The sequence below is a fragment of the Marinobacterium sp. xm-g-48 genome, assembly GCF_013282925.1.
Taxonomy (GTDB): domain Bacteria; phylum Pseudomonadota; class Gammaproteobacteria; order Pseudomonadales; family Balneatricaceae; genus Marinobacterium_E.
The window spans coordinates 1-56,284 of sequence record NZ_WBYQ01000006.1; the positions used below are offsets into that span (position 1 = coordinate 1).

The window sequence follows — 56,284 nt, forward strand, 5'->3', positions numbered from 1 at the left end:
TGTAGACACTAAAAGTCCTTTGCGGACGAACGAGAGGTGTGTAAGTATCTGTATTTATTAGTGACAGTGAAGTAAATGAGTCCTGAGGCAGGCACTGAGTCAGCCTCGAGGCACCATTCTTTAAGGCCTAGTCACACGACTGGGCTTTTTTGTATGTGTCTCTAGGCCATATCTCACGGGGTATTCTGAGGCCTGCATCATTACTTCACTGTGTTTTCCCTAGTGAGCACATTAATCTTCTACTGAAATTGCTTGAGCAGTACAGGTTATGCTTTCCCAACAATTGTATGTAGTAGTCGTGCCTCGTGGTTGGTCACACTGAATACCCATTAGAGCATCAGCACCCATTTCGTATGCCCAGTACTTAGCTTGATTCACTGCATCTGTTTTAGTCGCAGCGGGGTCCCAAGTCTTATTTTTACAAGAAATGCCCTCTACAATATTCAGAATTGAATACGTCTTCCCATTAAGTTGACTCTCGTTATAAATGGGCATGGATAACACTTCTCTGCGTTGCTCTATTGGAATCTCACTAATTTTCTTTACTGGTACTAAAGGTCCTACACAACCAGTAATAGTTGTTATTGTTGTGATTAGTACAGTTGCTTTGATTTTGTTGTGCATAACAAAAGCCTACTAGATGATGACTAAAATATTAGACTAGTTCTTAGCTTGCTGGTTGTAAACTCTATTCGCTTCATCCACTTGAATAGAACACTCAGGCTGTACCCGTCCCCATAAGATTGACCAACCCGTTTCAGACTCCAGCCTCCCAACTGGTCCACAACCTCAACAGGAGCCTCGACAGCTCTTAAACGGTCTCTGAAGCTGTGTCTTAACCCATGAACTACAGCAGACTCATTTGTAACCAATTTTAGCCACTTGTTTAATGCTGCACTTGCGGAGTTGGTTTTGCAGTTTTGGTTTTCTACATACCTTGGGAAACAATATTTTGAGCACAAGTTAGTCTGCAGTATTCTTTTAGCAGCCCATAGAGAATACCCAACAAGTGGGACGACTCTTTGGCTTGATGCTGTTTTTAGTGAACGATGAGGATGAGTTTGAATTATTAAATGAGGCATCTCATTATTTAAAATAATATCTGTTTTTTCCAATCCAACTGCCTCAGCTAAGCGCATACCAGTATCACTGATGAGAGCAATAAGATGTCGCATGTCGTCATCGATTTCGATACACAAATTCTGCAGCGATTTAATTTGCTTCATCGGTATAGGTTTTCTCTTAAGAGTTACCTCATCTGATGGTAAATAGACCCCCTGAAAAGGATTATTACAGTCTAAACCCAGCTCATTAATTGCAAAGCTAACTACTGCTTTAATACAGCTGAAATTCCTCTGAACTGATGAGGCCTTAAGACCTCGTTGAAAAAACCAATCTCGTAGTTTGGCGGCATCTGATTTGGAGTACAGGTCTATGCTACGTGAGCCACGGCTCTCTATTAGATAGTTGATAGCTCTTTTGGTATGGCTAAAGAAGAGCTTACTTCTATGTTTTCCTTTTACTGATAAATATAGGTCCAAAGCATCACGGATACTTGGTAACTCAGAGGTTTGATTCGAGCCCGTTTGGGCAATTAATAAATGAGCTGCTGGAATTTCATTATTTAGTAAACGAAGGCTTAGCCAGTAATCATCAAGCTTTGAGGATAGTAACTTAGATGCAGAAGCTGCCTTAGCCTTTGATTTGGTTCTTAAGCTCTGTACAAACCGATGAGAGCAATAGTGGTGCCTCAAGTCAGCAGGTATAGCTCTTGAGAAGTAATAGATATCGCCTTTGATAAAAGTATATTGGGGGTGCTTAGATGTCTTCTGCATTGTCTACTATCATCCTGTGCTCACTAGGGAAAACACAGTGAAGTAATGATGCAGGCCTCAGAATACCCCGTGAGATATGGCCTAGAGACACATACAAAAAAGCCCAGTCGTGTGACTAGGCCTTAAAGAATGGTGCCTCGAGGCGGAATCGAACCACCGACACGAGGATTTTCAATCCTCTGCTCTACCAACTGAGCTATCGAGGCAACTCATTGGAGGCGCGTATTAAACCGAGATCTGCTTTGGGTGTCAACAGTCTGATTTAAAAAATCTTTATTTAGTGGGTACGTAGCCTTCGGCTTTTTCGAAATCTTCGCCAGCGAAGAACTTTTGCATTTCGCCTTGTAAGAATTTGCGCGATTCTGCATCCATCATGTTGAGGTGCTTTTCATTGATCAACATGGTTTGGTGATCGGTCCACTCTTGCCATGCTTTTTTAGAGATGTTGTCGAACACATCTTGGCCGATTGGGCCGGGGTAGGGTGCGCGCTCTAGGCCTTCTAGTTCTTCTTGGTACTTACGACAAAATACAGTGCGTGACATTTAACTCTCCTTGTGTGCGGCGCTGAGTGTATCAATCAGTGTCTTAACAGGCGCCGCTAAGCCAACTTCGCTAGGTTGTACGCTGTTATACCAGAGTGTGGTTCGCTCTTCCATGACGTGTTCGACTTGCAGGTAGTCTGCATTGATGACGACGGGTGTGATCTCTAGGTGGTAGTGCGAGAAGGTGTGTCTAAACGGCTCTAGGATCTCAAGTTTCTCTTGATCAATCGCCCAGTGCATCTCTATATCCCGTAGGTCTGTGACTTCTGGAAAACTCCACAGTCCACCCCATATGCCTGCCGCAGGCCGTTGCTCGAGAAGGAACTTTTCACCCTCTTTTATCAACAACATAAAGGTCTGTTTTGTGGGCTTCTCTTTTTTGGGTTTTGATCCAGGAAAATCTGTAACGCGATCTGCTTTTAGAGCTAAACAACCGTCGCTAATTGGGCAATCTGCACAACGGGGTTTGGAGCGAGTGCAGAGTGTCGCACCAAGATCCATCATCGCTTGGGTGTAGTCGGCATTGCGGCTATTCGGGGTCAATGAATCGGCATGATCCCAAAGCCGATTAGCGACTTGGGTATTGCCGGGCCAACCTTCGACAGCAAAGTATCGTGCTAAGACGCGTTTTACATTGCCATCCAGAATGGCTGCTTTGGTGCCATAAGCAATGGAACTGATCGCGGCAGCGGTTGATCGTCCTACACCTGGAAGTTGCTCGAGCAGGTGAGGGTCTTGCGGGAAGTGACCTTTAAACTCATTAACGACCATGTTGGCTGCTTTGTGCAGGTTTCTGGCGCGGGCGTAGTAACCCAGACCGGTCCAGTGATGCAAAACTTCATCAATCGGTGCTTTGGCTAAGGCTTCGACTGTGGGGAAACGCTCCATAAAGGCGTTGTAGTAAGGAATCACAGTCGCTACTTGGGTCTGCTGCAACATGATTTCAGAGATCCAAGTGTTGTATGCGCTTTTTGTCTGTTGCCAAGGGAGGTGTTTGCGACCGTGTTGATCAAACCATTTCAACACGATCGCAGAGAAGTGACTGTTATCCATTCGGTCTCTTTATTAATTACCGAACAGCCCTTTAATCAGAGATCTGGCGTCTTGGCTTTTCAGCTGTTCGCCCAATTTATCTTTAAGAGAGTCTTGTAGCTTCTCTTTGGCTTGCTGTTCGAGTGCTTCTTTTTTCTTGTCGATCTCTGCTTGCAGCTTCTCGCCAGCTACTTTCTTCAGCATGTCACCAACAAAGCGGGTATCCAGTTTGCAGAGTTTAACAGGGTCGGTGTCGAATGTGCCTCTGCAATTGACGGGGATACGGGTGCCACGCAGTGCTGGATTGATGCCACAGCTCTTCTGGAAGAGGTCCTCTTTTATGGTAAGCCCAAGGGTGTAATCCAGTGACTGTTTGGGCAGGTTAACGGTCCCGTTGGCATCTAGGTTGGCGGCATCGACACTAGCTAGAAGTTCAGGATTGGTCACAACGCCATTTTTAATAATGAAATCGCTGCTCAGGTTAGCAATCGGGGTGGTTTTGTCGACCTGGTCAGGGTTGAAGCCGAACGAAGTGATGTTCTCGATCTTTTGGCAAAGCTCTTGTGCCATATCGATCCCTTTGATTACCCCTTCTTCAGCGGTCAGTGTCATTTTGCCGTTGAGGTTTTCGATGAATGCCTTAACGGATGTCCCCTTAGTGCTCAGCGTTCCTGCTAGGTCTACTTTGGCCGAGAGTATGGGATCTTCCATAGCCAGTGCCATCAGTTGTTCAGCGGCAATGTCTTTAAACCTTGGATTGAACGTTAAGGTTGGCGCTTTGTTATCTGCTCGAATCTCGGCAGTGGCATTTAAAGAGCCACCAAAGGCTTTAGCATCTAACTGATCGACGGTCAGCACGCCCCCTTTGGTTTTGGCGCTGAGTTTTATGTCAGAAATGGTCTGCTTTTTCACGATAAGGGTATCGAGCGATAGCTGGTAAGAAGAGTTATCAGCAATGGGCAGTGATATCTCGATTGGATCTGTTGGCCAGCCTTTTTCGGAAGAACTACTATTTGCTTCAGTGTCGCTTGATGGGAGGTAGCGATCCAAATCGATGCTGTCCCCTGCTAAATTGACTTGCATGGCAAAGCTGTTCAGATCGACGGTTGTTGACCCTTTAAAGCGGCTTTCATCAAATCGTAGATCGATGTTGGAGAGAGTCAAAATCTGCTTCTCGGTATCGAATTGCAGGGCGGTTGTCAGATCGATGGCTAGATCGAGGTTGCCTTGATCTTGATTGGGCATAGAGAGCATCAGCCCAGTGATTTGAATGCTGTCCGCTTCAATTTTGCCGCCCAACAGTGCTGGGATACTAATAACGGCTCGTGCGTTTTCGAGGGTGGCCTGTTGTTGTGAGTCGTTCGTTTGTGCAGAGATGTCGCTCAGCTCCACCGCAAGCGTAGGGTAGAGCGACCAACCGATCGGGCCATTTATTGCCAGTTCAATGCCGGCTTTTTCTTTGGCTTGCTGCTCGATTTCGGCTTTGTATTCGTTGGGATCAAACAGGTAGGCCATGTAGCCTGCCAGTGCACCAACCATTAAAACAGCCAGCAATAGTAGGGCGACGATTATTCGAATAGCGACTTTCATAGTGTTTTCCAAATTAGGGATTTACATTCAGTGTAGTCGAAAATTAAAAAAAGCCAGTTAACCTGCCGTTTCCAGCGCGATTTCGCTATACTTGCGCTTTGCGCATGACTAGCGGAGAGAAACATGGCTGCACGCACAGCAAACGTATCACGCGATACGCTAGAAACTCAGATCAGTGTTGAGATCAATTTGGACGGTACCGGCGAGTTTAAAGCCGATACTGGCGTCCCTTTTCTTGAACACATGATGGACCAAATTTCGCGTCACGGCTTGATTGATATCAACGTCAAAGCGAATGGCGATACACACATCGATGATCACCACACGGTCGAAGATATCGGCATTACACTGGGCCAAGCGTTTAAGCAGGCTGTTGGTGATAAGAAAGGCATTCGTCGTTACGGCCACGCTTACGTGCCACTTGATGAGGCTTTGTCACGTGTTGTAATCGACTTTTCAGGTCGTCCAGGTCTAGAGATGCACGTCGATTTCGTGCGTGGTTCTGTGGGTGGTTTTGATGTTGATCTGTTTGGCGAATTCTTCCACGGTTTTGTGAATCACGCGGGTGTCACGCTGCACATTGATAACCTGCGCGGTAAGAACACTCACCACCAAGCGGAGACTGTATTCAAAGCCTTTGGCCGCGCTCTGCGTATGGCATTGGAGTTTGACGATCGTGCTGCTGGCATGATGCCTTCAACTAAAGGGTGTCTATAAGTTATGAGCACGATTGCCGTTATTGATTACGGTATGGGTAACCTGCACTCGGTTGCCAAAGCGCTTGAACTGGTTTCCGACGACGGCACTCAGGTCGTGTTGACGGCTGATCCACAGAAGGTTCGCGATGCGGATCGCGTCCTTCTGCCAGGTGTTGGCGCTATTCGCGATTGTGTAGCAGAGATGCGCCGTCTGGGTGTGGATCAAGAGGTGAGCGAAGCGATCAGCTCTGGAAAGCCCTTCCTAGGTATCTGTGTGGGTTACCAAGCACTGACTAACTTCTCTGAAGAGAATGGCGGTGTGGAGTGTTTAGGCGAGTTTGAAGGCCGTGTTAACTTCTTTGGTAAAGATCTTAAAGACGACAATGGCGACAAGCTCAAAGTGCCGCACATGGGTTGGAATCAGGTTCAGCAGAGCATTGATCACCCACTTTGGCAGGGCATCGAAAACGACACACGTTTCTACTTTGTGCACAGCTACTACGTTAAGTTGGCGGAACAGTCATTGGTTGCCGGTACCGCAAATTACGGTGTCGACTTTGATGTGGCTTTGGCAAAAGACAATGTCTTTGCTACGCAGTTCCACCCAGAGAAGAGCTCGAAAGCGGGCCTTCAGCTTCTAAAGAATTTTGTAAATTGGAACGGCCAAGCATAAGTCGTTCACCCATAGGAAAAGCTTCAATGTTAATTATCCCTGCGATTGATCTTAAAGACGGTAAATGTGTGCGCCTGCGTCAGGGCCGTATGGATGACTCAACCGTATTCTCTGACAACCCCGTTGATATGGCGGCAAAGTGGGTCGATGCGGGATGTCGACGTTTGCACCTTGTCGATTTGAATGGCGCGTTCGCAGGCGAGCCAGTCAATGGTGGTATCGTTCGTGAGATCGCTAAAGCATACCCTGATCTACCGATTCAGATCGGTGGCGGTATCCGTTCTGCAGAGACCATTGAAGCCTACCTAGATGCCGGCGTCTCTTACGTGATTATCGGTACTAAAGCGGTTAAAGAGCCTGAGTTTGTTACCGAGATGTGTAAAGCCTTCCCAGGCAACATCATTGTGGGTCTTGATGCGCAAGATGGCCGCGTTGCGATTGATGGTTGGGCGGAAGTGACTGATGTAATGGCGGTTGATCTGGCTAAACGTTTCCGTGATGACGGTGTCTCTTCAATTGTCTACACCGATATCGCTCGTGACGGCATGATGCAGGGCGTTAACGTAGAGGCTACCGTTGATCTGGCGGTACAGGGCGGTATTCCTGTTGTCGCTTCAGGCGGTGTCACGAACATCGACGATATCCGTGCATTGGCGGAAGTGGCTGACCAAGGCATTTTGGGTGCGATTACTGGCCGAGCTATTTATGAAGGCACACTGGATGTGGCTGAAGCACAGGCTCTTAGCGATCAGCTGACGGCTAAGTAAGGATTTATAGATGGCACTAGCGAAGCGCATTATCCCTTGTCTGGACGTCGAAAACGGACGCGTCGTTAAAGGCGTTAAGTTCCTCGATATTCGTGATGCTGGTGATCCAGTTGAGGTCGCCCGTCGATACGACGAACAGGGGGCTGATGAGATCACCTTTTTGGATATCACAGCCAGCCATGAAGGCCGTGACACGATGGTGCATACGGTTGAGCGTATGGCGTCGCAAGTGTTTATCCCGTTGACCGTTGGCGGTGGTGTTCGTACCTGTGACGATATTCGTACGCTGTTAAATGCTGGCGCTGATAAGGTCTCTATTAATACGGCAGCCGTATTTAACCCCGAGTTTGTGAAAGAGGCAGCGGATCGTTTTGGTAGTCAGTGTATTGTCGTGGCGATTGATGCAAAACGAGTCTCTGCTCCAGATGAAGAGGGCCGCTGGGAGATCTTTACCCACGGTGGCCGTAAGCCAACCGGCCTAGACGCTGTTGAATGGGCGCAAAAGATGGAAGAGCTTGGTGCAGGTGAGATTCTACTGACCTCCATGGACCAAGACGGTGTGAAAAGTGGTTATGATTTAGGCGTGACTCGAGCAGTGTCTGAAGCGGTGACCATTCCCGTCATCGCATCAGGTGGCGTTGGTAACTTAGATCATTTGGTTGATGGCTGCATCGAAGGCAAAGCCGACGCAGTGCTGGCCGCCTCTATTTTCCACTTTAACGAATACACAGTACCCGAAGCGAAAGCGTACATGCGTGAGCGCGGTATTGAAGTACGTCTTTAATCAACGGCAAAGGTAGGCATCGATGCTAGATCCCAATGAACTAGAAACTGAGATTCGTAACCTTGAGCACTGGCAGCAGGTTGCCTTCTCTGCTGCGCTGACCGAGCGTATGTTCAATAACTTCGCGCTGTTCTCCAAGTTGATGGAGTTTGGCGATTTAGATCGCATGCGCACAGTGCTTGATGGCGTATGGGGTGAATTGGCTCAAAACGGCAGCAAGCTAAACTACGACGTTCAGCTTGGCCATGTTGACGATAACCTGGTGGATCTCGATGAGTTCGACACCTTTGGTGCCATTCCTGCCCGCGATGCAATGCTGGCGCTCTACTCAACGCTGATGTGTAAGCTAGAGAAAGAGGCGAGCGACGCGGTTGCGGTATCGAACCTCTCTTACGAGACCGTATCGGCTTACATTGAGTTTGCTGAAGCGGACGATCAGATGTCTGATGAAGAGCTGATCCGCATGATCAACTCTCACGACATGATGCTGGATGAAGATGCGTTTCAGAGCGAAGTTCTGGAACAGCTAAACGGCGCTAAACAGAATGCTGCAACCATTTCAGCTCTGCGTGAACTTGGTGAAAACCAAGGCATTTCAAACATAGGGATCAGCGACGAAGAGTAATGCTTAGACTGGGTCTTATTCTTCTGATTGTTCCAAGCCTCGCACTGATGGGGGCTTACATGTACGAGCAGCACTTGATCGAGAGCTGCACGGCGACCGGTGGTTTCTACGACTATGCTCTCTCAGAGTGTGATCCACAGACAGAACAACCTTTTATTCCTTTTATGGTGCGCTACCCACTGTTGGTGAACGGCGGCATGCTGTTGAGTGTGTTGGGTCTTCTGTTAACCATCGTTGGCCTCTATAAACCCAATAAGCGAGACGTTGCGTGATTAAAAAGATCATCTGGGCTCTTATTTTAATGTCAGGCATCGGCTTCTACCTCTGGGCAGAGTTTGCCGGTGATGATTGGCTAGAAGCGTTTAACTCAGAGCGACAACAGGCGGCTGCCGAGTTCTTTGCTAAAGGTGAAGAGCAGGGTAGGGTAAAAACGGACGCAGCTTGTTTTGATGATGCTATTGGTCAGATTGCTGAGTGCTTAAGCATCTCGTGTACGGTCGATGCCGGTCAGTATCTACGCGGTTGTTGGGGCGTTGCCGAACGTGCAGAGAGCTTCTGTGATGGGGTGCCTGAGTTCCAAGAAGAGAAGACTGAAGATGAGAAAGAGTGGGCTCGTTTTGCCTGCTACGATCTGAACAGTCGCGGCGATGGCTGCCGTCTTCTGATGCGTCAAAAGCAGCAGCACTGCGCAACACAATAAGGACAATTGAATGAACTACTATTTAGCAGCGATGGAGCCCTTCCTATTCTGGGGTGGCTTGGGCATCTACATCATCTCTCTGGCCATGTATGGAACTCGCAGTGGCGATTGGAAAGCGATCATTCGCTTTTGGGAGCCGCTACTCAAACTTAACCCAACCGAGTTTCGTATCAACCGCATCGGTCTGAGCGGCATGATTCTGGCGGTTGTGATTCGAGTCTACCTAAACTTCCTAGCGTAATTCACCATGCGCACGAACTCGCCTTTCTCAGGGTTGGCCTATCTAGGCCGCGGTTTCAAAATGCTGTCGGAGCCCGGTCTTCGCGCCTTTGTATTGGTACCTTTGCTGATCAATACAGTCATCTTTGTTGGGGCGATCTATCTTCTGGTGACCAACTTCTCTGCTTGGGTTGATGCTCTAATCGCGCTCTGGTTACCTGATTGGGGTTGGTTGGATTATCTGATCTACTTCTTATGGCCTATCTTCGCACTGGTCTTGGTGCTGATGGTCTATTACGGCTTCTCGGTTGTTGCGAACTTTATAGCCGCGCCATTCAACGGTATCCTTTCAGAACGGGTTGAGCAGCGTCTGCGAGGCGATGCGATCAGCAATGAACTCAGCCTATTGCAGATGATTCCCGGCACCCTCGCGCGTGAGTTAGCTAAGTTGGCGTACTTTATTCCAAGGGTTTTGCTCTTGTTGATTCTAGGCTTTATACCGCTCATCAACCTAGCGACCCCAGTGCTTTGGTTCATCTTCAGTGCGTGGATGATGGCGATTCAGTACATCGACTACCCGATGGATAATAACGGTCTGACTTTCAAGCGAATGAAGGGGTTATTGAAAGAGCGCCGTTGGTCTGCGTTAAGTCTAGGCTCGGTGATTCAGCTTGGTATGTTGGTGCCGCTATTGAATCTGATTTTGATGCCGGCGGCCGTGATTGGTGCGACGATCTTTTGGGTGGAAGAGTATGAAGCTGATGGTGAGCAGGGGCGTTTAAAGTAAGCGCTGCTAAATCTTAACCACTCGACTTTCAGGGAAGGTCACACTGAAGCGACTACCTTCACCCGGTTTACTAGTAACTCCCAACTTAGCATTGTGCCGAACCAACACGTGTTTCACTATGGCCAGTCCAAGTCCTGTACCACCACTGTCGCGGGATCGCCCTTCATCCACTCTGTAGAAGCGTTCAGTGATTCTTGGAATGTGCTCTGCTGGTATACCGACACCGGTATCGGTCACCGAAAACAGTACACTGGTGTCGACGGATTTCAGTTTTATATCAATTACTCCGTTAGCCGGAGTATATCGGACCGCATTGAACACGAGGTTGGATAGAGCGCTGCGTACCTCGCCCTCATTACCAAGAATCTCAAAGCCTTGGTCCATTTCGAGTGAGATTTGATGCTGTTTTGGCCCTGACACCTCTTTTGCTTCTTCTGTGATCCTTTCTAGCATTTCTCTAATGAAAATGGGCTTTCGGCTCTTATTTTCTGAGCTGGTTTCCAAGCGAGAAAGGGTTAGAAGGTCAGCAATCAGAGCAGCCATACGACTGCTCTGAGACTGCATAGAGTGGATCGCTTTTTGTATCGGATTAGGAAGTTCTTGCTCTTGCAGAGTCTCTAGGTAGCCGTGAATTACTGTGATGGGAGTTCTTAGTTCGTGTGATGCATTGGCTAAGAAGGTATGACGCATAAGGCCAATTTTTTCGCTCTCAGAGATATCCCTAACAATTAGCACTTTGTCACCTTCACCAAAGGACTCTACACGGTACTCAAGAACTCTTTTTTGGTCTGCAGAGTCGGCTTTGAATGAATCAATTTGATCAGATTGAGAATAAAATTCTAAGAAGTTAGGTGCAGAAAAGACCTCCTGTACCCTTTTATGTTTCTGCTCAATGGTTATCTCTAATATCTCTTCAGCGGCATTATTCCACCACTCAATATTGTCTTGATTATCAATGATGACGATGGCGTCTTTCATGGCAGAGGTGGCTGCTTGAAACTGATCCATATCGGCATGGATCTCATCGTATTCTGCTTCCGTCTTATTCCGATAGTTGGCTATCGAGCGAACAATACGCCCCTGTTCAAAGGGTAATTTAGGATCTGGCGAGCTGAGATTTTGGTCTAGCCAAGTGACTAACTTTGCGTTCAGCAGCGAACTCAATATCGACCAAAGCAAAGAGCCAAATAATGCACCCAGTATTAGGTTGTGACTTGTAAAAAAACCGAGAACTGCACCAGCAAGAGTAAAGCTGAGAAGGCCAAGTAGTTGGCGTGCTATCGATTCGGTCACAAATCTATCCTAGAGTTTGGTTGAAAAACGGTATCCTGTACCACGAACTGTTTGGATTAAATTACCAAGGTCTGGCCCTAGTGCTTTGCGAAGACGTCGAATGTGCACATCCACTGTTCGCTCCTCCACATAGACATTCCCGCCCCAAACCATATCTAATAATTGGCCCCGGGAATAGGCTCTATCTTGATGTGTCATAAACAGATGAAGCAGTTTGAACTCTGTTGGACCTAGATTGAGCGACTGGCCGGAAGCATCCGAAACCCGATGTGAGACTGGATCTAAAATAATCCCACCGATTGAGATGGCGCCCTCATCACTCTCGGGAAGGCTTCTTCTAAGAACCGCTTTTAAGCGAGCGATCAGCTCTTTGGGTGAAAAAGGCTTAGTAATGTAATCATCTATACCCGCTTCAAGGCCCTGAATTTTATTGTCTTCATCAGCTTTCGCCGTCAGCATGATGATCGGTAGGTCTTTGGTGGTAGGGTCGCTGCGAAGGCGTTTGGCTAGCTCTATTCCGCTGGTACCAGGCATCATCCAATCGAGCAGCATCATGTCAGGCTTTTCATCAATGACCATGGCATGGGCTGTTTTTGCATCACAGGCCTCTAGTGTCTCAAAGCCGGCGAGCTCTAGTGCCATTACAATCATTTCACGAATAGCGGATTCATCATCAACGATCAGTATGCGTCTGGAACGACTCATGGTAACTCTCTCATCTGTTTCATTGACCTCATTAAATGATGCTTTCGTTACAAAAAGATGACAATGACGTTTTACAGTGCGTAATCAGCAGCTAATCCCACCAAAACAACTAGTTCAGCATAGTGATTATTTAAAAATGCTTTGAAACAGGGCATGCGTTCACGATCTTTTATCAGCCAGTGCTGGTAGATAAAGAACCCTACAGCACCTATCAGTCCAAGATAGAAATAGATTCCAAGGGATTCCAGTATTCCAATCCAAACCAGTACAGCAAGAGCAGCAATCTGTAGGCCGGCTATAGCCATGCGATCGTATTGGCCAAAAAATACAGCTGTCGATTTGATGCCTATCTTTAAATCATCATCCCGATCGACCATGGCGTACATGGTGTCATAAGCGACCGTCCATAAAATTTTAGCAAGGAAGACTAACCAGCCGACTAATGGCACTTCGCCTAAGGTTGCAGCAAAGGCCATCGGAATTCCCCAACCAAACGCCATACCCAAAACGACTTGGGGGAAGTGGGTGTAGCGCTTCATAAAGGGGTAGCTGAAGGCTAATAACAGAGCGATGGGCGATAGCAAGATCGCGGCTTTGTTCGTGAATAGCACTAAGATAAACGCGATCAGCATTAATCCGACGAACAAGCCAATGGCTTCTTTGCTAGTAATGCGGCCCGTTGGTAGCGGCCTTTCGGAGGTGCGTTTTACATGGCCATCCACTTTGCGGTCTGCAAAGTCGTTAATGACGCAGCCGGCTGAACGAGTCACCCATACCCCAAAGGTAAAGATAAACAGTAGATCCCAACTGGGTAAGCCACCTGCGGCGATCCATAAAGCCCAGAGAGTTGGCCATAACAAGAGATAGGTGCCAATCGGTTTGTCTGCTCGCATCAATTGCCATGCGGCATGGAGTTTATCTGCAGTGATCACAAGTGACTCAAGTATCTTTAAATTAAGGTGGTAGTATGAAGTGAGGGAGTGCTTAAAACAACAAAGCCACCTGAAGGTGGCTTTGTTAGAAGCAGAGTCGCAAGCTTACTCTCGAACGATCTTTTTGATCTCTTTAGTCTTCATGTGACGAACATCGGTACCGCTGACTTGGTAGATGACTTGCTCAGCCAAATTGCAGGCATGGTCACCGATTCGTTCTAGTGCACGAAGGATCCAGATTATATTTAGCACACCACTGATAGAGCGTGAGTCTTCCATCATGAAAGTGATTAAAGCTCGCATGGTCGACTGGTATTCACGATCAACATGTTTATCACTCTTGACCACTTTGTACGCTAATTCGATGTCACGATTTTCAAAAGCGATTAATACTGAGTTGAGCATGTCTGTGACCATCTCACCAATGTGGCTGACCTCATGAAGACTTTTGCTACTCGATTCATTATTTGACAGATCGATGGCCTGTTTGGCAACGCGAGAGGCTTCATCTCCGATACGCTCCAGATCAACAATGGCACGGTTGATTGACAGAACCAGCCTTAAATCAACGGCTGCTGGCTGGCGAAGCGCAATGATCTGTTCACACGCTTTATCTATCTGATTTTCGAAGCGATTGGTCTCTCGATCCAGCTCACGAGTTGATTCAGCCAGTGAGATATCTTGATTGAGCAGTGCATGCAAAGAGTCAGTGACTTGCTGCTTAACGGTTCTGCCCATCTCTAAAAATTCGGAACGAAGCCTCTCAAGCTCTTCGTTGAACTTATTTGATGTGTGTTGCGAATAGATCTCGCCACTGTCGCGCATTACAAACCCTCTTTTTAGGTCAACTAGGTCTAATTACCTTTAGTATTTCAAAAGAATGTTAGAGATTTGTGACAGTTTCGTGTCGATTTGGTTAAAGGAAAATATATCTCTAAAGGGTAGGCTTACCTTGCGATAAAACTTATGATTATCAAAGAAATAAGCTTTTTAGGCTGTTGAGATAAGCCCAATGGACACGCAATGCAGTTAATTGAAAAAGAGTTAAGTTGGTTATCGTTCAATGAACGCGTACTGCAGGAAGCTGCGGATGTAAACGTACCCATCATTGAGCGTGTCCGTTTTTTGGGTATTTACTCCAGCAATTTAGATGAGTTTTTCAGAGTTCGGGTTGCAGACTTGCACCGTCGCCTACGTCTTGAGCAACTAGGCAAGGTCGAACCCAAAGGGATGTCGGCTGAAAACCTGTTACATCTAGTGAATGAGAAGGTACAAACTCTCGCAGATCGTTTTAATGACATCCACATTGATGTCATCAAGGGACTCGCCCGTCGCAATATCTTTCTGATCAATAACGATCAGTTGAACGAGAAAGAGGGTGGCTGGTTACGGAAATACTTCCGAGATGAGGTCCTGCACCACATCACACCCATCTTAGTGAATGAGAACACCAAGCTTGCTAGCGTCATGAATGACGAAGATGCGTACCTGATGTGTGCCCTAAAAAAAGGGACTTCAGTTCAGTATGCACTTCTTGAAATTCCTTCTGATAAAACCAACCGATTTATCCAACTGCCTCGAATCAAAGGTCAGCGGCGAAAGCCAATCATCGTGCTCGATAACGCCATTCGCTATTGCGTTGACGATATCTTTGATGGTTTTATCGATTTTGACTCGACCGAAATGTTTGCCGTTAAGGTGACGCGAGATGCGGATTATGACTTAGAGCGTGATGTTGAGTTATCCCTACTAGAGAAAATGTCTCAAGGCATCAAACAGCGTGATACGAATAGGCCTGTGCGACTGGTCTATGACGAAATGATGCCTGATTACATGTTTGACTTCATGTGTGAGAATTTGGGGCTACAACCCGATGCGGAAACCACTGCGAGCGGACGTTATCGAAACTTTAAAGACTTTATTAATTTTCCAAATGTTGGTCCTCGCTATCTAGAGAACGAAAAGCTCTCGGCTCTGAATAGTCATCAATTTGATAGTGCATCGAATGTATTCGAAGCGATCTCTAAAGAGGACATTCTGCTCCACTACCCCTACTATAAATTTCGTTATTTGACTGATTTTGTGCGTGCGGCGTCGTTCGATCCCGCTGTTAAGCAGATACAGGTAACGGTTTATCGAGTAGCGAACAATAGTCAGATTCTCAAATCACTGATCGAGGCTGTTAAGAACGGTAAAAAAGTGATTGTCATTGTCGAGCTCAGTGCACGATTTGATGAAGAGGCGAATATTGAATGGGCACGTGAACTTACTGAGGCAGGGGTTGTTGTTGAGTTTGGTGTTGCCTCACTTAAGTGTCATGCAAAAATAATTCACGTCGTCCGAGAAGAGGAGGGTGAAGAGGTTGCTTATGGTTACATCAGTACCGGTAACTTGAACGAGAAAACTGCTCGAATTTACACTGATTTTGGTCTGTTTACTAAACGACCTGAGATTACAGAAGAGCTCGATAAAGTCTTTGATTTTATTATCAATCCTTACAAAAATTTCAAGTTCAAACATCTTCAAGTTAGTCCAAATTACAGCCGTGACCCAATCAATCAATTGATTGATGATGAGATTGAAGCGGCACGCAATGGCAACCGTGCCGAGATCTTTTTGAAAGTGAATAATCTAGTCGACGAAGGACTCTCTAATAAACTTTATGAAGCGAGCCAGGCGGGAGTCAAAATACGTCTAATTGTTCGCGGAATGTGTAACATTTTAGCCGGTATACCAGGCGTGAGTGACAATATCAAAATCATCAGTATTGTCGATCGCTATCTTGAGCATGCTCGTGTGTCACTGTTTTATGCTGGTGGTAAACGAAAGATGTTTTTAACTTCTGCTGACTGGATGACTCGCAACATCGACCACCGAATTGAAGTCGGTTGCCCAATTTTGGATAAAAATGTTCGTAAGCTCATTAAGGACCAGCTCGACCTACAATGGCGAGATAACACTAAGGCTAGAGCCTTAGACCCGGAGCAGGCCAATCATTATGTAACTCGTGGCAATCGTAAGAAAATACGCTCACAGATGGCGATTTACGACTACTTAAAACAGCTGGAGCGCTCTCGTGAACGACAAGCATAACTCTGAATCTGAATCACGACACTTTGCAGCGATTGATCTAGGTTCTAATAGTTTTCACATGTTGGTCGTGCGTCAACTTCACGATGATGTGCAGCCCCTTTTTAAACACAAAGAGCGTGTTCGCTTGGCTGAGGGTTTAGACGCTAAAAATAACCTCTCTGAAGAGGCTATCGAACGAGGAGTCGCAGTACTCAAGACATTTGCTGAACAACTAACGCCCTTTCCAAACTGTACTGTGCGCGTGGTCGGTACACACACCTTGCGAATTGCTAAGAATCGCAGTGAATTTCTTGCCTCTGCTAGACAAGTCTTTCCATACCCCATCGAGATTATCAGTGGTCAAGAAGAGGCTCGCCTGGTTCATTTGGGTGTTTCAAGTTCAGAGCACTTAGCGGGTAACACCTTGGTCATTGATATTGGTGGCGGGTCCACTGAGGTTGCACTCGGTCGTGAGAATAGCTTGGAGTTAGGTCGCTCTCATACTATGGGTTCGGTGAGTTTTACCGAGGCCTTCTTCAGTAAAGGCGTTGATAAGGCCTCTTATAAAAAAGCGAAGCTCTATGCGCAACAGCAGCTGGAACGCTTTTCTGCCCTCTTTGCATCCATCGGTTGGAATCAAGTCCGGTGTACTTCAGGTTCAGCACAAGCGATAGCGACAGCCAGTGAAAACTTGGGCTATGATCCGAAAGAGATTTCCGCTAAATCGATAAAAGCCTTACGTAAATTAGTCGTCAAAAATGAGTTATCCAGTAAAGTTGTAAAAGGCATTAGTGAGCAACGATTGCAGATTTTCGCTGGTGGTTTGGCGATTCTAGATGCCGTTTTCTCTAGCCTCGAGATTGAGCAAGCCAAGTTTTCCTCTGGTGCGTTACGTGAAGGTTTGCTGGGAGAGTTTACGGCGTCATCGGGTGATCAGCAGGATACTAGAACGCGTGCGATTCGCTCATTGATGGCACGTTACCACGTTGATACCAAGCATGCGGAGCGAGTCAGTGATACCGCAACGAAACTTTGGCGGCAGTTAGCTCCAGAATTACGACTTCCGGTTTTTACTCGTCGTTACCTGCAATATGCGGCACTGACACATGAGGTAGGACTCAACCTAAATTCAAGTGGTTTGCAGAAGCATTCAGCCTATATTTTAGAGCATTCAAACCTAGCCGGTTTTAGTTTCGACCAGCAAAAGCTGGTCGCGCTAATGGTTCGATTGCATCGTAAAAAGATTAAAAAGTCCCTAGTGACCAACCTTGGCATGCTATCCAAAAAACATGCCATCGCGTTGATTCTGATTTTACGTATCTCTGTTATCTGGCACCTAAGTCGAAGCAGCGAGTACCCTGAAGTACCTAAAATTGAATTCGATGGCGAACGACTCACCCTCTCATTAGATGCAGAGGTCAGTGATGAATATCCACTCCTGATTGCGGATCTGGAGCGGGAAGAGTCTTTCTGTAAACAGTACGGCATCGATATGCGAATTGAATTTCTGCTCTAACCAAAACGGCCTGTAATGTAATCCTGCGTTAGCTGGTGTGATGGGTTGGTGAAGATCTGTTCAGTATTACCCACCTCAATCAGATCACCCAGGTGGAAGTAGGCTGTACGATCAGAGACACGCGCTGCCTGTTGCATTGAGTGCGTGACGATAACGATGGTGTACTGACTTTTAAGCTCTTCGATCAACTCTTCAACCTTTGCTGTCGCAATAGGGTCCAGTGCGGAACAAGGCTCATCCATAAGAATGACCTCTGGGCTTACCGCAATAGCGCGTGCGATGCATAGACGCTGCTGTTGACCGCCCGATAGGCCTGTACCCGGTTGATCTAGACGATCTTTAACTTCGTTCCAAAGGCCCGCTTTCTCTAGTGCTGACTCTACGATGTCGTCCAATTCACTTTTGCTTTTCGTTAAGCCATGAATACGAGGACCGTAAGCAATGTTGTCGTAGATCGATTTAGGGAATGGGTTTGGCTTTTGGAAAACCATGCCGACACGCGCACGAAGTGGTACAACGTCCACGGATGGCGCGTAAATATCCTGGCCATCCAATGCGATAGTACCCTCTACTCGACAGATATCGATGGTATCGTTCATACGGTTCAAGGTACGAAGGAAGGTTGATTTACCACAGCCGGATGGGCCGATGAAAGCAATGACTTCCTGCTCACCAATATCGATGGTGACATCATTGATGGCATGTTTGTCGCCGTAGTAAACGTCAACATTACGAGCAGTCATGCGCGGGTTTTCAACAAACACATTACCCGTCGTTTTGATATTACTGTTTTCCATCTTCTTGTCCGTTGAATTGTTTAAGTCTTTAGATTCGTTCATTTTTTCGCTTACCAACGACGCTCTAGCTTCTTACGAAGCAAGATTGCAGCAGCATTCATCGTGATAAGGAAGGCCAGTAGTACGATGATTGCAGCACTGGTTTTCTGAATAAACATTCGCTCTGCAAAGTCAGCCCACATAAAGATTTGAACCGGTAATACTGTCGCAGGGTCGGTAAAGCCACCAGGAATATCAACAATGAAGGCGACCATACCAATCATCAACAGTGGTGCGGTCTCACCTAGAGCTTGCGCCATACCAATGATGGTACCCGTCAGCATACCCGGCATCGCCAATGGGATGACATGGTGGAAAATGGTCTGCATTTTCGACGCGCCAATACCCAGTGCGGCATCACGAATACTCGGCGGTACTGCACGAATCGCCGCGCGCGAGGAGATGATAATCGTCGGCAGAGTCATCAGTGCCAGTACGATACCGCCCACTAGCGGAATAGATCGTGGCATACCAAAGGTGACGATGAAGATCGCCAAGCCCATGATACCGAACACCACTGAAGGCACTGCCGCTAGGTTGTTGATATTGATATCAATGATCTCAGTCCAGCGGTTTTTCGGAGCAATCTCTTCAAGATAGACGGCTGCTGCAACCCCAAGAGGGAAGGCGATGCTGACACAGATAGCCAGGGTCAGGAGCGATCCAAAAAGCGCTCCTTTGATGCCTGCCATCTCTGCATCACGCGATGCAGAACCGAAGAACAGGTAGTCACTTAACTCGTAGCTGATTAAACCGGCTTCTTGCCACTTATCTACGATCTCAATGGTGAAGTCGTTGATTCGACGATCCTTTTCTGGGGTCTCACGTTTAATGAATCCACGCAGGAACGAGTCGATATCATCATCCACAGCAAACTTAATCGTTTGGGTTGTCCCCATCAGTTCAGGGTTCGCCTTTACGAAATCGATCAGGCGCTGTGAGCCACCCGAAGAGACCATCTTACGAAGGGCCTTCTTGGTTTTTCGGCCTCCCTCTTCACCAATAGAGGCCAGTGAGGCTTCCAAAATAATTTTGTCGGCATCGCCCGAGAAAAGCGAGGCATCTGACATATCACCTTGTGGGTCAAGACGCGCTTTGTCCAATACCACATCCAGCTGAACGTAGTGCTGGAACATACCTGGCAAGCCTTTCGTTAAGATGCCCGAGAACAGAATGACTAGGAATGTTAACGCTAAGCCAACAGCCGATAAGCCCATCAGACGAAAGCGCTTCTCTTTCTTGCGACGTTGTTTAAGTGACGCTTCAACGCGCGCAGTCGCCTCTTGAGGTGAGAGGCCCTTGAATGCCTTGTTAGTCATATTGTTCCCTGTACTTCTTAACAATTTGAAGGGCGAAGAAGTTTAGACCCAAGGTCAAAATAATCAGCATTGTAGATAGCGCAAATGCTGATAGTGTTTTCGCCGACTCAAACTCTTGGTCACCGACCAGAATTGTAACGATCTGAGATGTCACGGTTGTGACAGCATCGAGAGGGTTGAACGAAAGGTTGGCCGCTAGGCCCGCAGCCATTACGACGATCATGGTCTCACCCACTGCACGAGACACTGCGAGAATAACGGCCGCCACAATACCTGGTAGGGCCGCAGGAAGTACCACTTGGCGGGTGGTTTCGCTCTTAGTCGAGCCCAATCCGTAAGCTGCATCACGAAGTGATTGAGGCACCGCATTGATCACGTCATCAGAAAGAGATGAGACGAATGGAATGATCATTACGCCCATGACGAGACCTGCCGCGAGTGCTGATTCAGACGCAACGGTAAGGCCTAAAGATTCACCAAAGCCTTTGATGGCAGGTGCAACGGTCAAGGCTGCGAAGAAGCCGTAAACAACGGTGGGTACACCGGCTAGAATCTCAAGAAGCGGTTTAACAGTAGATCGCACTTTAGGTGACGCGTACTCTGCTAGGTAGACCGCACTGGCTAAACCTACAGGCACTGCAACAATGATCGCGATAGATGAGATCAACAAGGTGCCGGCAAACATCGGAAGCATACCGTATTTCGCTTCACCGCCACCCGAACCAGCGCGCTCTGCGCCTTCGAATTGAGGGTTCCACTCAGTACCAAAGATGAAATCAGTTGGCGGTACCAGTTGGAAGAATCGAATGGTTTCAAACAGTACAGACAGTACGATACCAATGGTTGTTAGTATCGCGATAGTCGATGCTGCAATCAGACCGTATGAGATCAGCTTTTCTACACCGTTACGTGCACGAAAATCGGAATCGATCTGACGGTAAGCGATTAGACCACACACAGTTGCTAGGCCTAATACCACGGCTGATTTCAGCATCGTAGAGGTTGCAGCCCAGCCAATCCAAGCATCTCCTGCTTGCAGAACCCATGCTTCAGGTTCACCAAAACGGATGCCTGCGACTATGTTTTCTACCTTGGCGAGCGCCACAATGGCTTGTGAGCCACCGGCAGCAAGGATTTCAGGAGGATAGAAATCACGCACCCAGCTCTGGAACAGCTGAATATCGATGATAGACCAGAGAATCAATACAACAACCGCTGGGAAGAAGGCTAAAGAGCCAGCCCAAAGGCCATAGTAGTTCGGAAGTGAGTGGAATACCTGCCCATTTGATCGAGCGATAAGAACCGTCCTTTTAGCTATGAAGTAAAAGGCGAGACTGATGACTGTTAAAATAATTAGCAACGAAGTCAGTGTCATTTCAGTATCTCAAATGCTGCAAAATCCGGCCTGTAATACAGGCCGGATTAATTTCAATCTAGGATTGGGTTACTTAAGAGCATCAGCAGTAAGAACTGGCAGTGCTGTCATGCGAGCAGCCATCTCTTCACGTTCTGCAGTTGGCATTGGGATCATGCCTGCGTCCGCTAGGATGCCATCTTCGTCCCAGTGTTTAGTCCACTCAGTCATGTACTCAGCAATGCCTGGTACAACACCAACGTGCTGGTGTTTAACGTACATGAACAGTGCGCGTGATGCTTTGTAAGAACCGTCAGCAATCGCTTCGAATGTTGGTGCTACGCCATCCAGTTTCGCACCCTGTAGAGTGTCAGAGTTCTGATCAAGGTAAGAGAAACCGAAAATACCGAAAGTTTCTGAGTCTTCTTGCAGCTTTTGAACGATCAGGTTGTCCTGCTCGCCAGCTTCGATGTACGCACCGTCAGTACGCATCGCACGACAAGACTTTGCTTTTTTGCCTGCTGCTTTTAGTGCTGCTTTCATCTCGTCGTCTTTTTTACAGAACGCTTTTTCGTTGATGATTTCAGCGAATGATGCACGAGTACCAGAAGTCGTTGGTGGACCGTAGACACGGATTGCAACATTTGGAAGCGCTGGGTTAACGTCTTTCCAAGTTTTGAATGGGTTATCAACTAGCTCACCGTTAACGGCCACTTTAGCTGTTAAGGCTTTACCAAGGTCTGAGCGAGAGATCTCTAGTTGAGCAGCGTCTTTAGAGTTAGCAAATACGATACCGTCGTAGCCGACTTTGATCTCAGTGATCTTCACGCCGTTTGCATCACAGTACTCTAGTTCGCCACTCTTCATGCGTGAAGAAGCGTTACCGATATCGATGAACTCAGTACCGATGCCGTCACAAACGCCTTTTTTACCAACAGAAGAACCGCCTGATTCAACAACAGGTGTGTTGAACGCTGGGTTACGACCTAGACGCTCAGCAACGATTGTTGCGAATGGAAGAACGGTAGATGAACCAGCGATGCTCACGTTATCTCGGGCCATTGCTGGAGTGCTCATTAGAGCGGTTAAAGTAGCAGCTGTTGTTGCGAGTCGTAGGAACATTTCAAACTCCTTAGTTTCTAAATCAGTCGGTAGGCTGTCGCTTACCTCTTTGATAACTATTAGGCGCTTGCTTTGTTACAACTCTGTGAAGCGTTTATGACAATTTAATGATAAATATAAGACGCAAAAAAGCCCCACGAAGGGGCTTTTTGATGGATAGTTTGGCGTTTATTAGACCATGATTCCACGGATTACGTAGAACAGAATCGCCGCCAATGTACCTGATGCTGGAACTGTAATAACCCATGCAGCGGCAATTTTGTAAACAGCTGAACGCTTAACCAGCTCCTGTTTGTACGCTTTCTTAAGCTGCTTGCGCTCTTTTTTGCTTAGTTCTGCAGAGGCTGTTTTCTTCTTAAGTTGCTTAAGCATTTTAGCTTTGTCATCGATTGATGCACTTTCAAACTTAGCAAGAAACTCTTCCACTTCCTCTTGATCAGCACCTTGGTGGTGCGATTTGATCTCGTTGATCATGCGAGCGTGGCTTGATTTCAAGTACTCACGAAGGAAGCCCACACCGAATACACCGCCCACAGCAATGTGAGTTGAAGAGACTGGAAGACCTAGCTGAGAAGCGATGATAACCGTGATCGCTGCCGCCATAGCGATAGAGAATGCACGTGTCTGATCCAACTCAGTAATCTCAGAACCAACGGTTTTGATCAGTTTTGGACCAAATAGTGCTAGACCCAACGCGATACCTAGAGCACCGATCATCATGACCCAAAGTGGGATCGCTGCTTTCGTTGAAATGCCGTGGTTAACGATCGCATCGTTGATCGCCGCTAGTGGACCAATGGCGTTTGCAACGTCGTTTGCACCGTGTGCGAAACTTAGTAGTGCTGCAGCGAAGATTAGAGGAATGGTGAACAGTTGGTTAACACCCGCTTTATCGTTATCCAGGCGGTCAGCTGCTTTAGCTACCAGACCTTTAACAATGAAGTAAATAACTACCGCAATGGCTAGACCGATCAGTAGAGCTGTCACAAAATCGAGTTTGATCAGCTTCTTAACGCCTTTAAGTGCTAGGTAGGTCGAGAATGCCCAAGCCATCAACATGATCAGCAGAGGTACCATCTTCTTAGCTGCAACACGCATGTCCGACTTATAAGTAATGGTGCGTTTGATTAGGTATAGGAAACCAGCTGCAATCAGGCCGCCAAGTACAGGTGAGATCACCCAGCTTGCTGCGATCGCGCCCATCTTGTCCCAGTTAGCAATACCAAAACCGCCTGCAGCGATACCAGCACCCAATACACCACCAACAATAGAGTGAGTAGTAGAGACAGGAGCACCAACAGCTGTTGCTAGGTTAAGCCATAACGCACCCGCTAGAAGTGCGGCTAACATCAACCAAATAAAGGTATCAGCATCACCAATCACTTCTGGGTTGATGATCCCTTTTTTGATTGTGCTGACAACGTCACCGCCGGCGATTAAAGCACCCGATGCTTCAAAGATAGCCGCGATAATGATAGCGCCTGTTAGGGTAAGCGCCTTTGAACCTACTGCTGGGCCCACGTTATTGGCTACGTCGTTAGCACCAATGTTCATTGCCATGTAACCACCGATCATTGCGGCAATGACAAGGATGTAACTTCCTGGGATATCCCCAACTTGTGCTGAGATAAAGAGAACAATACCTACTAGGAAGAGCAGGGCGTAACCGATGCGCATAACATCGCCACGGTTAGATGCTGTCGCTTTATCAAGCTTATTCATGTCTTTAATTTCCAAGAGAAGCTCCTCTTGCTTGGTTCATTGATTTACCACTACTTAAAGTAGTCGCTAATTTAAGTTGACGCCATTTAAATACACTTTTGTTACAAGAATGTTACACAGGTGTAATTTTTCTTTAAACAAACTGAAATGTTTTATTCACAGCGTTGTTAGATTAGCAAAACCAACGACTAGCCATTTGGTGCCTTCATAGTCGAAGTTCACTTGTACTCGGGCCTTCGGGCCGGACCCCTCAAAGTTTATGACCATGCCGTCACCAAATTTAGGGTGATTGACTCTCTGGCCTAAACTGAGCTGAGTATCGGGTACTTCGCTGGCAAAAGCGGATTGTGGTGTGAAGCTGACCTCCATATCCGAGCCACTCGAAAGCGGTCGGCGAACGCTAGCATTCAGGCGCACCTCTTCTATCAACTCCAATGGAATCTCCTGAATGAAGCGTGAAGGGCGGTTGTAGTTGTCTTGGCCATGAAGTCGGCGGGACTCAGCATAGGTCATGTAGAGTTTCTGCATGGCACGCGTAATGCCTACATAACAGAGGCGGCGCTCCTCTTCTAAACGTCCGGGCTCTTCTGCCGACATGCTGTGTGGGAACAAGCCTTCTTCCATACCGCATAGGAAGACCAGCGGGAACTCCAAGCCTTTCGCTGAGTGCAGTGTCATCAGTTGAACGCTGTCGGTATTGGGATCCGCCTGTGATTCACCGGCATCCAGTGCAGCTTGATCAAGAAAGGCTGCCAGCACGGAAGGGAACTCAGGGTTCTCCTCCTGGGACCACTGCTGCTCAAACTGGCGCGCTGCGGTCACTAGCTCTTCTAAGTTTTCGATGCGTGATTGAGCTTTTTCACCTTTCTCTTTTTCATGGTGAGCAATCAGTCCAGAGAAGCGAATGGTATGTTCTGTCCGCTCCTGCAGGGATGCCTCTTCTGTATCAACCGTCAACTGATTGACCAGATCTAAGAAGGCCTGCAGTGCATTGCCGGCACGTGCAGGTAGTTTCTTATGCTCGATAATCTCGTTCGAGGCTCGCCACATTGATATGCCTTGGCTTCGCGCGTAATCGCGTACCTCTTCAATGGTGCGGGTGCCGATGCCTCGGGTTGGCACGTTAATGACGCGCTCCATCGCCGTATCGTCATCGCGGTTGGCTATTAGGCGCAGGTAGGCGAGGGCATTTTTAATCTCTAAACGCTCATAGAATCGTTGGCCGCCATAGATGCGATAGGGAATTGCGGCACGGATCAGCATCTCCTCAAGCACACGGGATTGTGCGTTGGAACGGTAGAGAATGGCGCTCTCGTCACGACGATTACCATCCGATACCCACTGTGCGATGCGATCGACAATGAATCGCGCTTCATCCTGTTCATTAAAGGCTGCGTAGAGGCTGATAGGATCGCCTTGATTGCCCTCGGTCCACAGCTCCTTACCCAGTCGTCCAAAGTTGTTGCGAATGACGGCATTGGCCGCAGACAGAATGTTGTCTGTCGAGCGGTAGTTCTGCTCTAACTTGATGGTCTTAAGCCCACCAAAGTGTGCCTCAAGGTTTTGAATGTTCTCAATACGTGCGCCACGCCAGCCGTAAATCGACTGATCGTCATCGCCCACGGCCATCAGTTTGTGTTCACCCTGACAGAGCAGGCGCAACCAAGCGTACTGAATGGCGTTGGTGTCTTGGAACTCGTCTACTAAGACGTAACGGAAGCGCTCTTTGTAGTGCTGCAGCAGTTGTGGGTTCTTATCACGCAGCAGTTCAAGGCAGCGCAGCAGGAGTTCACCAAAATCGATCATGCCGCCGCGATCACAGGCTTGTTCATACGCCTCATAGACACGTATTAAGGTGTCTTGTACCAGGTCACCGGTGCGCTCTAGATGTTTACTGCGTAGCCCTTCATCTTTCTGTGCATTGATGTACCACTGAATCTGTTTCGGCGGCCAGCGTGAATCGTCTAATCCCATCTCCTTAGAGATGCGTTTAACCAAACGTAACTGGTCATCGGAGTCCATGATCTGGAAGTTCTCACGCAGCCCGGCCTCTTGCCAGTGCGAGCGAAGCAGTCGGTGCGCCAAGCCGTGGAAAGTACCGACCCACATGCCATGCACATTGACGTTGAGCAGGCTCTCGATACGTCCACGCATCTCTTTAGCCGCTTTATTAGTAAAGGTAACCGCCAATATCGAATAGGGTGAAATCTGCTCGGCTTCTATCAACCAAGCGATTCGGTGAACCAAGACACGCGTCTTGCCTGATCCTGCACCGGCCAGCACCAGAAGGTTGCTAATATCCGCGGTAACCGCTTCACGCTGCGCATCGTTGAGGGAGTCGATAATGTGAGTTACATCCATAGTGCCGCACTGCTCAAAAAGAGAAATTACTGAATGGGCGTACAGTATACGCATAATTATTATGGGAGTCTTGGCATTCCTACGCAGCAAACTTACACTGGGATGACATATCCACCTTCATTGAGTAGTGAATGCCCTTATCTGCTGACCATACGACTGCCCGTTTGGCTGAGTATCAAGCCAACCCTGTTACCGGGCCGAGGCTGCTCTTTTTCAGCGGTGGCACTGCGTTGAATGGCTTTTCGCAGATACTCAAACGATACACTCATAATTCTATTCATTTAGTGACCCCCTTTGACTCTGGCGGCAGCTCCGCTGTGTTGCGAAAAGCATTTGATATGCCTGCTGTTGGCGATTTGCGCTCCCGCATGATGGCGTTAGCTGACGCTTCACTCGACGGTCACCCTGAAGTGACCGAGCTGTTTGCGTACCGCCTGCCGACCGATGAATCACAGTCGTTATTACGTGCAAGGGTCGAGGCGATGCAACAACGCAACGACAGGCGCGTTCAGTCCATTCCCGAGCCAGTTCAGAGCATTATTTGTGATTTTTTAAACTACTTTCTTGAGTCAGCCCCCAAGGATTTTGACTTCAGGCGAGCCAGTATTGGTAATCTGATATTGGCGGGGGGCTACCTGAGCCATAATCGATCATTAGATCCTATTGCTCTGCTGTTTAGTCGTCTGGTTCATGTTAGAGGCCAAGTACGCACTGTTACGGACGAGTGCGGTGAACTGAAAGTGACGACAGAGAGTGGGCGAGAGATCATCGGGCAGCATCGGATGACAGGAAAAGAGTCCCAGCCATTAAATGAGCGTATCGCCTTACTTGATCTGCATTTGCCGCAGGGCACGGAATCGCATTTGGCTGATCAAGAGAGAGGTTGGATCAATTCAGCAGATCTGGTCGTCTTCCCGCCCGGTAGTTTCTATAGCAGTATTCTGGCTAACCTACTCCCCAAAGGGGTGGGTAAAGCGATCATGGATAACCCTGCCAGCAAAGTGTATGTCCCAAATTTAGGTATGGATCCTGAGCAGTTTGGTATGACCTTGCAGGAGCAGGTTGAGCAGTTGGAACGATTTGTTGCTCGAGATGCAGGCGGTGGTTTTCAAGGTGGATCGGAGCGCTGTATCGATATTCTGCTGACCGATTCCACACTGTTGAGTGGCATTGATGCAGAGTTTCTAAACTGGCTTGGTAAGCGTGGCATTCAGCTTTTGGATGTTGATCTGGCTAATCCTGAACGCACAGATCGCTACGACGAGATTAAGTTGGCGGAAGCTTTATTATCACTGGCATAGATAGATGGGTCAGACCATATATGACCTTCGGTCTGACACCACTCTCTTAAATGTAGAAATTCGTTCCTACAGCTGACTCGGCGATTTAATTCGGTGCATCAGCACCTGTTTAAACTCATCAGGGTCTTTCAGTGTCTTATCGCTGCCGTTGCCTTGCTGGGCATCAACCCAAGGCTCAAGGCGTGATAGCCAAAAACGCATCGCGGCGGTACGAGTCAGCTGCGGCCAAACCTCATGCTCTTCTGCACTAAAGGGGCGAATCGCTGAATAGGCTTTTAACAGCGCTTGCTCTCTCACCGGATCAATCTGCAGATTCTCATCCAGACACCAATCATTGGCGACAATCGCAAGGTCATAGAGCCAGTAGGCGGTTGCCGCATTGTAGATATCCAGAATTGCCGTCAGCTTATCCTCATGGAACAGCGCGTTGTCATGGAAAAGATCGCCATGGGTAATGCCCATCGGCAGGTTGGTGTAGGTGTCGCGTAGCTCATCAAACCGAGCGACCTCTTCGGATAGCAGATCACGAGACTCTGAATCGATAAAAGGCGCGAGTCGTTCACTCTCTCTGCGCCACCAAAATACCCCACGGTGTGCCTGACGCTTTAGATAAAAATCCTTAGAGGCTTGGTGGTAGTGTGCAAGGGCTGTGCCGATTTGAGCACAATGATTGGCCGTCATAAGCTCGCGTTTTAGGTGTGCACCGGGGTATCGCGGTTGAATAATGGCCGGTTTTTTTGAGATCTGTTTCAGACCAATGCCATTGCGATCTTCGATGGCATAAGAGACGGGAACATTACGTTTCGCTAGCCAGCTGCCCAGTTCAACAAAGAAAGGTGCCTCATCTCTGTCAAGCTCTTCAAAGAGAGTGAGTACATACTCCGCCTGCTGGCCGCTCTTTTCTGTTGTTAAGAAAAAGTTGGTGTTTTCAATACCACCGTCAATGCCTTTAAGTGCCACGGCCTGGCCAATATCAAAATCAGCGAGCAGTTTGTCGAGGTCGGTGTCAGACACCTGAGTGTATACAGCCATGGTTGGTTCTCAATGATCAGGGGCTATCTGCTGCTAAAGCTTGGGTGCAGCAGCGCTTTTGTCTATGATTGTGTGCCTTGCTTAAAAATACAATAGATATCTTATTATGACCGACACAAAAGCCCCCGTAGTTCTCGTTGATGGCTCCTCTTATCTGTTCCGCGCCTTCTTTGCGTCACAACAGGCTGATTTAAGAACATCCGACGGACGTCCAAGCGGTGCGGTGCGACTGGTCACCTCAATGATGCGCAGTCTGCTAAAGAGTTATCCAAACTCTCCTGTGGCGGTCATCTTCGATGCTAAGGGTAAAACCTTCCGTGATGAGATCTATCCTGAATACAAAGCACAGCGTCCTCCGATGCCCGATGATCTGCGTGAGCAAATTGAGCCGGTTCACAACATTATTAAGGCAATGGGATTGCCACTGTTGGTGGAAGAGGGCGTCGAAGCGGATGATGTGATCGGTACACTGGCGCGCCAGGCCGAAGCGCACAATTTAGAGGTTGTGATCTCAACGGGCGATAAAGATATGGCGCAGTTGGTCGATGATAAGGTCACCCTAATCAACACCATGACTGACACTAAGATGGATCGCGACGGGGTGGTCGAAAAGTTTGGTATTCCCCCAGAATTGATCATCGATTATCTGGCTCTGATGGGCGATAAGGTCGATAACATTCCAGGTGTGCCTGGCGTGGGCGAGAAGACAGCACTGGCGCTTCTGCAAGGTATTGGCGGTATCAGTGACCTCTACCAAAATCTCGATAAGATTGCCGATCTAACCTTCCGTGGCTCTAAAACCATGGCCAAGAAACTTGAAGAGCATCGTGAAGCGGCTGAGCTCTCTTATCTGTTAGCGACTATTAAAACGGATGTTGAACTGTCGATCTCTCTATCGGATGTGCACCTTCCGCAACCTGATAACGCTTCGTTGATTGAGCTGTTTAAGGATTACGAGTTCCGCTCATGGGTGGCGCTATTAGAGGGCCCCGATGGGCAAGCTGTTGAAGACTCTGCGCCTTCAAACGAGCCCGTTGCTCCTAAGCCCAGTGTTGAACGCCACTACGAAACCATTTTGGATCAGGCGACGGCCTCTGCGTGGTTTGCCAAACTGCGCGCTGCGGGCACCTTTGCCTTTGATACCGAGACGACCAGCCTAAACTACATGCAAGCTCAGTTAGTGGGTGTCTCATTCTGTTGTGAAGAGGGCAAAGCGGCCTACTTGCCACTGGGCCATGATTACGTCGGCGTGCCGGAGCAAGTTAATTTTGATTGGGCGTTAGCTGAGCTTAAAACGCTGCTCGAGGATGCCTCCCTCAATAAAGTGGGTCAGCACATTAAGTACGACATGAATGTGCTGGCGCGATATGGCATTAATGTTCAAGGCGTATCAGCCGATACCATGCTGGAATCCTATGTACTGAACAGCACCGCGACACGCCATGATATGGACAGTTTGGCTAAGTTCTATCTAGATGAGAGTACCATCAGCTTTGAATCCTTGGCGGGTAAAGGCAAGAAGCAACTGACCTTTAATCAGATCGAGATAGAGCAGGCCGCCCCTTATGCCGCTGAAGATGCCGATATTACGTGGCGTCTGCATGAGACCTTGCAGCAAGCTCTAAATGAAGTGCCTTCGGTGAAACCGATTCTAGACGAGATCGAGATTCCACTGATTCCGGTTCTGTCACGCATTGAACGCAACGGTGCGCTGATTAAATCGGTACTGCTGGCGCAACAGAGTGCTGAGATCGAGCAGCGCCTTAAGGTGTTAGAGAACGACGCGTTTGAAGCGGCGGGTGAGCCGTTTAATCTATCCTCACCTAAACAACTGCAGACCATTCTGTTTGAAAAGCAGGGGCTGCCGGTGATTAAGAAGACTCCGAAAGGCGCCCCGTCGACGGCAGAAGAGGTGCTGCAAGAGTTGGCGCTGGAGTACCCACTGCCCAAGCTGATTATTGAGCACCGCGGTCTAACCAAATTGAAATCGACCTACACGGACAAGCTGCCGACGATGGTTGATCCCAATACGGGTCGTCTGCATACCTCATACCATCAAGCGGTGACGGCTACAGGACGTCTCTCTTCGACTGACCCGAACCTGCAGAATATTCCGGTTAGAACGGCCGAAGGTCGACGTATCCGACACGCCTTTGTCGCTCCAGAGGGCTACCGCATGGTGGCGGCCGACTATTCACAGATCGAACTGCGCATTATGGCGCACCTCTCTGGCGATGCGGGATTGGTCAATGCCTTTGCCAATGGCGATGACATTCACAAAGCGACGGCTGCCGAGGTCTTTAAGGTCTCACCGGATGAGGTCAGCACCGATCAGCGCCGCAGTGCCAAAGCGATCAACTTCGGCTTGATCTACGGTATGTCTGCGTTTGGTTTGGCCAAGCAGTTGGGTACGTCGCGTAAAGAGGCGCAGACCTACATTGAGCACTATTTCGAAACCTACCCAGGTGTCCAAAACTACATGGAGAGCACCCGCGACATGGCGCGCGAGCAGGGGTACGTTGAGACCATCTTTGGTCGCCGTCTCTACTTGCCAGAGATCAACGCCCGTAACCCAATGTTGCGCCAAGGGGCTGAACGGACTGCGATCAACGCTCCGATGCAGGGTACCGCCGCCGATATCATTAAGCGCGCTATGTTGGCGGTAGATGCTTGGCTAACAGAAAGCGGCTTTGATGCCAGAATGATCATGCAGGTGCACGATGAATTGGTCTTTGAAGTGGCTGAAGATCAGGTTGATGCATTTAATGCTGAGATTAAACGTCTAATGGAGTCGGCCGCTGAATTGAGTGTGCCGCTGTTGGTCGAAGTGGGTGTCGGGGATAACTGGGAGCAAGCGCACTAAGCTTGCCCCCATTCACACAATTAGCTCTATTCTGCGTCGAACGGCTCTGGCAATAGCCAGCTGTCTAAACGGTTACGTAGCTGATCAACGCCCGTTTTCTTCAGTGCTGAAAAGACCTGTACGCTGACTTTGTCGGCCAGACGCTCTTTGGTCTCTTTCTTAATTTTCAACAACGTAGCCTGAGCTGGGCCGCGTTTTAGCTTGTCGGCTTTGGTGAGCAGAATGTGCAGTGGCACGCCCGTAGATTCACACCAGTCGATCATCATCTCATCGAACTCTTTCATCGGATGGCGGATATCCATCACCAGTACCACCCCGCGCAGACATTGACGGCGCTGTAGGTAGTCATCGAGATGCTTTTGCCAGTGCTCTTTCATTGCGATCGGCACTTTCGCATAGCCATAACCAGGAAGGTCGACAATGCGCACACCTTCGACATTCAGATCGAAAAAGTTGATCAGCTGGGTGCGACCTGGTGTTTTTGAGGTGCGCGCTAAACTGTTTTGATTGGTTAGCGAGTTAATGGCACTCGACTTGCCGGCATTGGAGCGCCCAGCGAAAGCAACTTCTGCACCGACATCCTCTGGACACTGACTGAGTTTTGCTGCGCTTATAAGAAAACGTGCTGTGTTGTAATGAATTTGTTCTAACTCTTCAGTCATATCTGGCCTTTAGTACTATATAAGTACGGGGTTTATCGGTTTTCGTTATAGATGATTAGGTTTATAATGCACCGCAATTTTAGCGCTGTCGTCAACTCGTAACCACCAAAAGTGAAAAAAACGAGCGCGTTGAACGGATTCGACGAAGCCAGCACCACTGGTTTCAAACTTTTCAAAGATGAAATGTGGGTAGAGAGCCATGAAAAAAGTATTACTCGGAATGTTGATCAGCGTTGGTCTGGTTAGCGGATCGAATGCGGCAGATGTCGCTCAATTAACGGCTGTATGTGCTGGCTGTCACGGTGCTGATGGTAACAGTATGGTGGGTAACTTTCCTAAGATTGCCGGCCAAGGCCAGCCATACCTGCTAAAGCAGCTTAAAGAGATCAAGTCAGGTGCACGTGCTATTCCTGAAATGACCGGTCTTCTTGATGCGATGAGCGATGATGAGCTTGCTGCGATTGCCGCTCACTACGCGGGTAAAACGATGGTTGGTGGTCAGGCAGATCCAGCACTGGTTGAGCTTGGTCAGAAGATCTACCGCGCAGGTAACCCAGAGAGTGGCGTTGCAGCGTGTACTGCCTGTCACGGTCCTGCAGGTAAAGGCATTACGTCTGCAGGCTACCCAGCTCTAGCGGGTCAGCACGCTCAATACACTGAGAGCACGCTTAAGAAGTTCTACTCAGGTGAGCGTAACAACGATCCAAACGCGATGATGCGTACGATCGCTGCGAACATGAAAGAGAACGAAATGAAAGCGGTAGCCGCTTACATCCAGGGTCTATACGAGTAATCGTAGACTTCTATAAAGAGGCAGCTTCGGCTGCCTTTTTTGATTTCAGCTTCAATTCAGCCATGACCATTACTTTAGTTATTAAAGATAAATTCCAAGGAACTAAATCATGTTAAGACGTTCATTCAATCTGTTTGCTGTTGCCGTTTTGTCGCTTGGCGCCACACTTGCTCATGCGACAGAGTGGAAAGCGGGTGAGCACTACACCGTTCTTAAGCAGCCTGTACCGACAGCGGATGCGAGCAAAATCGAGGTGGTTGAGGCCTTTGGTTACTCTTGTCCGCACTGTAATGCCTTTGAGCCGATGCTTCACGCTTGGAGCCAGAAGCTTGCAGACGATGTGACGTTTGAAAATATGCCGGTTGTGTTTGGCCGCAGTTGGGAGCCGCTCGCTCGTGCATATTACGTAGGTAAGCTATTGGGCGTTAAAGATAAGGTTCACCAAGCGATGTTTGATGCGATTCATGTTGAACGTCGTCGTTTCCGCAGCCCAGAAGATATCGCTGAAGTATTTGAAGAGCATGGCGTGTCGAAACAGGACTTCCTTAAGACCTACAATTCCTTTGCGGTTGGCATGCAGTTGAAGCAGAGTGATGCGCGTGTCCGTGGATACCAGATTCAGGGTGTACCCAGCATCATCGTTAACGGTAAATACTTAGTCACCTCTACTCTAACGGGCTCACACGCCAACATGTTGAAAGTGGCAGAACACCTAATCGAGAAAGAGCGCAACGCTCAATAAAGGCACAATAACCTTCTAACAACTGCTCCTTTTGGAGCAGTTGTTTTTTTATACTCCTCTAAGGTGGCATAATAGCGGCTTCATTATCGATCAGTGCTGGCGGCCGTTTCGTGCAAAGCATTCTTAGAATCATCAAAATTTATTGGGTTATCGCCCGTTTTCGTCTTGATACCTTCATCAACACGACCCGCTTGCCTTGGTACCTTCGCCTTGTGGTTACGCTTTTGCCTTGGCGTCTCTTCTTCCGTGCCAACGGCAGCTCTGAGGCGCGTTTACGCGGCGCATTGATCGCTTTAGGTCCTGTATTTATTAAGTTTGGACAGACCCTATCAACCCGACGTGACTTGCTGCCGCCAGATCTCGCCAATGAGTTGGCACTTCTGCAGGATCGAGTGCCTCCGTTCGAAGGCGCACAAGCGCGTAAGTTGATAGAGAAACAACTGGGTGCCAGTGTCGATGAGCTTTTTGCAGAGTTCGATGCCGAACCCCTAGCCTCGGCATCCGTTGCCCAAGTTCATCCAGCCCGACTGAAAGATGGCCGTGCTGTCGTTGTTAAGGTGATTCGCCCTGGTATTGAGCGTGTGATCCGCCAAGATGTTGCGCTGCTCTATGTCATGGCTCGTATGGTGCAGAATCTTTGGTCCGAGGGTAAGCGCCTGCGCCCCGTTGAGGTGGTTGAAGAGTACGAGCAGACCATCTTTGATGAGCTCGATCTGCGTAAAGAGGCGGCCAATGCGACTCAGCTAAGACGTAACTTTGCCGACTCAGATATTCTTTACGTGCCCGAAGTTTATTGGGACTTCACGCGTCAAAGCGTCATGGTGATGGAGCGTATATCCGGTATTCCTGTAGCGGATGTCGACGCTTTGCAAGCTCAGGGTACCAATATGGAGAAGCTGGCTGAACGTGGCGTAGAGATCTTCTTTACCCAAGTCTTCCGTGACAGTTTTTTCCATGCTGATATGCACCCAGGCAATATCTTTGTGTCGCGTGAAAATCCTGACGACCCACAATACATTGCCGTTGATTTTGGTATTGTGGGATCGCTTTCACCTGAAGATCAGAGCTACCTGGCCCGTAATATTTTGGCCTTCTTCCAGCGCGACTACCGTTTGGTGGCACAGCTACACATCGACTCCGGTTGGGTACCTGCTGATACCAATGTTCACGCTTTCGAGACCGCTATTCGCAGTGTTTGTGAGCCGATTTTTGAAAAGCCATTGAAGGACATATCCTTTGGAATGGTGCTGTTAGGACTGTTTCAGACGGCGCGTCGCTTTAATATGGTCGTGCAACCTCAGCTGATTCTTCTACAAAAAACCTTGCTCAATATTGAAGGGCTGGGTCGGCAGCTCTATCCAGAATTGGATCTTTGGAAAACGGGTAAACCCTATCTAGAGAACTGGATGAAAGAGCGTATGGGTGTCAAAGCGATGATCAAGAATATCAAGCAGCAGGCACCGGATTGGATTGAGAAGTTACCGCAAATTCCACAACTGGTATTTGATAACTTGCAACAAAACCGTCAAGCGGGTGAGTTAGAGTACCAACGCATGCTGGCTTTGCAGCAAGCGCAAGAGCAGCGATCACGTAATACACGCCGTACCCTACTGTTGGCAGCCACTTTAGCAGCTGCGACAGCATTGGCAGAGCCGGCCGTATTGGCTTGGGTAGAATCCCTACCCGGTTATGCTTGGCTGCCAGCCGGTTTGGCTTGGCTGCTTGTGTGGCGGGCATAGGAAAGAGAGATGTCTTGGTTAGATGAAATTAAGTGGGATGATCGTGGTTTAGTACCGGCGATCGCTCAAGATTACAAAACCGGTGAAAACCTAATGGTCGCTTGGATGAACCGCGAGTCATTAGAGTTGAGTGTGGCCGAAGGGCGTGCCATTTATTGGTCGCGTTCGCGTCAAAAGCTTTGGCGTAAAGGTGAAGAGTCGGGTAATGTTCAGCAGCTGCACGCGATCCGTTTGGACTGTGATGCAGATGTCATTCAGTTGAGCGTTGAACAAATTGGCGAAGTGGCTTGTCATACAGGTCGTCGTAGCTGTTTTTACCGTAAGCTCAATAGTGAGACCGGCGAATGGCAAGTTGAAACGGACGTGCTGAAGGATCCAGCGCTGCTGTATGCGAAAGAGGATACCAAAGGTGAATAACGTTATTGGCGAACTGTCCGCTATTCTTGAAGAACGTAAAGGGGCGTCAGCTGACTCGAGTTATGTAGCCAGTCTTTACTCTAAAGGGTTAAATAAAATCTTAGAGAAAGTGGGTGAAGAGGCGACTGAAACCATCCTTGCGGCTAAAGATGCAGAAAAGAGTGGTGACAATTCGGAGCTAATCTACGAAACTGCTGATCTTTGGTTCCATACCATGGTGGCGTTAAAGCACTTAGATGTGTCACCGGAACAGGTTTTAGAGGAACTGGCACGACGTTTTGGTCTGTCAGGCCTTGAAGAAAAAGCAAATCGCACCAAATAATAGGTGTATAACAAACTAAAACAGAACAACAACGCGTTAGGAGAACTGTAATGGGTTTTGGTGGTATCAGCATTTGGCAATTGGTTATCGTACTCGGCATTATCATTCTGCTGTTCGGTACTAAGAAACTTCGTAACCTGGGTGGTGACGTAGGTTCAGCTGTAAAAGGCTTCAAAAAAGCAATGTCTGATGAAGGCGCAAAAGAAGAGCCTAAATCAATCGCTCAAGAGAGTGATGCAGAGTTCAAAGCTGCAGACGCTGAAAAAACTGAAGATAAAACCGAATCTAAGTCTTAATTTAAGATGTTTGATATCGGTTTTGCCGAGCTGCTCATCGTTGGTGTAGTAGGTCTGGTCGTACTTGGTCCAGAGAAACTGCCGACAGCAGCTCGCACGGTTGGCCTATGGGTAGGTCGTATTCGCCGCTCTATCGGTTCGATTCAACGCGAGATCAATGAAGAGTTGCGCGTTGACGAGCTAAAACGCACCACGGCGATGAGCAAAGATCAGCTAGAGAAAGAGCTTGGTGATGTTACCGAATCTTTCCAGCGTCCTTTTGGTGAGGATTCGCCTGCAGAAAAAGCAGCACCTGACGCCCCCAAAACCGACTTTGACCCAACTTCATTTACCAGTGACCCTTCCGTTCACGAAGCTTACAAGCCAACCGCCGTAGCCGAAGAGAACGCTCAAGAAGAGAGCGCTGCCCAAGTCGCTGAATCAGATGTTGCCGAGCCGGTAACTGCTGAACCAGCTGAGCAGCTAGCGGACAATACAGAGCAGAATGAGCCAAACAAACACAGCTGATAAAGAGCAGCCATTAATTGCCCACCTAATCGAGTTACGCCAGCGCGTCATGCGCATCGTGTTGTTCGTGTTGGTGATTTTTGCGGGGCTTTTCTACTTCGCGAATGATCTTTATGCCTACCTATCGGCACCGCTGACTGCGCTGCTGCCTGAAGGGACCAGCATGATCGCGACGGACGTTACGTCGCCGTTCTTTGCGCCCTTTAAATTGGCATTGGTGTTAGCGGTATTCATCGGTATCCCTTACATTCTGCATCAGATCTGGAGCTTCATCGCACCGGGTCTATACGAAAATGAGAAGCACCTTGCCGTGCCTCTTCTGATCTCATCGATCTTCCTCTTCTACGCCGGTATTGCCTTTGCCTACTTTGTGGTCTTCCCACTGGTATTTGGCTTCTTTACCAGCGTAGGTCCAGAGAACGTTGCGGTGATGACGGACATCAGCAGCTATTTGAACTTCGTTCTAAAACTGTTCTTCGCTTTCGGTGTGGTCTTCGAGATCCCTATCGCAACGCTGTTACTGATCTGGTCAGGCGCGACAACTGCACAGTCACTGGGTGAAAAACGTGCCTATGTGATCGTTGGCTGTTTTGTTGTCGGCATGCTGCTGACACCGCCAGATATCATCTCTCAATCACTACTCGCGCTGCCAATGTGGCTGCTGTTCGAAGTAGGTCTGATCATGGGCCGTATCTTTGTTCGCAACACGGATGAAGAGGAGTTTGAAGATGAGTTCGCCGCGGCCGAAGCCGAAGACGATGCAAACCGTTCAGACTCAGAAGAGACTGATAGCAGCGCTAAAAGCTAAGTTTTAACGCTGCTCAATGCCTCAGATCGACAACCCCCCTCGTAAACCCTTTGTTACGCGTGGTGCTAATGTAAAGCGCTGTGAACATTGCCGTCTGCCAATCACCGCCTGTATCTGTGAGTACCGATCTGAGGTTGAATCACAGGTTGAGTTTGTGGTGCTGATGCATCGCTACGAAACCTATAAACCCACCAATACCGGTAGGCTAATCGCCGACAGTATCGCTAAAACCCGCGTCATAGAGTGGCAAGGTCGCAAAGAGCCAGGTGACGAGTTAACAGCTTTACTGAACGATCCCTCTTATCAGCCTATCATTGTCTTCCCACCCGCAGAGGACTACCTCGAGCGAATGACAACGCCCGTTGAGGTCCAACAACGTTCGGGTAAGCCACTTTTAATTCTGCTGGATGGTACCTGGCGACAAGCGCGCAGGATCTTCCGCCACTCTGACTACCTACAACATCTACCAGTGATCAGTCTGGATGAAGTGCGCGAGTCGAGTTATGGATTGCGCAAAGCGATTCATGAAGGACAACTCTGCACCGCCGAAGTTGCCATCGCACTGCTTGAACAGTTAGGCGATGAACCTGCCTCGAACCACCTCAATGCCTATTTCAAACGCTTTAATCAGCACTACGTCGCTAGTCGTGGTCGATTAGCCAAGCGTGATCGTGACACAGGCGAACTAGTTTAAGTTCTTTTTTCGCCAAGCTCTTCGATGACCAACATAGATATAATTTATCAAGGCCATAAACATAATAAATTTTATTATGTATTTTTGTTATGTAACTATAACCATATCGACTGAAGATAAGTCGAAATTAAATTAACAATGGAGATAAACCATGGCTTTACGTATTAATGATACTGTCCCAAATCTTGATCTTGTCACTGATCAGGGTGAATTCAAGCTTCATGATTTCATTGGTGATAGCTGGACAATCCTTTTCAGCCATCCGAAAGACTTTACTCCAGTATGTACAACTGAATTTGGCGCAGTTGCTCAACTGGCCGATGAATGGGCGAAGCGCAATACCAAAGTGATCGGTCTATCGGTTGACGGTGTTGATGAGCACAAAGAGTGGAAGTGCGATATCGAGAGCTTTGCCAATGCAAAGGCTAATTTCCCAATCATTGCTGATGAGTCGCTAGAGGTTTCTAAAGCACTCGATATGTTGCCAGCGGAAGCATACCTTCCTGATGGCAGAACAGCAGCTGATTCTGCTAGTGTTCGAGTTGTATTCATTTTTAGCCCAGATAAAAAGCTTCAGCTTTCGATGACATATCCGATGTCTGTTGGTCGCAATTTTGCTGAAGTACTGCGTGCGCTTGACGCACTTCAAGCTTCTTACGGTGTGCCAATTGCGATGCCAGCTAACTGGGTGCCTGGTGAGGACGTAATCGTAGCTCTATCACTTAACGATGAAGAGGCTAAAGAGCGTTTTGGCGATGTAGACATCAAGCTGCCTTACCTACGCACCACTAAGCAGCCCTCTTAAGACCGGTTCTGTAATAAGACCCAGCCATGTGCTGGGTTTTTTATTGCTTGATGCAGTGCACAATGCGATAGTTGGGTGAGTCCCAACTTCTGGAGCCTTGTTGATGAAGCTAGTCATTGCCCCTGATTCGTTCAAAGAGAGCCTAGATGCAGAAGGCGTCGCACGTGCGATTGCCAAAGGCATTGAGTCAACGCTAACGGATGTCGACATTCACTGCGTACCTGTGGCGGACGGTGGCGAGGGAACGACGGAAGCGCTGATTGCAGCAACCTCTGGGAAGCAACACACGGCCGAAGTGACGGGGCCATTAGGGGGCTCCCTCAATGCTATCTGGGGCGTACTGGGTCACCAAGAGGGTGTGCCACTGACAGCGGTGGTCGAAACAGCGGCAGCCTCAGGATTGGATAAGATACTGCCTGAACAGCGTGATGCCCTAACAGCTTCAACCTATGGTACGGGTGAGCTGATCCTTAAAGCCCTGGATCAAGGCGCGCGTCGCATCATTATGGGCTTAGGAGGCAGTGCCACCAATGATGGTGGAACGGGATTGTTAAGGGCTCTGGGTGCTAAGTTTCTTGATGCGGCAGGTCATGAACTTGCCGAAGGGGGTGCGGCACTGGCTGATCTGGATCGTATAGATCTAACCGGATTTGACCCACGTTTAGCCGAGACAGAGTTCTTAGTCGCCTGTGATGTTGATAATCCGCTGTTAGGTGAGCGGGGGGCTTCTGCTATTTTTGGTCCGCAAAAGGGGGCGACACCTGAACAGGTTCAACAGTTGGATGACGCCCTAACTCGATTGGCCGACGTGAGTGCTGACTTGTTGGGTAAGGATTTACGAGATCGTGCCGGCGCTGGCGCAGCGGGTGGCCTTGGCTACGCGTTGGTTCAGTTTTTAGATGCTCGCTTAGCACCAGGTATCGATCTGGTGCTGGAGGCGGTCGATTTCCATAAAACGCTTGAGGGTGCCGATCTGGTGATTACCGGTGAGGGACGCATGGACGGTCAAAGTCTAAGCGGTAAAACCCCGGTTGGCGTTGCACGTTGGGCTAAACAGCACGACCTGCCTGTAATTGCACTCTGTGGCTCTATTGGTGAGGGTGCAGAGGGCGTGCATGACGTGGGGATAGATGCACTTTTCTCAGTGGTTCCAGGTGTTTGTAGCTTGGAAGAGGCGCTTGCTAATGGCGCTGAAAATTTAGAAAGAACTGGCGCCCAAATTGGACGCCTGTTGAGCCTGAAGACTATTCAGCTTTAGCTGCGGCTTGTTGCTCAATCTCTGCACGAACGGTATCCATATCAAGTTCAGCCGCTTTGGTCAGCAGTTCGCGAAGCTGTCCCGCTTGCAGTGCACCGCCTTCGTTGTAGATCAGAATGTTGTCGCGGAAGATCATCAGTGTTGGAATCGAGCGAATGCGGAACTCTGCTGCAATTTGCTGTTCAACCTCAGTATTCACCTTACCAAAGACAACGTCTGGGAACTCTTCAGAGACGGTATCAAAGGTTGGGCCAAAGGCTTTACAAGGACCACACCAAGGCGCCCAGTAATCGACAATCACAAAGTTGTTTTGCGTAATGGTCGATTCAAAATTCTCTTGGTTTAGCTCAATAACCGCCATGTTGCTCTCCTAATGTTTAGTTTATATTAGAAACAGCTTATCAATGATTGATGGCAGTTAATAGGATTAAAGCGGTCTAGGTCTAAAACACTAGCGTACGTGATACATTAATTAAAATTTAGAAGAGTCCTTTATATGAACATAGATCGTTCTCTTTCCGTCGCAGTGACGGGTGCTACAGGCTATGTTGCTGGTTGGATTATTAAGCGCTTATTGGAAGAGGGGTTAACTATACATGCCACGGTGCGTGATCCCGAGGCCACCGATAAACTTAAAGCGTTGAACGCCTTAGCTGATGGAAGCCCGGGTACGCTTAAATTCTTCAAAACCGATCTGCTCTCCAAAGAGGGGTTTGCCGATGCGATCGAGGGGTGTGGTGTTGTATTTCATACCGCATCGCCTTTTACCTCAAATTTTAAAGACCCGCAGCGGGAACTTATTGATCCTGCGTTGATCGGTACCCGCAATGTGCTCGAGACGGCTAAATCCTTCGAAACCGTTAAGCGGGTGGTGGTCACCAGTTCTTGTGCTGCAATCTATACTGATGCGACAGAGTGTGACTCGGTCGAGGGCGGCGTGCTAACGGAAGCAAACTGGAATGAAACCGCATCCATAGACTATCAGCCCTATTCGTATTCAAAAACTCTGGCCGAACGTGAAGCCTGGCGCATCGCTGAGGATGCATCGTTTGACTTGGTGACGATCAATCCCTGTTTAGTGATGGGGCCAGCGATAGGTGGCATTCCAACGTCAGAGAGTTTCTCGATCATCGAACGTGTGGGTTCGGGTGAGTTCAAACAGGGTGCGCCACGTTTAGGTATTGGTTTTGTTGATGTTCGAGAGGTCGCAGAAGCTCATCTACGTGCAGCCTTCACCCCTGAGGCAGTAGGGCGCTTTATTCTTTCTGGACACTGTAGCGACCTACTAACCGCACTACTGACACTGCAAGCGCGATTCGGAAAGGACTACAAACTTCCCAAGAGAGCTGCACCTAAATGGTTGGTTTGGTTGCTTGCTCCGTTCATTAAATTGGATCGAAAGTTTATTGCTAACAACGTCAACATCGAATGGCGAGCGGACAACAGTAAGAGTCGGGAGGTATTAGGTATTGAGTATCGTCCACTCTCTGAAACGATGAATGATATGTTCGAGTATTGGGTGGAGCATCGATCGTAAAACACCGATCTTTAGACAACAAAAAAGGAGGCATTCGCCTCCTTTTTATATTGTGTGCAGTGCGTGCTTATTCAGCCGCTTCAGCTTCGCCTTGCTCTGCTTTCTGCTGTTCCATTACTTGCTGAACTTTCTGTGCGTACAAAGCATCGAAGTTCACCTGTGCAAGCATCAGTGCAGGGAAGCTAGCTTTAGTCGCTAGGTTGTCTACTGCTTCACGTGCGTATGGGAATAGAAGCGTTGGGCAGTATGCACCTAGAGTGTGGTGCAGCTGTGCTGGCTCAAAGCCGCTGATCTGGAAGATAGCTGCTTGCTGTACTTCGATCAGAAAGGCTGTTTCATCTTCTGTCTTAACGGTCACAGTCAGTGTTAGGTTCACTTCGTAGTGATCATCGCCCAGTACACGGCTAGCCGAATTAACATCTAGACCAACCTGTGGCTGCCAAGCTTTGTTGAAAATTTCTGGGCCAGCAGGTGTTTCAAGTGATGCGTCTTTTAGGTAGACACGTTTCATACCAAACTGTGGTGCTGGTTGCTGATTCTCTTCAGACATGTTGCTTCCTTACTTTTAATCGTTCTAATTATTCGCCGGCGTTGTTTGCCAGCAGTCCGTCCAGTTCACCATTGCGCTCAAGTGCGAACAGATCGTCGCATCCGCCAACGTGGTGCTCGCCGATAAAGATTTGAGGAACGGTACGTCGACCACTGCGTTCCATCATTTCAGCGCGTTTTGTTGGATCCTGATCTACGCTGATCTCGTTAAATGAAACACCTTTGTGATCAAGTAACATCTTTGCACGAGTGCAAAAACCGCATAGAGCTGAGCTGTAAATTTCTACTGTCATTTTGTTACCACTGGCATGCTTTGGTGGCGCCACTCAGAGATGCCTCCGGTAAGACGCATCGCCTGTGTGAATCCAGCCGATTTCATTTTGCGACACGCGGTGCCCGCTGTCTGACCCATGTTACACACTACAATGATCGGCTTCTCTTTGTACTGATCCAACTCAGTCATGCGGCGATCGAAATCAGCCAGTGGAATGTTGATCGAGTTAGTCAGGTGGCCAGTGCTGAAATCTTTGTGCGCTCGGATATCAAGAACAACAGCATCTTCTTTATTGATTAGGCGCGTTGCTTCAGCCGCCGTCACTGATTTACCGCCTTTCATACGCTCAGTAAAGATCAGCATGGCTAGGGTAAATGCCCAAGCAACAACCATCATGGTGTGATTGCCGATAAATTCGATTACGTTTTCCATTTCAGACCTGTGTATGCAATAAAAATTAATGCGCGAAAGTATACATTGCAGAGCCTCAAGGGATAAGGGGGCTGACTGAAAAATCACCAATGTTTAATGGTTTTAACGGGCCTCAGCGGTTAAAATCTCTATCAATCTAAAGTCTTATAACCGGAATATTCATAACTATGAGTGATATGCGCACCCCAAGAGCGCTTCTTATCCTAGATGGGTACGGAGTCGAAGCCACTGAATCATCAGCTGTAGCCGCTGCTAATACGCCCGTTTGGGATGGTCTATTGGCCAATAATCCAAACTCACGTATTCAAACATCGGGCATGGCCGTGGGCCTTCCAGATGGTCAGATGGGTAACTCTGAAGTAGGGCACATGAATATCGGTGCAGGCCGAACCGTTTATCAAAACCTAACGCGTATTACCAAAGCGATTGCCGATGGTGATTTCTTCGAGAACAGCGTGCTGGTTAACGCGATGGATGCCGCAATTGCAAAGGGTAATGCTGTGCACATTACTGGCTTGTTATCCCCTGGCGGTGTCCACAGCCACGAAGATCATATTGTTGCGTTGGCTAAAATGGCCGTTCAACGCGGTGCGAAGCAGGTTTACCTACACGCTATTTTGGATGGTCGTGATATGCCGCCTCGCTCTGCAGAGCCGTCGATTGCTCTCGCTGAGAAGGCGTTTGCAGATCTGGGCGTAGGCGCCATCGCCACCGTTGTTGGTCGTTACTACGCAATGGATCGTGATAACCGTTGGGATCGTGTGCAGATGGCTTACGATGCCATGACAATGGGTAAAGGTGTTCAAACGGCTGAGTCCGCTCAAGAGGCGCTCTCTGCTGCTTACGCTCGTGATGAGAACGATGAGTTTGTCGCGGCCACTGTGATTACTGACGTATCGGGTGCGCCAGTGGGTACGATCAATGATGGTGATACCCTAATCTGTGCTAATTTCCGCCCGGATCGTGCTCGTGAAATTACGCGTGCCTTTGTTCTGGATGACTCATTCGATGGTTTTGAACGCGCTAAACGCCCAGCACTTGCCGACTTTGTTATGTTGACCGAGTATGCAGCTGACATACCGGCGTCTTGTGCTTACCCTCCACAAAAGATCAGTAACGATTTGGGTGAGTACCTTTCAGGTATGGGTAAAACTCAGTTGCGTATCTCTGAAACCGAGAAGTATGCACACGTCACCTTCTTCTTTAACGGTGGTCAGGAGGAGGTCTACCCAGGTGAAGAGCGTATCTTGGTGCCCTCTCCTGATGTGGCCACTTACGATTTGAAACCTGAAATGAGCTTGCCAGAGGTGAGTGAGAAACTGTGTGATGCTATCCGAAGCCGTCAATACGATCTGATTGTCTGCAACTTCGCCAATGGTGATATGGTAGGTCATACTGGTAAATTCGATGCGGCGGTTAAAGCCTGTGAAGCGGTCGACGAAGCGCTTGCTAAGGTGCTGGCGGCGATGGCAGAAGTGGACGGTGAGACACTGATCACAGCCGATCACGGTAACGTTGAGTTGATGGTCGATCCAAACTCTGGGCAACCTCATACGTCACACACCAACTGGCCAGTCGCTTTGATCTACGATGGTCCACGCAAAGCGTCGCTAACCCTAGCGGATGGCGCGCTATGTGATCTGGCACCGACGCTGCTGGATCTAATGGATATTGATAAGCCGTCTGAAATGACCGGTTCTAGCTTGGCGTCACTCTAATCCGTGTTGCGCCACTGGCTGTTACTTTGCCTCTTCTGTAGTTCCCCCGTATTGGCGGGAACAGCGGAAGAGACAGAGAAGAAAATCAAACAGCTGACTGCACAGATGCAGTCACTGCAAAAAAGTGTCGCTAAAAAACAGGGCGACCAGCAAGCGCTTCAGAAAAAACTTCGTGAAGATGAGCGTAAAATTGCTGAAATATCCTCGAAAAAACGCGAAGTGTCGCTATCTATCAATAAACTAACCGGTCGAGCGAATACGCTAACCAGTGATCAGACTCGTTTAAAACAGGCGGTCGAAAAAGAGCGCGCATTGTTAATCTCACTGCTACAAGAGCAGTACCGTAAAGGTCGTCAGCCAAGACTGAAAATGATTTTGAGTGGTACAGAGCCACAGACGGTTGATCGCATGCTGCGCTACTACGATCATCTCAGCGATGTTTTAAAAACGCGAGTGACTAACTACCAAAGGCTATTAGGTGACTTTGATCAGAATCGCGCCGACCTCAGTGCGACAGAGTCGCAACTAGTGTCTGAAAAGCAGGCTCTGGTTCAGCAGGAAAATCGCTTAAAACAAGCCTACCAGCAGCGCTTAAAAACCTTGGATGAGATCAAGCGAGACATCGGTAGTGAGAAAAATCAGTTGGCCAAACTCGAGCAAGATCGCAAACAGCTTGAGTCTCTACTCGTTGAGATAGAGCAGTCGCTGAAAGATAACTTCGTCGATATCGACACGCCGCAAATTTCCAAGCGCAAAGGGAAGTTAGATTGGCCGGTGTCGGGTAAGTTGGCACTTAAATACGGCAGTAAAAAGAGCACGCTCTCGACCGATGGTATCTTCATCAGTTCCGATTCAGGTAAGGCTGTTAGAGTGGTCCATCCAGGTCGTGTTGTCTTTTCTGAATGGTTAAGAGGCTATGGGCTGTTGATTATTGTGGATCATGGGGATGACTACCTCAGCCTCTATGGTCACAATCAGAGTCTATTGCGTAACACAGGTGATTGGGTGCAAGCAGGCGAGACCATATCACTCACCGGTAGCAGTGGTGGCTATGATCAGACGGGTCTCTACTTCTCATTACGTCATAATGGTAAGAGTTTTAACCCGGTTCCCTGGCTAAATAAAAAGAGATAATTCGAATCAGTGATAGGTGGTTTTATGTTGTTCCGTTCCGTTAGCTTTCTACTCCTTTCAAGCCTCTTATCATTGAACGTCTTTGCCTACCCGACAGAACAGACCAGTGAAGAGTCCTCCGAGAATCAGTTGCCTCTTGATGAGTTGCGCCGTTTTGCGGAGGTGTTTAGCAGTATCAAAAAGAGTTACGTCGAGCCTGTTACCGATCAGCAGTTATTAGAAGATGCCATTGCTGGCATGGTACGTGGCTTAGATCCGCACTCGGACTACTTAATTAAAGAGGCGTTCGATAACCTGCAAGAACACACGAACGGTGAGTTCGGTGGATTGGGCATCGAAGTTGGCATGAAGGATGGCTTTGTTCATGTCATTACGCCGCTGGACGATACCCCTGCTCAAGAGGCCGGTATCAAAGCGGGTGACCTAATTACTAAATTGGGTGATACGCCGGTTCAAGGTATGTCTCTCAGTGACGCTGTGAAATTGATGCGCGGCAAAATTGGTGAGTCGATTCGCATCACCATCATGCGTGAAGGCGTCGATGCTCCTTTTGAAGTTGAGTTGGTTCGTGCAGCAATCAAGATTCGAAGCGTCAGAAGCCGCCTGTTAGAGCCTGGCTTTGGGTATGTGCGTATCAGCGAGTTTCAAGCCAATACAGGTCAGGATCTGTTAGATGCTCTGGCTAAGCTGCAAAAAGATGAGGCGCTTAAAGGGCTTGTCTTGGATCTGCGAAATAACCCTGGTGGCGTGCTTCAGGCGGCTGTTGCGGTGTCGGATGCATTTTTGGATGAAGGTCTGATTGTCTATACAGAGGGGCGTATTGCTCGATCTGAGTTGGAGTTTAATGCCACGGATGATGTGGCGATCGGTAATGTGCCGTTAATCGTGCTGATTAATGGCGGGTCCGCTTCAGCATCAGAGATCGTCGCAGGGGCTCTACAGGATCAAAAACGCGCGGTAATTATGGGTACTCAGAGTTTTGGTAAAGGCTCTGTACAAACGGTTGTTCCGCTGTCAGAAGATCGTGCCGTTAAGATTACGACGGCACGCTACTTTACGCCCAATGGACGATCTATTCAGGCGCAAGGGATTAGCCCTGATGTGGTAGTCGAAGACCTTCGGCTGGATCGCAAAGCCCCTAATCTAGATCAGGTGCGCGAAGTGGATTTGGCTGGACACCTTGAGAACGAGTCAGAAGAGACGGTTAAATCCTCGGTGCAGTCCGATTTAGCGGGTGATGACTTCCAGCTCTATCAAGCGCTGACCATGCTCAAAGCGTTGAACATCCTTAATCGATGATTGATCAGCGATGAAGGTTCGAAACTTAGGTTGTTCAGGAGGCTTGGCAGAGGGGCTGTTCACCACCAGCTTTCTATTGGATGAGCGCACACTCTTAGATGGTGGCACTGGGGTTGGTCGGCTTAGCTTAGCGCAGATGAACCAGATCGAAACGGTGCTGCTGACCCATGCCCATATGGATCACATAGCGGGTGTCGCCATGATGCTCGCCTCTCTTTCCGAGCATCGAAAAAAGCCAGTTATCTTAGCGGCACCTAAAGAGGTGTTAGAGGCGGTTAAGGCGCACATATTGAACTGGGTGATCTGGCCAGACTTTTCAAAAATACCCAACGAGCAGACACCGGTTCTTGAATATCTAGAGCTAGAACCTTTTCAAACATTGGAGTTAAACGGCTATCAGGTGATGCCGATCCCGCTTTCGCATACGGTGCCGAGTTATGCCTACCGGATCAGCAGAGGGGAGGGTGCTTTCTGCTTTTTTGGTGATACCGGACCAACCGAGCTGGTGTGGCAAGCCCTGAATCAGCAGCCGGTCTCAGATATCTTCATAGAGCTCTCCTACCGAAATGACTCTGCCGAACTGGCTGGAATCAGTAAGCACTACACATCGGTTACTTTGGCAGAGGATTTGGCCAAGTTAGACGAGCCCAGCAAGGTGCATATCATGCACCTAAAACCGGGAGTGGAAGATCAAATCATTGCAGAGTTTTCTGAATGCTCTAAATCACTGCATCACTGCTTCGATCTCTGCCATGAGATCGAAGCCTTCAACATTTAACGCGTTTCATCGACCTTGCCGGTGCCACTGATGGGCCAACCTGCTACCGCTTGTGCAATGAGCAGCAAGACAAGCGTGAGCATCGGCAGAGTCCAAGCTTGTTGCCAGTCGTAAAGAGCGCCGATCAAACTCGGAGCAATGCTAGCGAGCAGATAACCGACCCCTTGGACCATGGCTGACAGAGCGGTTGCTTGGCGCATATCATGCGATTTCATCGCGATCAGAGCCAGCGCAAGTGAGAGCGAAGCCCCACCATAGGTACCTAAACAAGCGACCCACAAGTAGCGACCTTCAATGGGCGCTAGCCATATTCCAAAAACGCCCACCAATCCGATTAAGGTGATGATCGCGACAATGCTGCGTTGCGTCGGCAACTTAGCCGCTATCATAGGAGTTAACAGTGCAGCCGGTATACCGATCATGGTGAAGATGGCGGTCATCAATCCCGCTTCTGCATCACTTAACCCTGCATCCATAAAGATGCGTGGCAGCCAGGTAGCCAATACATAGAACTGAATAGACTGCAGTCCCATGAAAGAGGCCAAAGACCAAGCTCGTGGTAAACGCCAAACGCTGCTGCTGACACTGTTCGGTGCAGCCGGTTTAAACTTAACCCGCAACATCGGCAGCCAGACCAATAGAGCAATAATCGGCAGAATAGCCCAAACGATCATAGGCACATGCCAGTCATCAAAGGCATCTCGCATCGGTATCGCGGAGTAGAAGCTAAACGCGGCCCCTGTGGTTAGCACCAGTGTATAGACACCGGTCAGTGAGCTCGCGTTCTCTGGGAAGAGTCCCTTAACCAGTGATGGAATCAGTACATTCAAAATGGCGATGCCGGCTCCTAGTGCTAGTGTGCCAGAGACCATCATCCCATAGTCGCCAAAGAGGCGCGCCGCTGCTCCTATGCCAAGAGTCAGCAGAGCAAGTGCCACGACTTTCATCGGTGCTAAACGGTTAGCAACCCAGGGCACGACCAGAGAGAATGAGGCAAAACAGAGCAGTGGCAGTGTCATCAAGAAGCCGAACGCAGCTGCTGAAATCCCCAGGTCCGACCGAATATCCTCGACCAGCGGGCCGATAACGACTAGGCCGCCGCGAAGGTTGGCTGCGGCCAGCATCAAGGCAAAGATCGCCGCAAAAAAACTGAGGCGATCTTTGAAGTAGTTATTACCCATCAGTTCGATGGGCTTCTGAACAGACCGATTGACATGCGGGACCACTGTTCTGGCCAGAACTCCGTGGGGCGTTTCTTGAAGTCCGTTCTAACGTACTGGCGAATGCGACCTTCAGCCGTTGCCAAAATCAAGTTGGCGGTAGAGCCGGCTGGCAGCTGGGTACGAATACCCTCTTTCAATTCGGCTTCGCGTAAGGTCTGCTTGATTTGCGTCTCGATACGCTCGAACAGTTGATTAATTTGACCGCGCAGACGCTCATTTTCGCCCGAAAGAGCATCACCACCAAGCAGTCGGCACATCCCTGGATTGCGCTCTGAAAAGGCGAGTAGCAGGGTAATGATCTGCTCAACCTGACGAACAGCGCTGACATCGGATTGTGTGATGGTCTTAATGCGTGTGAATAGGGTCTGTTCGATAAATTCGATTAGCCCTTCAAACATGCGCGCTTTACTTGGGAAGTGGCGGTAGAGAGCCGCTTCTGATACCCCAACATCTTTTGCAAGGGCCGCCGTTGTAATGCGTTGTCCTGGATTGACCTCCAGCATCTGGGCGAGTGCCTGGAGAATCTGGTCGCGTCGTGAAATTTTGGTCTCGCTCATGCTTCCACCTTCAACGATTTGTTAGAGATCAGAGTGCCGACACCTTCATCAGTGAAGATCTCCAGCATGCAGGAGTGCTCGACACGACCGTCGATGATGTGCGCTGAAGTCACGCCTGATTTTACCGCACTCAATGCACAGTCGATTTTAGGCAACATACCGCCGTAGATAGTACCGTCGGCAATTAGAGCATCGACCTGTTGGGTTGAGAGGCCTGTTAACACTTCGCCCTCTTTGTCCATCAAACCTGCAATGTTGGTCAGTAGGATCAGTTTCTCTGCCTGAAGAACCTCTGCAATTTTACCCGCGACTAGGTCCGCATTGATGTTGTATGAGGCACCGTCAGCACCTACGCCGATTGGGGCGATGACTGGAATGATGTCCGAATCCACCAGCATCTCTAGAACGCTGACGTTAACACGCTCAACTTCACCGACGTGACCGATATCGATGATCTCAGGTGCTTCCATCTCAGGCGTCTTGTGTTTCACTTTCAGCTTACGTGCACGAAGCAGGTCGCCATCTTTACCGGTCAGGCCGATCGCTTTACCGCCGGCGGAGTTGATGAGGCCGACAATCTCTTTGTTGACCATGCCGCCGAGAACCATCTCAACCACATCCATGGTTGCCGTATCGGTGACACGCATGCCATTAATGAAGTGAGATTCGATCTTCAATTTGTCGAGTAGATCACCAATCTGCGGGCCACCACCGTGCACAACAATGGGGTTCAGGCCAATCAGTTTCAGCATAACGATGTCGCGTGCAAAGCTGGCTTTTAGCTTCTCATCGGTCATGGCGTTGCCGCCGTATTTAACGACGATGGTTTTACCGACGAAGCGTTGAATATAGGGAAGCGCTTCAGAAAGGACGGTGGCGGTCGAGATCGCTTGTTGGCGTGTTAATGGCATGGTGAAAAAACCTCTAAATCAAATATAAAAATTAGTGACGACCCGAAGAGCCAAAGCCGCCTTCGCCGCGATCCGTTTCAGTAAATTCTTCAACAAATTCAAAATCAGCTTGAACCACAGGAACCAAAACTAACTGTGCGATGCGCTCGCCTGGCTCAACTGTGAAAGTGGTTTGACCACGGTTCCAGCACGATACAAATAGCTGGCCCTGGTAGTCAGAATCGATCAAACCAACCAGGTTGCCAAGCACGATGCCGTGTTTATGTCCCAAGCCAGAACGTGGAAGAATCATCGCACAGAGGCTAGGGTCCTCAATAAAGATCGACATACCGGTTGGGATCAGTTCAGTTTGGCCTGGCTCTAGAGTCAGCGGTGCTTCAACACAGGCACGAAGATCCAGCCCCGCTGATCCTGTGGTGGCGTAAGTTGGCATGGGAATCGAGTCACCTAGGCGCTTATCTAGGATTTTTACTTGTAGCTTTTGCATATCAATCCATCAATTGTGAAATGTGTGAAATGAGTTGTTCGGCCAATTCGCTCTTACCGGCTTTGGGTAGAGGAAGCTCGCCGTTAGGTCCGACCAGAATGACTTCATTCTGATCAGCATTAAAACCAATATCGGCTTGCGAAACATCGTTAGCAATCACCAGATCCAGCCCTTTGCGAACCAGTTTGCTGCGAGCGTACTCAACAAGATTTTCAGTCTCAGCAGCGAAGCCAATCATCAGTGGGCGCTCAGGTTGCGCGGCAATGGTAGCGATGATGTCTGGATTCTTGGTTAATAGAATCTCCATCACCTCTTCGACCCCTTTCTTGATCTTCTGCTCTGCGACCAGTTGCGGACGGTAATCGGCCACAGCGGCGGCGCCAATGAAGATGTCCGCCTGTTCTGACGCAATCAAAGCGGCTTCAAGCATCTGCTCTGCTGACTCGACATCAACGCGTCGAACCCCTTTTGGCGTTGGTAGTGATACAGGTCCCGCGATCAAGGTGACATTGGCGCCCGCTTTAGCAGCTGCAGCAGCCAGCTCGAATCCCATTTTGCCTGAGCTGTGATTCGAGATGAAACGAACTGGGTCGATCGCTTCACGGGTAGGACCGGCGGTGATCACGACGCTCTTCTCATTGAGCGGACCGTTCGCGATGAGATTGGCGCAACTGGCTAGGATTTCAGTGGGATCAATCATGCGACCAGGCCCCGTATCACCACAAGCTTGCTCACCCGAACCTGGGCCAAATATATTGACGCCTTGAGATAGTAACGTCTCTAAGTTCTGCTGGGTGCGAGGGTCACGCCACATAGCCTGGTTCATGGCTGGCGCTAACGCGATAGGGGCATCCGTCGCCAGACAGAGAGTGGTCAGCAAGTCGTTTGCCATGCCGCCTGCAAATCGAGCCATAAAGTCAGCCGTCGCTGGCGCTACGATGATGAGATCCGCCCAACGGGCCAGTTCAATATGCCCCATGCCCTGTTCAGCTTCCGGATCGAGCAGGGATTGATGCACAGGGTTGCCTGATAGCGCTTGCAGGGTCAGCGGGGTGATGAACTCGGCACCAGCGTCCGTTAGAACAACGCGTACCTCCGCGCCGACTCCTTTGAATAGACGCGTCAATTCAGCTGCTTTATACGCTGCAATACCGCCAGTGATACCGATCAAAATGTGGCGGTTAGTAAGTCTATGCATACCTCGAAAGCCTTATAAACAGTGACAATGTTTAAATTGAATTATCTTCTATACTGGGATCAGAGTATAGCGAAATATCGTTCATCACAGGGAGGTGATATGAAAATTTTGGATTGGCCAAGTTCAGAGAGGCCGCGTGAGAGGCTATTACAACAGGGCGCATCGGCGCTGAGTGATGCTGAACTCCTGGCCGTTTTTGTAGGGCAGGGGTTACCGGGCTGCAATGCCGTCGATCTTGGCCGTCAATGGTTGGATCAAGCGGGTAGCTTAAATGCACTGCTCAATAGAGAGTGTGAAAGCTTTATCGATTTGGCCGGCGCCGGCCTTGCTCGGTACGTTCTGCTTCAGGCAGCTCTGGAGCTGGGGAAACGCTACCTAGCCAGTGAAATAGCACAACGTTCGGTGATCGAGAGTCCGGAATCGGTTAAGGCCTATCTTAGCCATGAGCTGGCCGGCGCCAGCCGAGAGCACTTCGGCTGTCTGTTTCTGGATGCACAGCATCGAGTGATTAAATGGCAGGTGCTCTTTTCTGGTACGTTAAATGCGGCTGCGGTCTACCCCAGAGTTATTGTTGAAGCGGCGCTGTCGCTCAACGCCTCAGCCATTATCCTCGCCCATAACCACCCCTCAGGCGTCTGCGAGCCCTCGATGGCCGATCAAACCATTACCCAAAGAATCTCAGAAGCGCTAGCTCTGATCGACATCAAAGTGCTCGATCATCTGATCATAGCGGGCAGCCAATCGATGAGCTTTGCAGAGCGGGGGCTGCTATAGGTCACGGTTTGCCTACGGCAATTCGTTCCTACAGAGTGGGGGTTGCGATGATGCGTCGCGGTTTGCCTGTGGCAATTTGTTCCTACGGGGTGTGGGATGTGATGATGTGTCACGGTTTACCTGCGGCAATTCGTTCCTACAGGGTGGGGGTTGCGATGATGTGTCGCGGTTTGCTTGTGGCAATTTGTTCCTACGGGGTGGGGGTTGCGATGATGTGTCGCGGTTTGCCTGCGGCAATTCGTTCCTACAGGGTGGCGTTGTAGGAGCGAATTTGAGCGAAGCGAAAAACCGCGAAAATAAAAAACCGCGTATAAAATCGCAAAACACAAACAAATACCGCAAACATAAATTACATAACTCAAGGATGAGTCATGATTAAAAAACCAGGTTACAGTTCGTTAAGAAAAGGCCGTGTTTCGATTCCAGGGCAGATTTATCATCTAACCACGGTGACGCTGGGGCGCCAGTGCTTTTTTGAAGATTTTCATGTGGCTCGATCTCTAGTTAAATGCCTGCACAGTCAACAGATTGAGAGTCTGGCCTATGTCATAATGCCCGATCATTTCCATTGGCTAATTCAACTCAATGAACACTCAGGTTCAATTTCACATGTGATGAGAAAAGTTAAGCTGAGTTTGGTTAAAGGTCAGGGTATCAGCTGGGAAAAAGGCTTTTATGATCGAGCGATTAGGCGATCGGATGATATTGAGAGTATTGCTAGATACATTGTGATGAACCCAGTAAGAGCGGGTTTGGTAACAACAGTCAGAGAATATCCGCATTGGGATGCCATATGGCTTGATTAGACGTGTCACGGTTTGCCTACGGCAATTTGTTTCTTCGGGGTGTGGGTTACGATGATGTGTCACGGTTTGCCTGCGGCAATTCGTTCCTACAGGGTGGAGGTTTCGATTGGGTGTCACGGTTTACCTGCGGCAATTCGTTCCTACGGGGTGTGGGTTACGATGATGTGTCACGGTTTACCTGCGGTAATACGTTCCTACGGGGTGTGGGTTACGATCATTTGTCACGGTTTACCTGTGGCAATTCGTTCCTACGGGGTGTGGGTTACGATGATTTGTCACGGTTTACCTGCGGTAATTCGTTCTTGCGGGGTGGGGGTTGCGATCATGTGTCACGGTTTACCTGCGGTAATTCGTTCTTACGGGGTGGCGTTGTAGGAGCGAATTTGAGCGAAGCGAAAAACCGCGAAATCTAAAAACCGCGAACAAAACCGCAAAACCACGATCTCACATCACTCCTAAGATTGAACAAAAAACAGACAAAAAGGTGGCGTTTGGGGTGGTTCTTCTGTAATATCACGCGCCTCTGTCTCATTGGTACGGGATTTCTGTCTCGTTTTCGGACGCTCCGCCTGAGATTGCCAAGGTTTTCGTTATGAAAGTGGCATTCAATAAATATCTGACAGAGTAAAAGAAAACACTATTAACTGAGGTTTTAAAATGTCTCGAGTATGTATGGTTACTGGCAAATCCCCAGTAACAGGAAACAACGTTTCCCACTCACAACGTAAAACACGTCGTCGCTTCCTACCAAACCTGCACTGGCACCGTTTTTGGGTAGAGAGCGAAAACAAATTCGTTCGTCTACGCGTATCTTCTAAAGGTATGCGCATCATCGACAAGAAAGGCATCGACGCTGTTCTTGTTGACGTTCGTAAAAATGGCAACAAAGTCTAAGCATAAGGAGCTAAGTCATGGCTAAAGGCGCACGCGAAAAGATCCGACTAGTCTCTTCTGCAGGTACTGGTCACTTCTACACTACAGATAAGAACAAGCGTAACACTCCGGACAAATTCGAATTCAAGAAATACGATCCGGTTGTTCGTAAGCACGTTATCTACAAGGAAGCTAAGATCAAGTAATTGATACAGCATCCCAAAGATACCCGCATTCGGTTACACTGATGCGGGTATTTTTTTGCCGAGCGTTTACCCATTTAAGGATGTTCGCATGACTAAGTCATGGATGAGTGTTGTACCTTTTGCATTTGTTCTGCTTTGGAGCACCGGCTTTATCGGTGCTCGATACGGTTTGCCCTATATTGAACCGTTTAACTACCTATTTATCCGTATGCTGTTCACGTTGGCGGTCTTCTTTTTATTGATTCAGATCTTCCGTGGACGTTGGCCGAGCTGGGATGTCGCTAAACATCAGTTGGTTACGGGATCGTTGATTCATGCAGGCTATTTGGGTGGCGTATTTGCAGCCATCAAGTTGGATATGCCGGCCGGTGTAACGGCGATTATTGTCGGTCTGCAGCCGCTACTGACCGCCTTTATCTCACAGATATGGCTCAAGTCGAAGTTGAGCCCTATGGGTTGGGTTGGGTTGTGGCTTGGCTTGATCGGCGTCGTGACAGTGCTCTGGTCAGGTGTGGCGGATGAGGAGATTACCCTTACGGCGGGAGCGATCACGGCCGCCTTGGTGGCACTCTTTGCGATCTCTATTGGCACCCTCTATCAGAAACGTTTTGGTGGGGGGGCGGATCTTCTTACTGGATCGTTCATTCAATACGTGATGACGGCGATTATCATGGGCGCTTTAACCTTCGCTTTTGAGACTCAAGAGGTGGTTTGGCACATTGAGTTAATTGGCGCGTTGACCTGGTTGGTGCTTGGTCTGTCGCTCTCTGCTATTTTGCTATTGATGTTGATGATTCGTGAAGG

Annotated in this window: 60 protein-coding genes and 1 tRNA gene (1 of these 61 cut by a window edge); 34 read left to right on the top strand and 27 right to left on the bottom strand. The window is 48.8% G+C overall.

All coding sequences use genetic code 11. The features are described 5' to 3' along the window. Positions 1-231: 231 nt before the first annotated feature. From XMG48_RS09425 to XMG48_RS09450, 6 genes are all read right to left on the bottom strand, one after another. A complete protein-coding gene (locus XMG48_RS09425) occupies positions 232-624 on the bottom strand; it encodes a hypothetical protein (protein WP_173481820.1) in 393 nt (130 codons plus the stop codon). A gap of 23 nt (positions 625-647) precedes the next feature. After that, complete coding sequence (locus XMG48_RS09430; protein ID WP_173481821.1) at positions 648-1,835, bottom strand: tyrosine-type recombinase/integrase; 1,188 nt, start codon at positions 1,833-1,835, stop codon at positions 648-650. Positions 1,836-1,965: 130 nt separating this feature from the next. Continuing rightward, positions 1,966-2,041 (bottom strand) — tRNA-Phe (locus XMG48_RS09435). Between the two features lie 67 nt (positions 2,042-2,108). After that, positions 2,109-2,378 carry an oxidative damage protection protein gene (locus XMG48_RS09440; protein ID WP_173481822.1) on the bottom strand — a complete coding sequence of 90 codons (270 nt, stop codon included), beginning with the start codon at positions 2,376-2,378 and terminating at the stop codon, positions 2,109-2,111. Further along, on the bottom strand, positions 2,379-3,431 hold the full coding sequence (gene mutY, locus XMG48_RS09445) for an A/G-specific adenine glycosylase (protein WP_173481823.1): 1,053 nt from the start codon (positions 3,429-3,431) through the stop codon (positions 2,379-2,381). It lies immediately after the preceding gene. A gap of 12 nt (positions 3,432-3,443) precedes the next feature. Continuing rightward, the gene (locus tag XMG48_RS09450; protein WP_173481824.1) at positions 3,444-5,000 is read right to left on the bottom strand and encodes an AsmA family protein; all 1,557 of its coding nucleotides are present in this window, start codon (positions 4,998-5,000) and stop codon (positions 3,444-3,446) included. 123 nt (positions 5,001-5,123) lie between these two features. On the opposite strand from XMG48_RS09450, the gene hisB reads away from it, so the two are divergent. Genes hisB through cysZ form a run of 9 tightly spaced genes read left to right on the top strand, consistent with a single transcriptional unit; the run spans position 5,124 to position 10,253 of the window. Continuing rightward, positions 5,124-5,717, top strand: a complete 594-nt coding sequence (gene hisB / locus XMG48_RS09455) for an imidazoleglycerol-phosphate dehydratase HisB (RefSeq protein WP_173481825.1) — start codon at positions 5,124-5,126, stop codon at positions 5,715-5,717. A 3-nt stretch (positions 5,718-5,720) separates the two neighbouring features. After that, positions 5,721-6,371, top strand: a complete 651-nt coding sequence (hisH, locus tag XMG48_RS09460) for an imidazole glycerol phosphate synthase subunit HisH (RefSeq protein WP_173481826.1) — start codon at positions 5,721-5,723, stop codon at positions 6,369-6,371. A gap of 26 nt (positions 6,372-6,397) precedes the next feature. Beyond that, the gene (gene hisA, locus XMG48_RS09465; protein ID WP_173481827.1) at positions 6,398-7,138 is read left to right on the top strand and encodes a 1-(5-phosphoribosyl)-5-[(5-phosphoribosylamino)methylideneamino]imidazole-4-carboxamide isomerase; all 741 of its coding nucleotides are present in this window, start codon (positions 6,398-6,400) and stop codon (positions 7,136-7,138) included. A 10-nt stretch (positions 7,139-7,148) separates the two neighbouring features. After that, complete coding sequence (gene hisF, locus XMG48_RS09470; RefSeq protein ID WP_173481828.1) at positions 7,149-7,922, top strand: imidazole glycerol phosphate synthase subunit HisF; 774 nt, start codon at positions 7,149-7,151, stop codon at positions 7,920-7,922. Between the two features lie 22 nt (positions 7,923-7,944). Further along, positions 7,945-8,547, top strand: a complete 603-nt coding sequence (locus tag XMG48_RS09475) for a DUF416 family protein (protein ID WP_173481829.1) — start codon at positions 7,945-7,947, stop codon at positions 8,545-8,547. Continuing rightward, positions 8,547-8,819, top strand: a complete 273-nt coding sequence (locus XMG48_RS09480) for a hypothetical protein (protein WP_173481830.1) — start codon at positions 8,547-8,549, stop codon at positions 8,817-8,819. Before XMG48_RS09475 ends, XMG48_RS09480 begins: the two co-directional genes overlap by 1 nt. Further along, on the top strand, positions 8,816-9,247 hold the full coding sequence (locus XMG48_RS09485; protein WP_173481831.1) for a hypothetical protein: 432 nt from the start codon (positions 8,816-8,818) through the stop codon (positions 9,245-9,247). Before XMG48_RS09480 ends, XMG48_RS09485 begins: the two co-directional genes overlap by 4 nt. A gap of 10 nt (positions 9,248-9,257) precedes the next feature. Beyond that, entirely contained in the window at positions 9,258-9,488 is a 231-nt protein-coding gene (locus XMG48_RS09490) for a hypothetical protein (RefSeq protein WP_173481832.1), read from the top strand. A 6-nt stretch (positions 9,489-9,494) separates the two neighbouring features. Further along, on the top strand, positions 9,495-10,253 hold the full coding sequence (cysZ, locus tag XMG48_RS09495; protein ID WP_173481833.1) for a sulfate transporter CysZ: 759 nt from the start codon (positions 9,495-9,497) through the stop codon (positions 10,251-10,253). Between the two features lie 6 nt (positions 10,254-10,259). Here cysZ and phoR read toward each other — a convergent pair whose 3' ends face one another. From phoR to phoU, 4 genes are all read right to left on the bottom strand, one after another. Beyond that, entirely contained in the window at positions 10,260-11,546 is a 1,287-nt protein-coding gene (gene phoR / locus XMG48_RS09500) for a phosphate regulon sensor histidine kinase PhoR (protein WP_173481834.1), read from the bottom strand. A gap of 9 nt (positions 11,547-11,555) precedes the next feature. Beyond that, positions 11,556-12,251 (bottom strand): phosphate regulon transcriptional regulator PhoB, encoded by a 696-nt coding sequence (phoB, locus tag XMG48_RS09505; protein ID WP_173481835.1) that lies wholly within the window; start codon positions 12,249-12,251, stop codon positions 11,556-11,558. 71 nt (positions 12,252-12,322) lie between these two features. Continuing rightward, a complete protein-coding gene (gene ubiA, locus XMG48_RS09510) occupies positions 12,323-13,183 on the bottom strand; it encodes a 4-hydroxybenzoate octaprenyltransferase (RefSeq protein ID WP_371731468.1) in 861 nt (286 codons plus the stop codon). Positions 13,184-13,288: 105 nt separating this feature from the next. Further along, positions 13,289-14,008 (bottom strand): phosphate signaling complex protein PhoU, encoded by a 720-nt coding sequence (gene phoU / locus XMG48_RS09515; RefSeq protein ID WP_173481836.1) that lies wholly within the window; start codon positions 14,006-14,008, stop codon positions 13,289-13,291. Positions 14,009-14,206: 198 nt separating this feature from the next. On the opposite strand from phoU, the gene ppk1 reads away from it, so the two are divergent. Next, positions 14,207-16,276 (top strand): polyphosphate kinase 1, encoded by a 2,070-nt coding sequence (gene ppk1 / locus XMG48_RS09520; protein ID WP_173481837.1) that lies wholly within the window; start codon positions 14,207-14,209, stop codon positions 16,274-16,276. Then, positions 16,260-17,771: an exopolyphosphatase gene (locus tag XMG48_RS09525; RefSeq protein WP_173481838.1), complete on the top strand. Its 1,512-nt coding sequence runs from the start codon at positions 16,260-16,262 to the stop codon at positions 17,769-17,771. The genes ppk1 and XMG48_RS09525 overlap by 17 nt, the downstream gene beginning before the upstream one ends. On the opposite strand, the gene pstB is transcribed toward XMG48_RS09525, so the two are convergent. From pstB to uvrD, 6 genes are all read right to left on the bottom strand, one after another. Further along, positions 17,768-18,610, bottom strand: coding sequence for a phosphate ABC transporter ATP-binding protein PstB (pstB, locus tag XMG48_RS09530; protein WP_173481839.1), 843 nt, complete (start codon positions 18,608-18,610; stop codon positions 17,768-17,770). The two genes, XMG48_RS09525 and pstB, sit on opposite strands and share 4 nt — an antisense overlap. Positions 18,611-18,618: 8 nt before the next feature. Beyond that, entirely contained in the window at positions 18,619-19,926 is a 1,308-nt protein-coding gene (gene pstA / locus XMG48_RS09535) for a phosphate ABC transporter permease PstA (RefSeq protein ID WP_173481840.1), read from the bottom strand. Continuing rightward, the gene (gene pstC, locus XMG48_RS09540) at positions 19,919-21,301 is read right to left on the bottom strand and encodes a phosphate ABC transporter permease subunit PstC (RefSeq protein WP_173481841.1); all 1,383 of its coding nucleotides are present in this window, start codon (positions 21,299-21,301) and stop codon (positions 19,919-19,921) included. Before pstC ends, pstA begins: the two co-directional genes overlap by 8 nt. Before the next feature lie 69 nt (positions 21,302-21,370). Then, entirely contained in the window at positions 21,371-22,402 is a 1,032-nt protein-coding gene (locus XMG48_RS09545) for a substrate-binding domain-containing protein (RefSeq protein ID WP_173481842.1), read from the bottom strand. A 171-nt stretch (positions 22,403-22,573) separates the two neighbouring features. Further along, on the bottom strand, positions 22,574-24,124 hold the full coding sequence (locus tag XMG48_RS09550; protein ID WP_217362113.1) for an inorganic phosphate transporter: 1,551 nt from the start codon (positions 24,122-24,124) through the stop codon (positions 22,574-22,576). A gap of 156 nt (positions 24,125-24,280) precedes the next feature. Next, positions 24,281-26,485: a DNA helicase II gene (uvrD, locus tag XMG48_RS09555; protein ID WP_173481844.1), complete on the bottom strand. Its 2,205-nt coding sequence runs from the start codon at positions 26,483-26,485 to the stop codon at positions 24,281-24,283. Positions 26,486-26,616: 131 nt separating this feature from the next. Here uvrD and XMG48_RS09560 point away from each other — a divergent pair, with 131 nt between their 5' ends. Continuing rightward, entirely contained in the window at positions 26,617-27,786 is a 1,170-nt protein-coding gene (locus tag XMG48_RS09560) for a GAK system CofD-like protein (protein ID WP_173481845.1), read from the top strand. A 66-nt stretch (positions 27,787-27,852) separates the two neighbouring features. Here XMG48_RS09560 and XMG48_RS09565 read toward each other — a convergent pair whose 3' ends face one another. Beyond that, positions 27,853-28,818: a homoserine kinase gene (locus XMG48_RS09565; protein ID WP_173481846.1), complete on the bottom strand. Its 966-nt coding sequence runs from the start codon at positions 28,816-28,818 to the stop codon at positions 27,853-27,855. 106 nt (positions 28,819-28,924) lie between these two features. Between XMG48_RS09565 and polA the strand changes: the two genes are divergently transcribed. Beyond that, positions 28,925-31,681, top strand: a complete 2,757-nt coding sequence (gene polA, locus XMG48_RS09570; protein ID WP_173481847.1) for a DNA polymerase I — start codon at positions 28,925-28,927, stop codon at positions 31,679-31,681. A 26-nt stretch (positions 31,682-31,707) separates the two neighbouring features. On the opposite strand, the gene yihA is transcribed toward polA, so the two are convergent. Then, positions 31,708-32,343: a ribosome biogenesis GTP-binding protein YihA/YsxC gene (gene yihA, locus XMG48_RS09575; protein WP_173481848.1), complete on the bottom strand. Its 636-nt coding sequence runs from the start codon at positions 32,341-32,343 to the stop codon at positions 31,708-31,710. 199 nt (positions 32,344-32,542) lie between these two features. On the opposite strand from yihA, the gene XMG48_RS09580 reads away from it, so the two are divergent. The 11 genes from XMG48_RS09580 (at position 32,543) to XMG48_RS09630 (ending at position 40,724) form a co-directional block, all read left to right on the top strand. Next, positions 32,543-33,136, top strand: coding sequence for a cytochrome c (locus tag XMG48_RS09580; RefSeq protein WP_173481849.1), 594 nt, complete (start codon positions 32,543-32,545; stop codon positions 33,134-33,136). Between the two features lie 109 nt (positions 33,137-33,245). Beyond that, on the top strand, positions 33,246-33,878 hold the full coding sequence (locus XMG48_RS09585) for a thiol:disulfide interchange protein DsbA/DsbL (RefSeq protein WP_173481850.1): 633 nt from the start codon (positions 33,246-33,248) through the stop codon (positions 33,876-33,878). A gap of 110 nt (positions 33,879-33,988) precedes the next feature. Next, complete coding sequence (gene ubiB, locus XMG48_RS09590; RefSeq protein ID WP_173481851.1) at positions 33,989-35,617, top strand: ubiquinone biosynthesis regulatory protein kinase UbiB; 1,629 nt, start codon at positions 33,989-33,991, stop codon at positions 35,615-35,617. A 9-nt stretch (positions 35,618-35,626) separates the two neighbouring features. After that, complete coding sequence (gene hisI / locus XMG48_RS09595; protein ID WP_173481852.1) at positions 35,627-36,034, top strand: phosphoribosyl-AMP cyclohydrolase; 408 nt, start codon at positions 35,627-35,629, stop codon at positions 36,032-36,034. Then, a complete protein-coding gene (locus XMG48_RS09600) occupies positions 36,027-36,356 on the top strand; it encodes a phosphoribosyl-ATP diphosphatase (RefSeq protein WP_173481853.1) in 330 nt (109 codons plus the stop codon). Before hisI ends, XMG48_RS09600 begins: the two co-directional genes overlap by 8 nt. Before the next feature lie 50 nt (positions 36,357-36,406). Next, complete coding sequence (gene tatA, locus XMG48_RS09605) at positions 36,407-36,652, top strand: twin-arginine translocase TatA/TatE family subunit (protein ID WP_173481854.1); 246 nt, start codon at positions 36,407-36,409, stop codon at positions 36,650-36,652. Positions 36,653-36,658: 6 nt separating this feature from the next. After that, positions 36,659-37,159 carry a Sec-independent protein translocase protein TatB gene (gene tatB, locus XMG48_RS12215; protein ID WP_173481855.1) on the top strand — a complete coding sequence of 167 codons (501 nt, stop codon included), beginning with the start codon at positions 36,659-36,661 and terminating at the stop codon, positions 37,157-37,159. Then, positions 37,137-37,967, top strand: coding sequence for a twin-arginine translocase subunit TatC (tatC, locus tag XMG48_RS09615; RefSeq protein ID WP_173481856.1), 831 nt, complete (start codon positions 37,137-37,139; stop codon positions 37,965-37,967). The genes tatB and tatC overlap by 23 nt, the downstream gene beginning before the upstream one ends. 16 nt (positions 37,968-37,983) lie before the next feature. Further along, positions 37,984-38,661, top strand: coding sequence for a tRNA-uridine aminocarboxypropyltransferase (locus XMG48_RS09620; protein ID WP_173481857.1), 678 nt, complete (start codon positions 37,984-37,986; stop codon positions 38,659-38,661). 151 nt (positions 38,662-38,812) lie between these two features. Then, positions 38,813-39,466, top strand: a complete 654-nt coding sequence (locus XMG48_RS09625) for a peroxiredoxin (RefSeq protein WP_173481858.1) — start codon at positions 38,813-38,815, stop codon at positions 39,464-39,466. Positions 39,467-39,569: 103 nt separating this feature from the next. After that, positions 39,570-40,724: a glycerate kinase gene (locus XMG48_RS09630; protein ID WP_173481859.1), complete on the top strand. Its 1,155-nt coding sequence runs from the start codon at positions 39,570-39,572 to the stop codon at positions 40,722-40,724. Here the strand turns inward: XMG48_RS09630 and trxA are convergent. Further along, positions 40,711-41,085, bottom strand: coding sequence for a thioredoxin (trxA, locus tag XMG48_RS09635; RefSeq protein ID WP_173481860.1), 375 nt, complete (start codon positions 41,083-41,085; stop codon positions 40,711-40,713). The genes XMG48_RS09630 and trxA overlap by 14 nt on opposite strands. A gap of 135 nt (positions 41,086-41,220) precedes the next feature. Between trxA and XMG48_RS09640 the strand changes: the two genes are divergently transcribed. Next, on the top strand, positions 41,221-42,261 hold the full coding sequence (locus XMG48_RS09640; RefSeq protein WP_173481861.1) for an NAD-dependent epimerase/dehydratase family protein: 1,041 nt from the start codon (positions 41,221-41,223) through the stop codon (positions 42,259-42,261). 67 nt (positions 42,262-42,328) lie between these two features. Here the strand turns inward: XMG48_RS09640 and secB are convergent, their stop codons facing one another. The 3 genes from secB to XMG48_RS09655 are packed head-to-tail and all read right to left on the bottom strand — an operon-like array spanning position 42,329 to position 43,516. After that, on the bottom strand, positions 42,329-42,811 hold the full coding sequence (gene secB, locus XMG48_RS09645) for a protein-export chaperone SecB (protein ID WP_173481862.1): 483 nt from the start codon (positions 42,809-42,811) through the stop codon (positions 42,329-42,331). Between the two features lie 28 nt (positions 42,812-42,839). Beyond that, positions 42,840-43,103, bottom strand: a complete 264-nt coding sequence (grxC, locus tag XMG48_RS09650; RefSeq protein ID WP_173481863.1) for a glutaredoxin 3 — start codon at positions 43,101-43,103, stop codon at positions 42,840-42,842. Beyond that, a complete protein-coding gene (locus XMG48_RS09655; RefSeq protein ID WP_173481864.1) occupies positions 43,100-43,516 on the bottom strand; it encodes a rhodanese-like domain-containing protein in 417 nt (138 codons plus the stop codon). Before XMG48_RS09655 ends, grxC begins: the two co-directional genes overlap by 4 nt. 167 nt (positions 43,517-43,683) lie before the next feature. Here XMG48_RS09655 and gpmI point away from each other — a divergent pair, with 167 nt between their 5' ends. From gpmI to XMG48_RS09675, 4 genes are read left to right on the top strand one after another with little or no spacing between them, the layout of a single operon-like run. Beyond that, complete coding sequence (gene gpmI / locus XMG48_RS09660; RefSeq protein WP_173481865.1) at positions 43,684-45,234, top strand: 2,3-bisphosphoglycerate-independent phosphoglycerate mutase; 1,551 nt, start codon at positions 43,684-43,686, stop codon at positions 45,232-45,234. 3 nt (positions 45,235-45,237) lie between these two features. Continuing rightward, positions 45,238-46,368, top strand: a complete 1,131-nt coding sequence (locus XMG48_RS09665) for a peptidoglycan DD-metalloendopeptidase family protein (RefSeq protein ID WP_173481866.1) — start codon at positions 45,238-45,240, stop codon at positions 46,366-46,368. 24 nt (positions 46,369-46,392) lie between these two features. After that, positions 46,393-47,667, top strand: coding sequence for a S41 family peptidase (locus tag XMG48_RS09670; protein ID WP_173481867.1), 1,275 nt, complete (start codon positions 46,393-46,395; stop codon positions 47,665-47,667). A gap of 10 nt (positions 47,668-47,677) precedes the next feature. Beyond that, the gene (locus XMG48_RS09675; protein ID WP_173481868.1) at positions 47,678-48,445 is read left to right on the top strand and encodes an MBL fold metallo-hydrolase; all 768 of its coding nucleotides are present in this window, start codon (positions 47,678-47,680) and stop codon (positions 48,443-48,445) included. Here XMG48_RS09675 and XMG48_RS09680 read toward each other — a convergent pair. From XMG48_RS09680 to coaBC, 5 genes are read right to left on the bottom strand one after another with little or no spacing between them, the layout of a single operon-like run. Next, on the bottom strand, positions 48,442-49,626 hold the full coding sequence (locus tag XMG48_RS09680; protein ID WP_173481869.1) for an MFS transporter: 1,185 nt from the start codon (positions 49,624-49,626) through the stop codon (positions 48,442-48,444). The genes XMG48_RS09675 and XMG48_RS09680 overlap by 4 nt on opposite strands. Next, a complete protein-coding gene (slmA, locus tag XMG48_RS09685; RefSeq protein WP_173481870.1) occupies positions 49,626-50,225 on the bottom strand; it encodes a nucleoid occlusion factor SlmA in 600 nt (199 codons plus the stop codon). Before slmA ends, XMG48_RS09680 begins: the two co-directional genes overlap by 1 nt. Continuing rightward, a complete protein-coding gene (argB, locus tag XMG48_RS09690; protein ID WP_173481871.1) occupies positions 50,222-51,136 on the bottom strand; it encodes an acetylglutamate kinase in 915 nt (304 codons plus the stop codon). Before argB ends, slmA begins: the two co-directional genes overlap by 4 nt. Positions 51,137-51,167: 31 nt before the next feature. Beyond that, positions 51,168-51,623, bottom strand: coding sequence for a dUTP diphosphatase (gene dut / locus XMG48_RS09695; RefSeq protein ID WP_173481872.1), 456 nt, complete (start codon positions 51,621-51,623; stop codon positions 51,168-51,170). Position 51,624: 1 nt separating this feature from the next. Then, positions 51,625-52,821, bottom strand: coding sequence for a bifunctional phosphopantothenoylcysteine decarboxylase/phosphopantothenate--cysteine ligase CoaBC (coaBC, locus tag XMG48_RS09700; protein WP_173481873.1), 1,197 nt, complete (start codon positions 52,819-52,821; stop codon positions 51,625-51,627). Between the two features lie 99 nt (positions 52,822-52,920). Here coaBC and radC point away from each other — a divergent pair, with 99 nt between their 5' ends. The 5 genes from radC to XMG48_RS09725 form a co-directional block, all read left to right on the top strand. After that, on the top strand, positions 52,921-53,595 hold the full coding sequence (radC, locus tag XMG48_RS09705) for a DNA repair protein RadC (RefSeq protein WP_173481874.1): 675 nt from the start codon (positions 52,921-52,923) through the stop codon (positions 53,593-53,595). A gap of 371 nt (positions 53,596-53,966) precedes the next feature. Further along, entirely contained in the window at positions 53,967-54,401 is a 435-nt protein-coding gene (locus XMG48_RS09710) for a transposase (RefSeq protein WP_173481875.1), read from the top strand. A 657-nt stretch (positions 54,402-55,058) separates the two neighbouring features. Beyond that, positions 55,059-55,295 (top strand): 50S ribosomal protein L28, encoded by a 237-nt coding sequence (gene rpmB / locus XMG48_RS09715; protein WP_173481876.1) that lies wholly within the window; start codon positions 55,059-55,061, stop codon positions 55,293-55,295. Positions 55,296-55,312: 17 nt separating this feature from the next. Next, the gene (gene rpmG / locus XMG48_RS09720) at positions 55,313-55,480 is read left to right on the top strand and encodes a 50S ribosomal protein L33 (RefSeq protein WP_027854336.1); all 168 of its coding nucleotides are present in this window, start codon (positions 55,313-55,315) and stop codon (positions 55,478-55,480) included. An 88-nt stretch (positions 55,481-55,568) separates the two neighbouring features. Then, positions 55,569-56,284: the 5' portion of a DMT family transporter gene (locus tag XMG48_RS09725; RefSeq protein WP_173481877.1), read on the top strand. 163 nt of this gene lie beyond the right edge of the window; 716 of the gene's 879 nt are visible here — the first part of the coding sequence; its start codon is at positions 55,569-55,571; its stop codon lies beyond the right edge, outside the window.

Bases quoted from the DNA above. Each gene is read 5' to 3' on its own strand.
- XMG48_RS09425 (WP_173481820.1), bottom strand. From the start codon at position 624: ATGCACAACAAAATCAAAGCAACTGTACTAATCACAACAATAACAACT.
- XMG48_RS09430 (WP_173481821.1), bottom strand. From the start codon at position 1,835: ATGCAGAAGACATCTAAGCACCCCCAATATACTTTTATCAAAGGCGAT.
- XMG48_RS09440 (WP_173481822.1), bottom strand. From the start codon at position 2,378: ATGTCACGCACTGTATTTTGTCGTAAGTACCAAGAAGAACTAGAAGGC.
- mutY (WP_173481823.1), bottom strand. From the start codon at position 3,431: ATGGATAACAGTCACTTCTCTGCGATCGTGTTGAAATGGTTTGATCAA.
- XMG48_RS09450 (WP_173481824.1), bottom strand. From the start codon at position 5,000: ATGAAAGTCGCTATTCGAATAATCGTCGCCCTACTATTGCTGGCTGTT.
- hisB (WP_173481825.1), top strand. From the start codon at position 5,124: ATGGCTGCACGCACAGCAAACGTATCACGCGATACGCTAGAAACTCAG.
- hisH (WP_173481826.1), top strand. From the start codon at position 5,721: ATGAGCACGATTGCCGTTATTGATTACGGTATGGGTAACCTGCACTCG.
- hisA (WP_173481827.1), top strand. From the start codon at position 6,398: ATGTTAATTATCCCTGCGATTGATCTTAAAGACGGTAAATGTGTGCGC.
- hisF (WP_173481828.1), top strand. From the start codon at position 7,149: ATGGCACTAGCGAAGCGCATTATCCCTTGTCTGGACGTCGAAAACGGA.
- XMG48_RS09475 (WP_173481829.1), top strand. From the start codon at position 7,945: ATGCTAGATCCCAATGAACTAGAAACTGAGATTCGTAACCTTGAGCAC.
- XMG48_RS09480 (WP_173481830.1), top strand. From the start codon at position 8,547: ATGCTTAGACTGGGTCTTATTCTTCTGATTGTTCCAAGCCTCGCACTG.
- XMG48_RS09490 (WP_173481832.1), top strand. From the start codon at position 9,258: ATGAACTACTATTTAGCAGCGATGGAGCCCTTCCTATTCTGGGGTGGC.
- cysZ (WP_173481833.1), top strand. From the start codon at position 9,495: ATGCGCACGAACTCGCCTTTCTCAGGGTTGGCCTATCTAGGCCGCGGT.
- phoB (WP_173481835.1), bottom strand. From the start codon at position 12,251: ATGAGTCGTTCCAGACGCATACTGATCGTTGATGATGAATCCGCTATT.
- phoU (WP_173481836.1), bottom strand. From the start codon at position 14,008: ATGCGCGACAGTGGCGAGATCTATTCGCAACACACATCAAATAAGTTC.
- ppk1 (WP_173481837.1), top strand. From the start codon at position 14,207: ATGCAGTTAATTGAAAAAGAGTTAAGTTGGTTATCGTTCAATGAACGC.
- pstB (WP_173481839.1), bottom strand. From the start codon at position 18,610: ATGAACGAATCTAAAGACTTAAACAATTCAACGGACAAGAAGATGGAA.
- pstA (WP_173481840.1), bottom strand. From the start codon at position 19,926: ATGACTAACAAGGCATTCAAGGGCCTCTCACCTCAAGAGGCGACTGCG.
- pstC (WP_173481841.1), bottom strand. From the start codon at position 21,301: ATGACACTGACTTCGTTGCTAATTATTTTAACAGTCATCAGTCTCGCC.
- XMG48_RS09545 (WP_173481842.1), bottom strand. From the start codon at position 22,402: ATGTTCCTACGACTCGCAACAACAGCTGCTACTTTAACCGCTCTAATG.
- XMG48_RS09550 (WP_217362113.1), bottom strand. From the start codon at position 24,124: ATGAATAAGCTTGATAAAGCGACAGCATCTAACCGTGGCGATGTTATG.
- uvrD (WP_173481844.1), bottom strand. From the start codon at position 26,485: ATGGATGTAACTCACATTATCGACTCCCTCAACGATGCGCAGCGTGAA.
- XMG48_RS09560 (WP_173481845.1), top strand. From the start codon at position 26,617: ATGCCCTTATCTGCTGACCATACGACTGCCCGTTTGGCTGAGTATCAA.
- XMG48_RS09565 (WP_173481846.1), bottom strand. From the start codon at position 28,818: ATGGCTGTATACACTCAGGTGTCTGACACCGACCTCGACAAACTGCTC.
- polA (WP_173481847.1), top strand. From the start codon at position 28,925: ATGACCGACACAAAAGCCCCCGTAGTTCTCGTTGATGGCTCCTCTTAT.
- yihA (WP_173481848.1), bottom strand. From the start codon at position 32,343: ATGACTGAAGAGTTAGAACAAATTCATTACAACACAGCACGTTTTCTT.
- XMG48_RS09580 (WP_173481849.1), top strand. From the start codon at position 32,543: ATGAAAAAAGTATTACTCGGAATGTTGATCAGCGTTGGTCTGGTTAGC.
- XMG48_RS09585 (WP_173481850.1), top strand. From the start codon at position 33,246: ATGTTAAGACGTTCATTCAATCTGTTTGCTGTTGCCGTTTTGTCGCTT.
- hisI (WP_173481852.1), top strand. From the start codon at position 35,627: ATGTCTTGGTTAGATGAAATTAAGTGGGATGATCGTGGTTTAGTACCG.
- tatA (WP_173481854.1), top strand. From the start codon at position 36,407: ATGGGTTTTGGTGGTATCAGCATTTGGCAATTGGTTATCGTACTCGGC.
- tatB (WP_173481855.1), top strand. From the start codon at position 36,659: ATGTTTGATATCGGTTTTGCCGAGCTGCTCATCGTTGGTGTAGTAGGT.
- tatC (WP_173481856.1), top strand. From the start codon at position 37,137: ATGAGCCAAACAAACACAGCTGATAAAGAGCAGCCATTAATTGCCCAC.
- XMG48_RS09620 (WP_173481857.1), top strand. From the start codon at position 37,984: ATGCCTCAGATCGACAACCCCCCTCGTAAACCCTTTGTTACGCGTGGT.
- XMG48_RS09625 (WP_173481858.1), top strand. From the start codon at position 38,813: ATGGCTTTACGTATTAATGATACTGTCCCAAATCTTGATCTTGTCACT.
- XMG48_RS09630 (WP_173481859.1), top strand. From the start codon at position 39,570: ATGAAGCTAGTCATTGCCCCTGATTCGTTCAAAGAGAGCCTAGATGCA.
- trxA (WP_173481860.1), bottom strand. From the start codon at position 41,085: ATGGCGGTTATTGAGCTAAACCAAGAGAATTTTGAATCGACCATTACG.
- XMG48_RS09640 (WP_173481861.1), top strand. From the start codon at position 41,221: ATGAACATAGATCGTTCTCTTTCCGTCGCAGTGACGGGTGCTACAGGC.
- secB (WP_173481862.1), bottom strand. From the start codon at position 42,811: ATGTCTGAAGAGAATCAGCAACCAGCACCACAGTTTGGTATGAAACGT.
- grxC (WP_173481863.1), bottom strand. From the start codon at position 43,103: ATGACAGTAGAAATTTACAGCTCAGCTCTATGCGGTTTTTGCACTCGT.
- XMG48_RS09655 (WP_173481864.1), bottom strand. From the start codon at position 43,516: ATGGAAAACGTAATCGAATTTATCGGCAATCACACCATGATGGTTGTT.
- gpmI (WP_173481865.1), top strand. From the start codon at position 43,684: ATGAGTGATATGCGCACCCCAAGAGCGCTTCTTATCCTAGATGGGTAC.
- XMG48_RS09670 (WP_173481867.1), top strand. From the start codon at position 46,393: ATGTTGTTCCGTTCCGTTAGCTTTCTACTCCTTTCAAGCCTCTTATCA.
- XMG48_RS09675 (WP_173481868.1), top strand. From the start codon at position 47,678: ATGAAGGTTCGAAACTTAGGTTGTTCAGGAGGCTTGGCAGAGGGGCTG.
- XMG48_RS09680 (WP_173481869.1), bottom strand. From the start codon at position 49,626: ATGGGTAATAACTACTTCAAAGATCGCCTCAGTTTTTTTGCGGCGATC.
- slmA (WP_173481870.1), bottom strand. From the start codon at position 50,225: ATGAGCGAGACCAAAATTTCACGACGCGACCAGATTCTCCAGGCACTC.
- argB (WP_173481871.1), bottom strand. From the start codon at position 51,136: ATGCCATTAACACGCCAACAAGCGATCTCGACCGCCACCGTCCTTTCT.
- dut (WP_173481872.1), bottom strand. From the start codon at position 51,623: ATGCAAAAGCTACAAGTAAAAATCCTAGATAAGCGCCTAGGTGACTCG.
- coaBC (WP_173481873.1), bottom strand. From the start codon at position 52,821: ATGCATAGACTTACTAACCGCCACATTTTGATCGGTATCACTGGCGGT.
- radC (WP_173481874.1), top strand. From the start codon at position 52,921: ATGAAAATTTTGGATTGGCCAAGTTCAGAGAGGCCGCGTGAGAGGCTA.
- XMG48_RS09710 (WP_173481875.1), top strand. From the start codon at position 53,967: ATGATTAAAAAACCAGGTTACAGTTCGTTAAGAAAAGGCCGTGTTTCG.
- rpmB (WP_173481876.1), top strand. From the start codon at position 55,059: ATGTCTCGAGTATGTATGGTTACTGGCAAATCCCCAGTAACAGGAAAC.
- rpmG (WP_027854336.1), top strand. From the start codon at position 55,313: ATGGCTAAAGGCGCACGCGAAAAGATCCGACTAGTCTCTTCTGCAGGT.